Raw genomic sequence first — 56,423 nt, forward strand, 5'->3', positions numbered from 1 at the left:
CAACTACCTGCGAGTGCCCACACAGTTTGCTTGATATATTGTTAAAGAGCGTTGACCTTGTTTCAGGTCAGGGATGCGTATTCTACGCATTCCGTTTTGTTCGTCAAGCGTTGAAGCAAACTTTGTTTCGTTCGTTTCGAACCCTTGTGACCGTTGGCGTGTTGCCCCGTGTCAGTGGATGCGCATTATAGGGACCGCCCGATTTTGCGCAAGGGCTTTTTTGTAAAAAACAGGGCTTTGGTGACTGATTGCCTATACCCCAAGCAAAAACACAGCTTAGTCACAGAGTTACCCACAGATAACGAGAATATGGAGGCCATGAGATGTGAATTGGCCAGGCAGACCAAGGATCTATCATATTCATCCCGATCGATAAACAAGCGTTCTGGTGATAGCAGCTAAAGGTAGAAGGTAGAAGGTAGAAGGTAGAAGGTAGAAGGTAGAAGGTAGAAGGTAGAAGGTAGAAGGTAGAAGGTAGAAGGTAGAAGGTAGAAGGTAGAAGGTAGAAGGAAATTAAAACAATCGTGCGGGAGCAGATAAAGAAAAAGCCGGGCGAGCCCGGCTTTTTTGATACTTATTCTTCAGAAGCTACGGCTTCTCCGGCGTCGATATCGCGACCTACCAGCTCAATATAAGCCATAGGTGCGTTATCACCGGCGCGGAAACCACACTTCAGGATGCGGGTGTAACCACCCGGGCGCTCCTGGTAGCGAGGTCCCAGCTCGTTGAACAGCTTGCCGACCACTTCGCTGTCGCGGGTGCGGGCAAATGCCAGGCGACGGTTAGCAACGCTGTCGCTCTTGGCGAGTGTGATCAGAGGTTCAACCACACGACGCAGCTCTTTTGCCTTGGGCAGAGTCGTCTTGATAACTTCATGACGAACCAAGGAGCTGGCCATGTTACGGAACATTGCCTGACGGTGGCTGCTGTTCCGGTTAAGTTGACGACCACTCTTACGATGGCGCATGACCTAATCCTTCCTAACTAAATCTGTAAAACCCGTGATCCGGTTTATTCATCAGCGATGCTGGCAGGCGGCCAGTTCTCCAGGCGCATGCCCAGAGACAAACCACGAGACGCCAACACGTCTTTAATCTCGGTAAGAGATTTTTTACCCAGGTTGGGAGTCTTCAGCAGCTCCACCTCGGTACGCTGTACCAGATCACCAATGTAATGGATCGCTTCAGCCTTCAGACAGTTCGCCGAACGAACTGTCAATTCCAGATCGTCGACAGGACGCAGCAGGATAGGATCGAACTCAGGCTTGTCTTCTTTCTCTTCCGGTTCGCTCACGTCACGCAGATCCACGAAGGCTTCCAGCTGTTCGGCCATGATAGTGGCCGCACGACGGATAGCTTCTTCCGGATCCAGAGTGCCGTTGGTTTCCATGTCGATAACCAGCTTATCCAGATCGGTACGCTGTTCAACACGGGCCGCCTCAACATTGTAGGCGATACGAACCACGGGGCTGTAAGCCGCGTCCAGCAACAGGCGACCAATAGGACGCTCGTCGTCTTCGGTATGAGCACGGGCAGCGGCAGGAATATAACCACGGCCGCGCTGCACTTTCAGACGCATGCTGATTTCGGCTTCATCCCCAGTCAAATGACAGATGATGTGCTCTGGGTTAACGATCTCAACGTCATCACCATGGGTGATGTCGCCTGCAGTTACGGGACCTGCACCAGTTTTGGTCAGCGACAGGGTAACTTCGTCCTTGCCTTCCAGCTTGACAGCAATCTCTTTCAGATTCAGCAAGATCTCCAGGATATCTTCCTGAACACCTTCCTTGCTGCTGTATTCATGCAATACACCGTCTAACTCGACTTCGGTGATGGCACAACCCGGCATGGAAGAAAGCAGAATACGACGCAGCGCATTACCCAATGTATGACCAAAGCCACGCTCCAGTGGCTCGAGAGTCACCTTGGCGTGAGTCGGGCTGATCTGTTCGATATCAACCAGACGCGGCTTAAGAAAATCTGTTACAGAACCCTGCATTGTGTCCTCTCTTTGAAGCTAGCTTTACTTAGAGTAAAGCTCGACGATCAGCTGTTCGTTAATCTCGGCAGACAGGTCGCTACGCTCAGGCAGACGCTTGTAAACGCCTTGCATGTTGGTAGCGTCAACTTCTACCCAAGTCGGCTTTTCACGTTGACCGGAAACTTCCAGAGAAGCTTTGATCCGGGCTTGTTTCTTAGCCTTCTCACGAACGCTGACAACGTCTTCGGGAGAAACTTGGAAGGAAGGAATGTTAACAACCTTACCGTTCACCAGGATAGCCTTGTGGCTAACCAGCTGACGAGACTCGGCGCGAGTGGCACCGAAACCCATGCGGTAAACAACGTTGTCCAGACGACCTTCCAGCAGCTGCAACAGGTTCTCACCAGTATTGCCTTTCAGGCGGGCAGCTTCTTTGTAGTAGTTGCGGAATTGCTTTTCCAGTACGCCGTAGATACGACGAACTTTCTGCTTTTCACGCAGCTGTACACCGTAGTCGGACAGACGGCCTTTACGGGCGCCATGTTGACCGGGTGCGGTATCAATTTTACACTTTGAATCGATCGCGCGAACACCTGACTTCAGGAAGAGGTCAGTGCCCTCGCGACGGCTCAGTTTGAGCTTGGGACCCAGATATCTTGCCATGTTCTTTCTCCAACTATCCTACAAGAAGTGTTATACGCGACGCTTCTTCGGAGGACGACAACCGTTGTGCGGGATGGGAGTCACATCGGTGATGTTGGTGATGCGGAAACCCGCAGCATTCAACGCACGAATAGATGACTCACGGCCCGGACCCGGACCTTTTACCATTACTTCCAGGTTTTTCACGCCGTATTCTTTGGCAATCTCACCGGCACGCTCTGCAGCTACCTGAGCAGCGAACGGGGTGGACTTACGTGAACCACGGAAACCTGAACCACCAGCGGTTGCCCAAGAAAGAGCATTACCCTGACGATCAGTAATAGTAACGATGGTGTTGTTGAAAGATGCATGAACGTGGGCAATGCCGTCGCTCACCTGCTTTTTAACGCGCTTACGCGCACTACGAGCCGGAGTTTTAGCCATGATCTACCTTCCCGTTATTTCTTGATCGGTTTACGAGGACCTTTACGCGTACGCGCATTGGTCTTGGTGCGCTGACCACGAAGGGGTAGGCTGCGACGATGGCGCAGACCTCGGTAACAACCCAGGTCCATCAGACGCTTGATGTTCATGGAGATCTCGCGGCGCAGGTCACCTTCTACGGTGAATTTCGCCACTTGCTCACGCAGGAGTTCTACCTGAGCTTCATCCAATTCTTTAATTTTCACATCCTCAGCGATACCGGCTGCAGCACAAATGGCTTTAGAGCGGGTACGGCCGACGCCATAAATCTCAGTTAATGCGATAACTGCATGTTTATGGTCAGGAATGTTAATGCCAGCGATACGGGCCACTATGCACTCCTACAAATTAACAAATAATAAGCCATTACAAAGCCCGTCTAGGATACGTAATGACTACACAGACACCCAACAAAGGTGGCTGGCTACTTTAGCCAGCTCGCCTTTAATTTTCAAGTCAAACCGTAACTTTTTTAGCCTTGGCGCTGTTTATGCTTAGGCTCGGTGCAAAGTACACGCACCACACCGTGGCGCTTGACAATTTTGCAGTTACGGCAGATTGCCTTAACGGAAGCACGAACTTTCATTGCTTAACTCCGTAAATAACCGAACCTTAACGGTTGTAGCCCTTCAGGTTCGCTTTTCTCAGGACATCGCCATACTGGTGAGACATCATGTGGGTTTGCACCTGAGCCATGAAGTCCATGATGACGACCACAATAATCAACAGCGAGGTACCACCAAAGTAGAACTGGACGTTCCAGGCTGTCATCAAAAACTGTGGAACCAAACAGATAAAGGTAATATACAGGGCACCGACCAGAGTCAGGCGAGTCATTACTTTATCGATATAGCGCGCTGTTTGCTCACCCGGACGTATACCCGGAATGAAAGCACCACTCTTCTTCAGGTTATCTGCCGTCTCACGCGGGTTGAACACCAGCGCGGTATAGAAGAAACAGAAGAAGATAATGGCAGCGGCATACAGCATCACGTACAGCGGCTGGCCGGGCTGCAGAGTCAGTGACAACTCCTGCAGTATATTGGCAAACCACCCCTCTCCCTGACCGAACCAAGAGGCAACGGTACCCGGGAACAGGATAATGCTGGATGCAAAAATTGCCGGAATAACCCCCGCCATGTTCACTTTCAAGGGCAGGTGTGTACTCTGTGCTGCGAATACCTGGCGGCCCTGTTGACGCTTGGCGTAGTTCACCACAATGCGGCGCTGGCCACGTTCAACAAATACCACGAAATACGTTACCGCAAACACAATCACAGCCAGCAGCAACAGCAACAATATGTGCAATTCCCCCTGACGCGCCTGCTCTGCCGTGGCACCAATGGCCGATGGCAGACCGGCAACAATACCCGTAAAGATAATCAACGAGATACCATTGCCAATGCCTCGTTCGGTAACCTGTTCACCCAACCACATCAAAAACATGGTGCCGGTGACCAGGCTCACCACTGCTGTGAAATAGAAACCAAGACCCGCGTTAATCACGAGCCCTGGCATCATATTCGGCAAGCCGGTGGCGATACCGATGGCCTGGATGGTGCCGAGAACCAGGGTACCATACCGGGTATACTGACTGATCTTTCGACGGCCAGATTCACCTTCCTTCTTGAGCTCAGCCAAGGCGGGGTGAACCACAGTCAGCAACTGGATGATAATGGACGCAGAAATATACGGCATTATCCCCAGCGCCAGTATGGACGCTCGTTCCAGAGCACCACCACTGAACATGTTGAACATTTCAATGATGGTACCCTGTTGTTGCTGGAACAAGTCGGCAAGTACGGCGGCGTCAATTCCAGGAATAGGCACATAGGAGCCGGCGCGAAATACAACGATCGCGATAAGAACGAAAAGCAAACGACTCTTCAGTTCACCCAGCCCACCCTGTGCGCTTTTAGCATCTAATCCTGGTTTCTTGGCCATAGTACTTATTATTCCTCGATTTTACCGCCGGCAGCTTCGATGGCCGCGCGTGCACCTTTGGTGACGCCCAGACCAACCACAGTCACTTGACGGTCAATAGTGCCAGACAGAACCACTTTGGCAAACTGGATATTCTTGGTAACCAAGCCAGCCTGCTTCAGGGTGTTCAGATCCACCACATCGCCTTCAACTTTAGCCAGTTCGCTCAGACGAACTTCGGTAGTTACACGACCTTTGCGGGAAGTGAAACCGAACTTCGGCAGACGCTGTTTCAGCGGCATCTGACCGCCTTCGAAACCGTTACGAACTTTACCGCCGGAACGGGACTTCTGACCTTTGTGGCCGCGGCCACCGGTTTTACCCAGGCCGGAACCGATACCACGACCAACGCGCTTGGCGCTAGGCTTGGAGCCGGCGGCCGGAGACAGAGTATTCAAACGCATGCGATTACTCCTCAACCTTAACCATGTAGTAAACCTGGTTGATCATACCGCGTACACAAGCTGTATCTTCCAGCTCAACGGTGTGACCAATGCGACGCAGACCCAGGCCACGCAGCGTTGCCTTATGCTTAGGCAAACGGCCGATGGAGCTGCGAGTCTGTGTTACTTTTACAGTCTTGTTAGCCATTGGCGCATTACCCCAGTATTTCGTCAACGCGCAGACCACGCTTGGCAGCGACTTGCTCAGGCGACTTCATATGAGCCAGAGCGTCGATGGTAGCGCGAACTACGTTGTTCGGGTTGGTGGAACCGTAAGTCTTGGCCAGTACGTTATGTACACCGGCAACTTCCAGTACGGCGCGCATTGCACCACCGGCAATGATACCGGTACCGTCAGAAGCAGGCTTCATAAATACGTTTGAACCAGAGTGACGACCTTTTACCGGATGGAACAAGGTGCCATTGTTCAGGCCAACTGTACGCATGTTACGACGAGCCTGTTCCATTGCCTTTTGAATGGCAGCAGGAACTTCACGGGCTTTACCGTAACCGAAACCAATACGACCGTTACCGTCACCTACTACAGTCAGTGCTGTGAAGGAGAAGATACGACCACCTTTTACGACTTTTGATACACGGTTAACTGCAATGAGCTTTTCTTGCAGTTCACCGGCTTGAGCTTCGATTTTTGCCATTTTCGACTCCACCCTTAGAACTGAAGACCAGCTTCACGTGCAGCAGTAGCCAGTGCGGCTATGCGACCGTGATATTGGAAACCGGAACGGTCAAAAGCGACGATAGTCACGCCTTTTTCAAGCGCGCGCTCAGCGATGGCTTTACCGACTGCCGTAGCGGCATCAATGTTACCGGTGTACTTCACCTGTTCGCGTACTGATTTTTCCACGGTAGACGCGGAAGCCAGAACGGCTGAACTGTTCGGTGCAATAACCTGTGCATAGATGTGGCGCGGAGTACGGTGAACCACCAGGCGAGTCGCACCCAGTTCCAGCATCTTTTTACGTGCTTTGGTAGCACGGCGGATACGAGCTGCTTTTTTGTCCATAGTGTTACCTTACTTCTTCTTAGCCTCTTTACTGCGGACCTGCTCGCCGAAATAGCGAACACCTTTGCCTTTGTAAGGCTCGGGTTTACGGTACGCACGAATATTGGCAGCGACCTGACCGATCTGCTGTTTGTCGGCAGACTTGAGAACAATCTCAGTCTGGCTCGGACATTCAGCTGATACGCCTTCAGGAAGCGCATGCTCAACCGGGTGAGAGAAACCCAGAGACAGTGCAATAGCATTGCCTTTAATCTGGGCACGATAGCCAACACCAACCAGCTGCAGCTTGCGTTCGAAGCCTTGGGTAACACCGATAACCATGTTGTTGACCAGAGAACGGGCAGTGCCGGACTGGGCATTTGCGTTTGCTACGTTTTCACGCGGGGCAAACGTCAGCACGTTATCATTCTGGCTGATTTCAACAGCAGCATTGATGGTACGGTTCAAAGTACCTTTGCTACCCTTGACGGTGATTTCCTGACCGTTCAACGTCACTTCTACGCCGGCAGGAATTTCGATAGGTGCCTTAGCAATGCGAGACATATCTACTCCTTAAGCAACGTAGCAGATGATCTCACCGCCCATACCCGCTTTACGCGCAGCACGGTCGGTCATCACACCTTTGGACGTGGAAACGATAGCTACACCCATACCTGCCATAACTTTCGGCAGTTCGTCGCGCTTCTTATAGATGCGCAGACCAGGGCGGCTGACGCGCTGGATCAATTCAACCACAGCTTCGCCTTGGAAGTACTTCAGGGTCACTTCCAGTTCGGCCTTGGTTTCACCAACGACGTTAAAGTCAGCAATATAACCTTCTTCTTTCAGTACTTTGGCAATAGCCACTTTGACTTTGGATGAAGGCATGGTGACAGCAACTTTGTTGGCTGCCTGACCGTTGCGGATGCGGGTCAGCATATCCGCGATCGGATCTTGCATGCTCATTGTGTATTACTCCCGTGTTCGCTTACCAAGAAGCCTTCTTCAGGCCTGGAATTTCACCCTTCATCATCAGTTCGCGCACCTTGATGCGGCTCAAACCGAACTTCCGCAGGAAACCGTGCGGACGACCGGTGATGTTGCAGCGGTTACGCTGACGAGAGGGACTTGCGTCACGGGGCAATTGCTGCAGTTTCAGCACTGCATCCCAACGTGCTTCCTCGGAAGTATTCACGTTAGAGATGATTTCTTTCAGTGCTTGACGCTTAGCTGAAAATTTATCAGCCAGCTTTGCGCGCTTGACTTCGCGAGCTTTCATTGATTGTTTTGCCATAACCCTACACCTTACTTACGGAATGGGAAGTCAAAGGCAGCCAGCAGAGCACGACCTTCTTCGTCAGACTGGGCAGTGGTGGTAATGGTAATATCCATACCGCGCACACGATCTACCTTGTCATAATCGATTTCAGGGAAGATGATCTGCTCTTTCACGCCCATAGAATAGTTACCACGACCATCGAACGACTTGGCGTTCAGGCCACGGAAGTCACGGATCCGGGGGATAGAGATGCAAATCAAGCGCTCCAGGAACTCCCACATACGCTCGCCGCGCAGAGTTACTTTACAACCAATGGGGTAGCCTTCACGGATTTTGAAGCCAGCAACGGATTTACGAGCTTTGGTGACCAATGGCTTTTGACCGGAAATGGCGGCCATATCGGCAGCAGCATTGTCCAGGATCTTTTTATCAGCCAGAGCTTCACCCACACCCATGTTCAGGGTGATTTTCTCAATCCGAGGGACTTGCATGATAGACTTATACCCGAACTGACTTGACAGTTCTTTTACTACAGTTTCATTGTAGTAATCATGCAGTTTCGCCATCGTATAAACTCCAATTACTTCACAAGTTCGCCGGTAGATTTGAAGAAACGGACTTTTTTGCCGTCTTCAATCCGGAAACCAACGCGGTCAGCTTTGCCAGAGGCAGAGTTGAACAGCGCTACGTTAGACACGTCGAGGGGGGCTTCCTGCTCAATAATACCGCCAGCCTGACCCAGTTGGGGCACGGGCTTCTGGTGTTTCTTGTTCAGGTTGATACCTGCGACGATTACTTTACCTTCGCTGACCAGGACTTTGGTGACGGTGCCACGCTTGCCCTTGTCTTTGCCGGTAAGAATGATGACTTCGTCATCGCGACGGATTTTAGCTGCCATCGTTTGACTCCTTACAGTACTTCAGGTGCCAGTGAAACAATCTTCATGAACTTCTCATTGCGAAGTTCACGAGTCACCGGACCGAAAATACGAGTACCGATAGGCTGTTGATTGTTGTTCAAAATCACGGCCGCATTGCGGTCGAAACGGATGACAGAGCCGTCCGGACGACGAACGCCTTTCCGAGTGCGTACGACCACCGCGTTCATTACATCACCTTTCTTAACCTTACCGCGCGGAATTGCTTCCTTGACGGTAACTTTGATGATGTCGCCGATTCCGGCGTAGCGGCGGTGCGAACCACCCAGGACCTTAATACACATTACGCTACGCGCACCGGAATTGTCGGCCACGTCCAGCATACTTTGCATTTGGATCATGTTAGTGCTCCGCTAAAGTGACTACTTTAAAACCCTTTCGGGATATTGGCTGCCTTTGAAGGCGCGGCATTATAGCACTGCCAAATCTGAAAAGGTAGGATAAAAAACAAACGGCCCTGTTCAGGGCCGTTTGACCAGGTAAGTATATCAGAGAACGTTAGGCTTTAACCGGACGCTCGATGATTTTTACCAGAGTCCAGGACTTGGTCTTGGACAGCGGACGACATTCGCGAATGGTCACGACGTCACCGGTATTACACTCATTGTTCTCGTCATGCACGTGCAGCTTGGTGGTACGCTTCATGTACTTCCCGTAGATCGGGTGCTTCACGAAACGGCTGATAGCTACGGTGATAGACTTGTCCATCTTGTCGCTAACTACACTGCCCTGCAGAGTACGAACGGTAGAATCGCTCATCTTACGCACCTGCCTTTTGGTTCAAAACAGTCTTAACACGCGCGATGTCGCGACGTACATTTTTGATGTTGTGAGTCTGAGCCAGTTGACCGGTGCTGGCCTGGATGCGCATATTGAATTGCTCGCGCAGCAGACCCAGCAGTTCCTGGTTCAGTTCTTCAACACTCTTTTCACGCAGATCTTGTGCTTTCATCACATCACCGTCCGAGTTACGAAAGTGGTCCTAACCGGCAGCTTGGCAGCCGCCAGTGCAAAGGCTTCGCGAGCCAGAGCCTCAGGTACACCGTCCATCTCATACAGGACACGACCCGGCTGAATCTGGGCAACCCAGTATTCCACGTTACCTTTACCTTTACCCATACGAACTTCGAGGGGCTTTTCGGTAATCGGCTTGTCCGGGAAAATACGGATCCAGATTTTACCTTGACGCTTAACGTGACGAGTCATGGCACGACGTGCTGCTTCGATCTGGCGAGCAGTAATACGTCCACGAGTAATCGCCTTCAGACCAAAGGTACCGAAAGAAATCAGGTTACCAGAGGTCGCCACACCGCGGTTGCGGCCTTTGTGGACTTTACGGAATTTCGTACGTTTTGGTTGCAACATGTCCGAGTCTCCTTACTTACCGCGGCCTTTGCGCTTGGGCTTGGACGGGGCTTGAGGCTCCTGGGCAACGGCTTGCAGGCCGCCCAGAACTTCACCCTTGAATATCCAAACCTTTACGCCGATGATGCCGTAAGTGGTAGATGCTTCAGAAGTTGCATAGTCGATATCGGCACGCAGGGTGTGCAGAGGCACACGACCTTCACGGTACCATTCGGTACGCGCGATTTCAGCGCCGCCCAGACGACCGCTCACTTCCACCTTGATGCCTTTGGCGCCGATGCGCATGGCGTTCTGTACCGCGCGCTTCATGGCACGACGGAACATCACGCGACGCTCCAGCTGGGAGGCGATAGAATCGGCAACCAGCTGACCATCCAGCTCAGGCTTACGCACTTCGGAAATGTTGATCTGTGCAGGAACGCCAGCCAGTTTGGCTACGTGCTTGCGCAGTTTTTCCACGTCTTCGCCTTTCTTACCGATAACCACGCCGGGACGAGCGGTGTGAATAGTCACACGGATGCTCTTGGCCGGACGCTCGATCACGATACGAGAAAGAGAAGCGTTTTTCAGTTCCTCTTTGAGGTACTGACGCACTTGAAAATCGCTGTGCAGGTTGTCAGCGAAGTCCTTGGTATTCGCAAACCAGGTCGAGTTAAAAGGCTTGGTGATACCTAAGCGAATACCATTCGGGTGTACTTTCTGGCCCATTGCTTATCTCCTAGCCTCTTAGCGGTCGGACACAACCACAGTAATGTGGCTGGTACGCTTCATGATACGGTCCGCGCGGCCCTTGGCACGAGGACGAATACGCTTCATGGTCGGACCTTCGTCAACGAAGATCTTGGCCACGGTCAGCTCATCGATATCCGCGCCTTCATTGTGCTCGGCATTGGCAATGGCAGATTCAAGTACTTTCTTAACCAGAACGGCAGCCTTTTTCGGGCTGAAAGCCAGGACATTCAGTGCCTTGTCTACGGTCAGACCACGGACTTGATCGGCTACCAGGCGCGCCTTCTGGGCAGAAGTACGAGCAAAGCGGTGTTTAGCTATAGCTTCCATCTTTTACCCCTTAACGCTTCTTGGCCTTCTTATCAGCGGCATGGCCGCGATAAGTACGAGTCTGTGCAAATTCGCCTAGCTTATGACCGATCATTTCCTCAGAAACGAAGACAGGTACGTGCTGACGACCATTATGGACAGCGATGGTCAAACCGATCATGTTCGGAATGATCATTGAACGACGGGACCAAGTCTTAATTGGTTTCTTTTCCCCGCTTTCCACCGCTTTCTCTACCTTCTTCAGCAAGTGCAGGTCGATAAACGGACCTTTCTTGAGAGAACGTGGCATGGTGATACCTCTAAAAAACTATTACTTGTTACGGTGACGTACCACGAACTGGTCGGTACGCTTATTTTTACGGGTCTTGGCACCCTTGGTCGGTTTGCCCCAAGGAGTAACCGGGTGACGGCCACCAGAGGTACGACCTTCACCACCACCGTGCGGGTGGTCTACCGGGTTCATCGCCACACCGCGAACGGTAGGACGAACACCACGCCAGCGCTGTGCACCGGCTTTACCCAGCTGACGCAGCATGTGCTCGGAGTTACCAACTTCACCCAGGGTCGCACGACACTCGGCCAGTACTTTACGTACTTCACCGGAACGCAGACGCAGAGTCACGTAGGTACCTTCACGCGCCAGGATCTGAGCGGAAGTACCGGCGGAGCGAGCGATCTGCGCGCCTTTGCCAGGCTTCATCTCGATGGCGTGCACGGTGCTACCCACAGGGATGTTGCGCATCGGCAGACAGTTACCTGCCTTGATCGGAGCAGCATCACCGGACAGCAGCTGGTCGCCAGCATGAACACCTTTCGGTGCCAGGATGTAACGACGCTCACCGTCTGCATACAGCACCAGAGCGATGTTAGCGGAGCGGTTAGGATCATATTCCAGACGCTCTACCTTGGCCGGGATACCGTCTTTGTTGCGCTTGAAGTCAACAATACGGTAGTGCTGCTTGTGACCACCGCCGATGTGGCGAGTGGTAATGCGGCCACCATTGTTACGACCACCTGACTTGGATTTTTTCTCCAGCAGGGCGGCGAACGGCTTGCCTTTGTACAGTTCCGGGTTGCTGACCTTGACTACATGACGGCGACCCGGAGAAGTAGGCTTACATTTTACGATTGCCATTTTGAATTACTCCTCTCTTACTCGGCACCGCCGATGAAGTCGATGTCCTGACCTTCTTTCAGGGTCACGTAGGCTTTTTTCCAATCGGAACGTTGGCCCATGCGGTTACCGGTGCGCTTGGTTTTACCCTTCACCAGCAACGTGCGAACATCTTTAACTTCAACTTCGAACAGCTTCTCGACCGCAGCTTTAACTTCAGCTTTGGTAGCATCCTTGGCAACCTTGAACACGATAGTGTTGGTTTTTTCGGCAACCATGGTGCTTTTTTCAGAGATATGCGGCGCCTTCAGAACTTTCAGAATACGCTCTTCACGGATCATGCCAGCATCTCCTCGATTTGCTTAACTGCGTCGGCAGTTACCAATACCTTGTCGAACGCGATCAAAGAAACCGGGTCGATACCAGCCACGTCACGCACGTCTACCTTGTACAGGTTACGGGCGGCGAGGAACAGGTTCTCGTCCACTTCGGCAGTCACGATCAGAACATCAGTCAGATCCCACTGCTTCAGCTTGGCCAGCAGTTCTTTCGTCTTCGGCGCTTCAACACCGAATTTCTCAACCACGATCAGACGCTCTTGACGTACCAGCTCAGAGAGGATGCTCTTGATGGCACCACGGTACATCTTCTTGTTGACCTTCTGGCTGTGATCTTGCGGCTTAGCTGCAAAAGTCACACCACCAGAACGCCAAATCGGAGAGCGGATGGTACCGGCACGGGCCCGGCCGGTGCCCTTTTGGCGCCACGGCTTCTTGCCGCCGCCAGACACTTCGGAACGGGTCTTCTGAGCACGAGTACCTTGACGAGCACCAGCTGCATAGGCCACAACAACCTGATGCACCAGCGCTTCGTTGAACTCACGCCCGAAGGTAGTTTCGGAAACTTCAAGAGCGCCTTGCGCGTCTTTCATTACCAATTCCATTACTATCTCCTCAGACGTTACGCTTTAACGGCAGGTTTAACGATGACGTTGCCGTTAGTCGCACCCGGGACTGCACCTTTAATGAGCAGCAGGTTGCGATCAACATCAACGCGGACCACTTCCAGGTTCTGCGTGGTTACACGCTCAGCACCCATGTGACCGGCCATTTTCTTGCCTTTGAACACGCGACCCGGAGACTGGTTCTGACCAATAGAACCCGGTGCGCGGTGAGACAAGGAGTTACCATGAGTCATGTCCTGGGTACGGAAGTTCCAACGCTTAACAGCGCCAGCGAAACCCTTACCTTTAGAAGTACCGGTAACGTCTACTTTCTTGACATCAGCGAAGATGTCTACTTTCAGCTCGGAACCGACTTCGATACCTTCGCCTTCACCTGAACCCAGGCGGAATTCCCACAGACCGCGGCCCGCTTCCACGCCAGCTTTAGCGAACAGACCCGCTTCCGGCTTGGTGATACGGTTCGCTTTCTTGATGCCAGTGGTCACCTGAACAGCTTGATAGCCATCCTGTTCCAGTGTTTTCACCTGGGTAACACGGTTGGCATCTACTTCGATAACGGTGACCGGGATGGACACGCCGTCTTCGGTGAAGACACGGGTCATACCCAGCTTACGACCTACTAGACCGATTGCCATTGATAAAACCTCTTTCCGTTATTAGCCCAGGCTGATCTGGACATCTACGCCAGCAGCCAGATCCAGTCGCATCAGAGCATCAACTGTTTTATCAGTCGGCTCAACGATGTCTACCAGACGCTTGTGAGTGCGAATTTCATACTGGTCACGTGCATCTTTGTTCACGTGTGGAGATACCAGTACGGTATAGCGCTCTTTGCGAGTAGGCAGCGGGATTGGACCGCGAACCTGGGCGCCAGTGCGCTTGGCAGTTTCTACGATCTCCGCAGTAGACTGATCGATCAGACGGTGATCGAACGCCTTCAGGCGGATACGAATTCTTTGGTTCTGCATTACCAGAGCTCCAATTGGGTAAAGAACATAAAATCTACACCGCCTGCTCTTTTGGATAAAAGAGGGGGTGTGATTTAACAACGGTGCCCACCATATCGGGGGCCTGTAATAGTCAGGAGCTACCTGACAGGAGCCTGTTGGCTCGCTTGGCAAGATACCAAGCGAGCTGAATTATACGGATTTGGCCGACACATGCAAGCCGGCCGTGTTATTTTTAAGCAACTTTGTTTTATGCAACCGGGGCTTTAAGCAGCCGGGCTTTAATTTCAGGCGTCCGGCTCCTGGCGTCAGGCAACCTTGGTCTTGCCGATCAGGCCGGCCTTGCCCTTCAGTATCACTTCCAGCGCTACCTCGTCACAGGCATGCTGACGCGGGCACAGATCGCAGTCTTTCATCACCTTCTCGGGCAACAGTGACTTGCTGGTGGCACCGAAGCCCAGCTTCATGAAGAACTCGGGCACCCGGGTCAGCACGATGACCCGTTCGATGGCCATGTCCTCGGCTTTCTTGAGGATTTTCTCTACCAGCGCCTTGCCCTGCCCCTGGCCCTGAAAGCCCGGCTCCACGCCGAGAGAGCGAATTTCCGCCAGCCCGGTGTCATAGACGTACAAGGACGCACAGCCGCTGATCTGGCCCTGGGTTTCGGTCACCGCAAACTCGCCCACCGCCTGGATCAACTCCTTGCGAGTACGAGGCAGGTTCTCGCCGATATTGGCCCAGTAGTTCACCATGCGTTCGATGGCGTCCAGATCGGTCAGCCGGGCGCTGCGCACGTGAATGCCGGAGGTATCACGCTGGGTGAGCCGACGCTCGGCGCTGGTCAGGGCAAACTCCACCTGATCCGGTGCCACCCCGCCCAGGGCGCAACGGCTGGCCAGGCTGGACTCCAGCGACAGCTTGCCGTAGACATCGTCTTCGATCAGCGGACTGAACTGCTTGAAGTCTTCCATCGGCAATTCTTCCATCGGCAGCTTCTGGCTGATGGCATGCACCACGATGGCACCGACAATATGGTGCGCCTCGCGGAACGGAATGCCCTTGGACACCAGGTAGTCGGCCATTTCGGTGGCGTTGGAATACCCCCCCTGGGCCGCTTCACGGGTCTTGTCTTCATTGAGCTTGATGTCGTGCAGCACCATCTCGGCCATTTCCAGACAGTCGTACCAGGTGTCGAGTGCGTCGAACAGCCCTTCCTTGTCTTCCTGCATGTCCTTGTTGTAGGCCAGCGGCAGTGCCTTCAGGGTCATCATCATGCCCGCATAGGAACCGAACACGCGGCCGCATTTGCCACGGATCAGTTCCAGTGCATCGGGGTTCTTCTTTTGCGGCATCAGTGACGAGCCGGAAGTGACCCGATCGGACAGCTCGATGAAGCCCGATTCGCCGGAGTTGTAGAAAATCAGATCTTCGGCGAAACGAGACAGGTGCATCATCGAGTTGGCGGCGCAGTTCATCAGCTCCAGCACATGGTCACGATCCGACACCGAGTCCAGGCTGTTGCGGGTCGGAGACGAGAAACCCAGCGAATGGGCCAGTTCATGACGGTCGATGGGAAAGCCGGTGCCGGCCAGGGCGCCGGAACCCAGCGGGCAGGTGTCCATGCGCTTGTGTGCGTCCTGCAGCCGGGTAAAGTCCCGCTCCAGCATTTCGACGTACGCCAGGCACCAGTGCGCAAAGGTCACCGGTTGGGCCCGCTGCAGATGGGTATAACCCGGCAGCACGGTCGCCTGCTGTTCACGGGCCACACTCACCAGTTTCTGCTGCATGGCATCCAGCTTGGCCAGCAGCGGCGGCACCTGCTGCTTGCACCACAGCTTGAGATCGGTCGCCACCTGATCGTTACGGCTGCGGCCGGTATGCAACTTCTTGCCCAGATCGCCGACGGCAGAAATGAGATGGCCCTCAACCCAGGAGTGAATATCTTCCGCATCGGACTGGAGGATCTGGCTGGGATCTTCCATGACCTTGAGTTTAAGGTCGTTGAGTGCCAGTTCGATCTTCTGCTGCTCTTGTGCGGTCAGCACCCCGCCCTTGGCCAGAGCCCGGGACCAGGCAATGGAGCCGACGATATCCTGCTCCGCCAGGCGATAATCGAAACGCAAAGAATCATTGAACTGCTTGAACTTGGCATCTGCCGCCTGACTGAAACGTCCACCCCAAAGTGCCATAACCTTTTACTCCTCGACGACATTACTGAATATTATTGTTAACCGCGCTGGGCAGTTATTGCTCGCATTATACTGAAAACAAAGCGCTAAGCGGTAAGCCTGTCTCTTATTTACCAACAGGCTCACCGCTTACCGCCTTCACCAACAACACAGGGGGCTCTTAGCCCCCTGTGGTCACGATGTCACCTTTCGGTAAATCTTACTTCTTCTGGCTGTTCAGTGCTTGATGCGGCTGGCCAGCGAGTACAGACGGATGAAGCCTTCGGCGTGGCTCTGGTCGTACACTTCGTCTTCACCGAAGGTCGCAAACTCTTCCGAGTACAGGCTGTTGGGCGAGGACTTCTGAATGGCGGTCACCTGCCCCTTGTACATCTTCAGCACCACTTCACCGGACACGTCCTCGGCGATGGCTTCGGCAGAGGCCAGCAGCGCCTTGCACAGCGGGGTGAACCAGCGGCCGTCGTAAACCAGGTGGGAGAACTCGGCACCCACCTTCTCGCGCCAGGCGCGGGTCGGCTTGTCCAGCACCAGCTCTTCGATGGCACGCAGGGCGGCCATCATTACGGTGCCGCCGGGGGTTTCGTAGCAGCCACGAGACTTCATGCCCACCAGGCGGTTCTCGACGATGTCGACCCGGCCAACGCCGTGCTTGGCGGCACGTTCGTTCAGGGTGATCAGCACCTGATAAGGGCTCATGGCCTGGCCATCGATGGCCACGATATGGCCTTTCTCAACGGTCAGTGACAGGGTCTCGGCCTTGTCAGGCGCCTGCTCGGGAGACACGGTCCAGGTCCAGGCCTGTTCGGACGGCTCGTTCCAGGTGCTTTCCAGCTCGCCACCTTCGGTGGAGATGTGCCAGGCGTTGGCATCGCGGGAATAAATCTTGGTGGCGCTGGCGGTGGTCTTGATGTTGCGCTCGGCCAGGTAGTCGAGCAGATCTTCACGGCTGCGCATGTCCCAGATCCGCCAGGGGGCGATGATCGCCAGCTGCGGGGCCAGTGACGCCACGGCGCCTTCGAAACGCACCTGGTCGTTACCCTTGCCGGTACAACCATGAGAGATGGCATCGGCGCCTTCGGCCACGGCGGCTTCGACCATCGCCTTGGCGATGACCGGACGGGCCATGGAGGTACCCAGCAGATAGGTGCCTTCGTAGATGGCACCGGTGGTCAGGGTCGGATAGACGTAATCGTTGACGAATTCGTCTTTCAGATCGGCCACGATGCACTTGGAGGCGCCGGAGGCGATGGCTTTTTCTTCTACGCCTTCCAGATCTTCCTCGCCCTGGCCCACATCGGCCACGAACGCGATAACTTCACAACCGGCGTAGTTCTCTTTCAACCACGGAATGATGGCAGAAGTGTCCAGGCCGCCAGAGTAGGCCAGCAGAATTTTTTTGAATTGGCTCATTAATGCATATCCCTGTTAATCAATGTCAGCAGCACGGCATTCTGGACGTGCATGCGATTTTCGGCTTGGTCGAGGATAAAGGAGGCAGGGCCGTCCATCACCTCGGAAGTTATTTCCCACTCCCTGTGGGCAGGCTGGCAATGCAGCACCTGTTTGGCTCCGGTTTTATCGAGCATGGCCTGATTGATCTGATACGGCATGAAGATTTCCTTCACCTGTTCCAGCGGCGTTTCGTCGCCCATGGACACCCAGGTATCCGTATAGAGCACATCAATCCCTTCCACCTCATCGAGGTTGTCGGTTACCCGCACCCTGGCGCCGCTCACGGCGGCGAGCGCCTCGGCTTCCTTAAGGATTTGCGCATCCACATTATGGCCTCGCGGACACACAGCGGTCACGGTCGAGCCCAGAATGGCACCGGCCAGTAACAGCGAGTTGGTCACGTTGTTACCATCACCCACGTAAACCAGGTGCACCTTGCTCAGATCGTCATGATGCTCGGCAATGGTCATGAAGTCCGCCAGCGCCTGGCATGGATGATACAGGTTACAGAGTGAGTTGATCACCGGTACTTTCGCATATTTTGTCATTTCGACCAGGGTCTGATGATCATAAACCCGGGCCACGATGGCGTCACACCAGCGCGACAGGTTGGCGGCAAAGTCCTGGACCGTTTCCCGGTTGCCCATGGCGCCGTTCTGGCTGTCCAGATAGACCGCATGGCCGCCGAGCCGGTTGATACCGATATCGAAGGTCACCCGGGTGCGCAGCGAGGGCTTCTCGAACAGGGTCACCACGCTCTTGCCCTTGAGGGCATCGGCGTATCTGGCCGGGTTGGCCTTGAGCTCTTTGGCCAGATTCAGGATCTGTTCGATCTGCTCTTTACTGTAATCTTTCAGGCTCAGTAAATGCTGCATAACGCCTCCTTAATGGGAAATCCGAGTGCCACACTCGGACTCACCGGCCAGCAGCGACAACAACTGTTCCGGATAGCGCCAGCTGCCCACGGCCACCGGCTTGCCCAGAGTCTTGGTGGCCTTGAGCGCCGCCTTGACCTTGACCGCCATACCGTCCTTGATGATGTTCTGCTTCATCAGTTCGAGGGCGTCCGCCTCGTTCAGCTCGGCAATACGCTGACCCTTGCCATCGAGAATACCGCTCACGTCCGACAGCATCACCAGATCCGCATCCAGGATCTCGGCGATGGCGGTGGCAGCCTGGTCCGCGTTCACGTTCATCAGCTGGCCATCGAAGGTAATACCGATGGAGCTGACCACCGGCAGGAAGCCTCCCTGCAGCAGGGTGCTGACCAGGGTGGCATCGCCGCCTTCAATCTGGCCGACAGCACCCAGCTCCGGGTCCAGCTGGCTGACCCGGCACAGGCCGCCGTCTGCCAGACACAGGCCGACCGAGTTGATGCCATGAGCGATGGCCTGAGCCAGCAACAGTTTGTTGGCGGTACCGGCCAGGGCACCGGCGATCACCGGGATCTGGTCGAAAGGCGTCACCCGCAGGCCGTCTTTCTTGGTGGACGTCAGGCCCATGGCCTTCAGCTGGTTATCCACCAGCACGCCGCCGCCATGAACCAGCAGCAGCGGCCGACCCGACTCATCGAAGAAAGTCTTGAGGGTGGTAAACAGAGCCGCCAGAGCCTTGTCGCTTTCCAGCAGGGTACCGCCCAGTTTGATGACCAGAGGTGATAGCTGTGATTGTTGGGTTGTCATCCTTGATTACTCCTGAACCAGGCCCGCCAGCGGCGAGAATCCCTGATGAATATTGATACACTGGATGGCCTGACTGGCCGCGCCTTTCAGCAGATTATCGATCGCCGACACCACGATCAGCTGGTTACCGTCTCGCGACCAGTGCAGGTCACAGAAGGGGGTACCCGCCACGTCGTTGATTTGCGGCCACTGGCCGGTCAGGCGCACGATTTTCTGGCCGTCGTAAGCCTGGTGATAGGCGGCGGCAATCTGCTCGTCGCTGACGTCGTCGTTCAACTGCACATAGATGGTGGCGAGAATACCACGCACGAAATTACCCAGATGGGGCTGAAACACCACCTGGTTGCTCAAATGGTGGCTGATTTCCGGCTGATGGCGATGGTTGAATACGCCATAGGGCTTGAGGCTGACTTCGCAGAAGCTGTTGCCCATGCTGGCCTTGCGACCGGCACCACTAACACCGGACACGGCGCTGATAATCGGCTTGCTGCCGGCGGCGATCAGGCCGGCCTGCTGCAACGGCTTGAGTGCGCTGAGCGAGGCGGTGGGGTAGCAGCCGGGAACGGCAATCAGCTGGGCCGCCTTGATGGCGTCCTGATTCCACTCGGCTAGGCCGTAGGCGGCCCGAGCCAGCCAGTCACCATGCTGATGCTGGAAACCATAGAAGCGCTCGTAGAACCCTTCACCGGGAACCCGGAAGGCACCGGACAAGTCAAACACCGGCAGCCCCTTGGCCAGAAAGTCCGACGCCAGATCGTGGCTCACTTCGTGGGCGGTGGCCAGCAGTACCAGATCCGCTTCGGTATGGATGCGACTCAGGGCGTCTTCATCCAGCGGCAGCAGCGGCAGGTCGATCACGCCACGCCAGCGCGGGTGCAGGCTGGCAAAGGGTTTGTGCGCATCCTGGCTGCCACTCGATACATAGAGGCCGGACAGGGTCAGATTGGGGTGGCTCTGGATCAGACCGGCCAGTTCGGCTCCGGTATAACCACTGGCACCAATAATTGCAGCTTTTAACATGGGCGTATCCGTCAATATCAATTCGGCTTGGGGTAGATGCAGGTATCAGCCTAGCGTGTTTTCAGGGCTTATGTCACCCTAGGGAAAAGGCTCAGGCGTCCTGTCGTCGTCGCTGTGATGAAGGGGGGAAATACATGGCCATCTGTTATGCTAGTTACCCGGATAAGAACAAGCTGGCAGCCTAGCAATAAAAACATATTTATGCAATTGTGCTGAATTTAAATTAGATAATTTCCGACGGAGATCCTATGACATCGCTCAAACTGCTGGACATGTACCGCAGCATTATCGCCCTCCCCTCCATCAGCAGCACCGACAGCAGCTGGGATCAGAGTAACGAGCAGGTCATTCGACTGCTGGCGGACTGGTTCAGTCAGTTGGGCTTCGCGGTCGAAGTAACCGAACTGCCCGACCTGCCCGGCAAGTTCAACCTGCTGGCCACCCGGGGCGAAGGCGACGGCGGCCTGCTGCTCGCCGGCCATACCGATACCGTGCCGTTCGATCCGGGCCGCTGGACCAAGGACCCCTTCACACTGACCGAAGAAGGCAACCGTCTCTACGGCCTCGGCACCATCGACATGAAGGGCTTCTTTGCCTTTATCGTGGAGGCGCTGAAAGACCTGGATCTGAGCAAGCTCGACAAACCCATTCGCATTCTGGCCACCGCCGACGAAGAAACCACCATGGCCGGCGCCCGCGCCATTGCCAGTGCCATGGCCATCAAGCCCGATTATGCGGTGATCGGCGAGCCCACCGGCCTGGTACCGGTGATGATGCACAAGGGCCACATGTCGGAAGCCATTCGCATCACCGGCAAGAGCGGCCACAGTTCGGACCCGGCCAACGGCGTCAACGCGCTGGAGATCATGCATCAGGTAATGGGCCGCTTGCTGGACCTGCAGCGCCAGCTGAAGGAAAACTACGCCAGCCCGCATTTCAAGGTGCCTCAGCCCACCCTCAATCTGGGTCATATCAGCGGCGGAGACAGCCCCAACCGTATCTGTGCCTGTTGCGAGCTGCACTTCGACATTCGCCCCATCCCCGGTGTGGGCCCCGACGAACTGCTGGGCTTGCTGCACCACGCGCTGGAGCCGATCAAGGAGCAGTATCCGCAGGCGCTGGAACTGAGCCACCTGCACGAGCCCATTCCGCCCTACGGCACCGATCCGGAAGGTGAGCTGGTCAAGGCGGCAGAAGCCATCTCCGGCCACAAGGCCGAAGCGGTCAATTACTCTACCGAGGCGCCCTTCATCAATCAGCTCGGTTGTCAGACCATAGTGCTGGGCCCGGGCCACATCGCCCAGGCGCACCAGCCGGACGAATATCTGGATCTGTCCTTCGTCAAGCCTACCGTCGAGATATTGCAAGGATTGCTCAAGCGCTTCTGTTTTAGTAAGTAAGTTACATACTTTTTGGTCAGCACAGCGCCGGATTGACCAAAAACAAAAATAATGGCTATATATGCATCAACATTACTTTAACATGTAGTAATTTAACGAACGCAAAGGAGTTGTTATGGATAATAATGCGTCACTCAGGGCCAATGTGAACCTGCTGGGACAGTTGCTGGGCGACACCATCAGGGCCCATCATGGCGAATCCTTTCTCGACAAGATAGAAACCATCCGCCAGCTGGCCAAATCGGCCCGGCAGGGAAACCAGGACGATCAGCAGCAGCTGCTGAGCACCCTGAAAAACCTGAGTGACGACGAGCTGCTGCCGGTGGCCCGCGCCTTCAGCCAGTTCCTCAATCTGGCCAACGTGGCCGAGCAGTTTCACACCATTTCCCGTGAGCAGCAGGGCGCCGCTGACCCGGAGCCCCTGGGCCAGATGTTCAGCCGGCTGAAGTCGGCCCAACTGGACGAGCAGCAGATCCGTGAGGCGGTCGCCGCCCTGGATATCGAGCTGGTGCTGACCGCCCACCCCACCGAAGTCACCCGTCGCACCTTTATTCACAAGCATGTGCAGCTCAACGACTGCCTGGCGGCCCTGGAACTGAACCTGCCCGAACAGGAGCGAGAGGACGTGCTCGGCCGTATCCAGCAGCTGATCACCCAGGCCTGGCACAGCAATGAAATCCGCTCTCAGCGCCCCACCCCGGTCGATGAAGCCAAATGGGGCTTTGCGGTAATCGAAAACAGCATCTGGCCCGCCCTGCCCAAGTTCATGCGCCAGCTGGATACCCAGCTGAATGAGCAACTGGGTATTCGCCTGCCGCTGGACGCGGCACCGGTGCGGTTCGCCTCCTGGATGGGCGGCGACCGGGACGGCAACCCCTTCGTCACCGCCAAGGTCACCCGGGAAGTGCTGCTGCTCGGTCGCTGGATGGCCAGCTCGCTGTTCCTGAACGACATTCAGGAGCTGGTGTCCGAACTGTCCATGTCCGAGGCCAATGATGAGCTCTATCGGCTGGCCGATCAGAGCGACGAGCCCTACCGCACCGTGCTGCGCCGGTTGCGGGAAGATCTGCGGGAAACCCTGCTGCACCTCAATGCCAAGGTACATGGCCAGAAGACCGATGCCCGCGACCTGATCACCACCACCGCCCAGTTGCAGCAGCCGCTGGAGCTGTGCTACCGCTCGCTGCATGAATGCGGCCTCGGCCTGATTGCCGACGGCATGTTGCTGGACGTGCTGCGCAAGGTGGCCTGTTTCGGCATTCACCTGGTCAAGCTGGATGTACGTCAGGACGGTGACCGCCATGCCCAGGCGCTGGCCGAGATCACCCGCTACCTCGGCCTGGGGGACTACGCCGAATGGAGCGAGTCCGACAAGCAGGCCTTCCTGCTGAACGAGCTGAACTCACGCCGTCCCCTGCTGCCCCGCCAGTGGCAGCCCTCGGACGACACCAAAGAAGTGCTGGACACCTGCAGGGTCATCGCCGAGCACCCGCGCGATGCCTTCGGCATCTATATCATCTCCATGGCCGGCGCCCCCTCCGATGTGCTGGCAGTGCAGCTGCTGCTGAAGGAAACCGGTGTTGACTTCCCGATGCCGGTGGCACCCTTGTTCGAGACCCTGGACGACCTGAACCAGGCGCCGAGGTCATCGAGCAGCTGTTCAACGTACCCTGGTACCGCGGTTACCTGCAGGGCCGTCAGTTCGTGATGATCGGCTACTCAGACTCTGCCAAGGACGCGGGCATGCTGGCCGCCGGCTGGGCCCAGTACAGCGCCATGGAAAAACTGGTGGCATTGAGCGAGCGGGAAGACATCAAGCTGACCCTGTTCCACGGCCGGGGCGGCAGCCTGGGTCGCGGGGGTGGCCCGGCACGCCAGGCGATCCTGGCCCAACCTCCCGGCTCCACCCTGGGTGGACTGAGGGTCACCGAGCAGGGCGAAATGATCCGCTTCAAATTCGGTCTGCCCAAGGTCGCCATTCACAGCCTGGCCCTCTATGCCAGCGCCGTGCTGGAAGCCAATCTGCTGCCGCCCCCGGAGCCCGAGCCCGAGTGGCGGGAACTGATGGAGAGCATGGCCGGGGTGTCCTGTGACCACTATCGTTCGCTGATCCGCGGCGAGCCCGATTTCGTGCCCTACTTCCGCGCCGCCACCCCCGAGCTGGAACTGGGCAAGCTGCCGCTGGGCTCCCGTCCGGCCAAGCGCAAGCCCAACGGTGGCGTGGAAAGCCTGCGCGCCATCCCCTGGATCTTCGCCTGGACCCAGAACCGGCTGATGCTGCCCGCCTGGTTAGGTGCCCACATGGGGCTGCAACGCGCCATTGATGACGGACAGGAACAGACCCTGATCGCCATGAACAGCCGCTGGCCCTTCTTCCGGGCCCGCCTGGACATGCTGGAAATGGTATTCCTCAAGGCCGATGCGGGTCTGGCCGCCTACTACGACAGCGTGCTGGTGCCCGAGCCGCTCAAGCCACTGGGTAGTCAGCTGCGCAGCGAGCTGCAGGCCAGCATCGAGCTGATCCTGCGCCTCAAGCAGGAAGCCGAACTGCTGTCGGAACAGCCCTGGACCAAGGAGTCGATCAAGTTGCGCAATCCCTACACGGATCCGCTCAACGTGCTGCAGGCGGAGCTGCTCAAGCGCTCCCGCCAGCAGGGTGATATTCACCCGACCCTGGATCAGGCGCTGATGGTCACCATCGCCGGCATCGCCGCCGGCATGCGCAATACCGGCTGATCGCAACCAGCGCCGGCTGATATCGGCTGCGCCACCTCGCTGTAATCACCACCGCCGAAGGAGTCACCTCCTTCGGCGGTTTTTGATCGACCCAATACCCCGATGATCTGCCGCCGGCACATGCTCCCGCCAATACCGGCTGCCAACCCGCCTCAGCCAAAACGCTCAACAAGGCGTTCACTCTCGAGCACGAAAGAATAAAAAATCCAGAAAACACCCTAGATGTGACCTTAATCACACTAAAAACAGTGAAAGACGCACCGATTCGAGCTTAAATGCGCGCGTTTAACCATTCGTCGGTGCTCGATATCCGACATTCAACCCGAATTGTCTCAGGATCAACATTATGTTCAGTTTTTTTGCCCCGGCGGCGCACACCGCCCGGCTCCCCGCAGATGAGGTAGACAGTACCTACAAGCGTTTACGCTGGCAGATTTTTCTCGGTATCTTCTTCGGTTATGCCGGCTACTATCTGGTACGCAAGAATTTCTCCCTCGCCATTCCCTATCTGGTAGAGCAGGGATACTCGCGGGGAGAGCTGGGTCTGGCCATGTCCGGTGTCGCCATCGCCTATGGCATCTCCAAATTTCTGATGGGTTCGGTATCGGACCGCTCCAACCCCAGGTATTTCCTCAGTGCGGGTCTGCTGATGTCGGCCGGCATCATGTTCCTGTTTGGCTTCAGTGACTGGGCCACGTCCAGTGTCACCATCATGTTCGTCCTGCTGTTCCTGAACGGCTGGGTACAGGGCATGGGCTGGCCGCCCTGTGGTCGCACCATGGTGCATTGGTGGTCGCAGAAGGAACGAGGAGAAATCGTCTCCGTATGGAACGTTGCCCATAACGTGGGTGGCGGCCTGATTGGCCCGCTGTTTATTCTTGGCATGGGCTGGTTCAACGACTGGCATACCGCCTTCTATGTACCGGCCGCCGTCGCCGCCGCCGTGGCCGTCATCGTCTTCTTCCTGATGCGGGATACCCCTCAGTCCTGTGGCCTGCCCAGCATCGAAGAACACAAGAACGATTACCCCGAGAACTACGACGCCCGGCATGAGCAGGAGCTGACCGCAAAGGAAATCTTCACTCGCTACATACTGCCCAACAAGATGCTGTGGTTTATTGCCCTGGCGAACGTGTTCGTTTACCTGCTGCGCTACGGAATACTGGACTGGGCACCGACCTACCTGAAGGAGGTCAAGGACTTCACGGTCGATGAATCTTCCTGGGCCTACTTTCTCTACGAGTGGGCAGGCATTCCCGGCACCCTGCTGTGTGGCTGGATGTCAGACAAGATTTTCCGGGGTAACCGGGGCGCGACCGGCATCTTCTTCATGGCGCTGGTTACCGTGGCCACTCTGGTGTATTGGTTCAACCCGGCCGGTAACCCGACCGTGGACATGGCAGCCCTGGTCGCCATCGGCTTCCTGATCTACGGCCCCGTCATGCTGATTGGCCTGCACGCCCTGGAGCTGGTGCCCAAGAAAGCCGCCGGCACCGCCGCCGGTTTCACCGGTCTGTTCGGTTACCTGGGCGGTTCGGTGTCGGCCAGCGCCGTACTCGGCTTTACCGTCGACAATCACGGCTGGGACGGTGGTTTCACCCTGCTGGTCGGTTCCTGCCTGGGTGCCATCCTGTTCCTTGCCCTGAGCCTGCGTCATGGCAATAGCAAGGCCGCTCAGTTGCAAGAGGCCTGATACTTCAACCGGGCCACAACGCCACCGGTAGTGAAACCGGTCCCGTTCCCATCAAAAGGCCCCCGCAACAGCACTGTTGCGGGGGCCTTTGCTATCAAGGGCCAACGCCGGATCAGGCGCTCGGCTCCACCTTCACCGTCTCACCGCTAGCAGAGGCCGACAATGGCTTCTTGGCCCAGTAGCCAGCCAGCAGGGAACCGGAAATGTTGTGCCATACGCTGAACAGGGTGCCGGGCAAGGCCGCCGTCGGGGTGAAGAACTTCATCGCCAGTGCCGCCGCCAGGCCGGAGTTTTGCAGCCCCACTTCGAAGGCGATGGTCCGGCAGACTTTCTTGTCGAAGCCCATCAGGGCGGTAATCCCATAGCCCAGCAACAGACCACAGCTGTTGTGCAGCACCACCGCCAGTGCCACGATACCGCCGATATGAGCGATATTGTCCGCATTCAGTGCCACCACGATGGCGATGATCAGCACGATGGCGGCCATGGAGAATAACGGCAGCACCGGCTCCAGTTTCCGGATCAAATCGCCGGCCAGGTAATTGATGACCACCCCCAGCAATACCGGCGCCACCACCACCTGCAGCAGACTGATGAGCATGGACTGCACCGGCACATCAACGCTTTGTCCCACCAGCAGCGCCACCAGTACCGGGGTGAGCACCACGCCCAGCAAGGTGGAGATGGCCGTCATCGATATCGACAGCGCCGTATCCCCCTTGGCCAGATAACACATCACATTGGAGGAGGTCCCGCCAGCCACGCTGCCCACCAGCAGCATGCCCACGGTCAGCTCGGCATCGAAGCCGAACAGGGTCGCAATCAGCAGGGCCACCAGCGGCATCACGGAAAACTGCAGCACCACGCCGACCAGCAAGGCCTTTCTGCTGGCCAGCACGTTGCGAAAATCCCTGAAACTCAGGGTCAGTCCCATACACAGCATGATGATCGTCAGCAGCGGTACTATCTGCCCCTTGATCCCGACAAACAACTCTGGCTGGACAAAGGCCAGAACCGACAATAACAACGCCCACAACGGGAATAACTGAGTGACCAGGGCCAGCATGATATTTCTCTCTGATTAAAGTGGCGTCATCCGGAACGGATAACGAAAGGGTCCTTGTTAACATAAAGCGGCGGTCGGTCACAAGCGAGGCCACCATCGCGGATTCAATCATCCGATAAAATAGGCATAATCGAACCATAGGGTACCTTCATTATTCTTTCGGACTTCTTTATGACTCCCGCCATTGTGTTTCTGGAAAAACAAAAAGCCGCCTTTACTCAGCACCAGTATGAATGCACCGCCCTGGATGACTTCGGTGCCCATGCGGCCGAACAATTGCGGGTGCCGCTGGAGCAGGTGTTCAAGACCCTGCTGACCGAAGGCGAGCAAGGGGTGGTGGTGGCGCTGGTGCCGGCTTCCGGCAAGGTCAACCTCAAGCGGCTGGCCAAAGCCGCCGGGGTGAAAAAGCTCGACATGATGCCGCCGGCCAAGGCGGAACGCCTGACCGGTTACAAGGTAGGCGGCATCAGTCCCTTCGCCCAGAAGAAGCGGCTGCCCACCGTGCTGGACGCCTCGGCCCGGCAGCATCCCTTCGTGCTGGTGTCCGGTGGCAAACGCGGATTATCGGTCGGTATCGCCGCCGACGACCTGCAGACCCTGCTGGGCGCCGTGATGGCGGATATTGCCGAGTGAGGCGTGAGACGAGAGGCGGACAACATGACCGCCGCTCATCCGAAACCAGACATTTTTTCTGCTATTTCTTGCGGCTAGTTGCCGAAAAACGCTACTATCCCGACCGTTAATACAAACGATTCTCACACGCATAGTCATAAGGATATCCGGATGCCTTACCCGAAACTCGTGCTCGCCGCCGCCATCGGCGCCCTGCTGAGCGGTTGCGCCCAGACCCATACCCCCGCCGTCAGCCAGCAGCAAGTGTCGAGCACTACGCCGACATCGCCCATGCGGTGTACGCCGACTCCCTGACCGCTGCCGAGCAGCTGGATGTGGCCATCAAGCAGTTGCTGGCCAACCCCAGCGAGCAGACCCTGGCTCAGGCCCGCACCGCCTGGAAAGCGGCCCGGGTACCCTATCAGCAGTCGGAAACCTTCCGCTTCGCCAACCCGGTGGTGGACGAGTGGGAAGGCCAGCTCAACGCCTGGCCGCTGGATGAAGGCCTGATCGACTATGTGGCGGCAGACTACCAGCACGAGCTGGGTAACGACGGCGCCACCGCCAACATCATCGCCAACAAGGTGTTGCAGGTCGGCGGCGAGCAGCTGGATGTCAGCGACATCACTCCCGAACTGCTGGCCAGCCTGAATGAACTGGCGGGCTCCGAGGCCAACGTGGCCTCCGGCTATCATGCCATCGAGTTTCTGCTCTGGGGTCAGGATCTGCACGGTACCAACGCCGGTGCGGGCGAGCGTTCCTATACCGACTATGCGCTGGGTGCCGACTGCACCAACGGCAACTGCGATCGTCGCCGTGATTACCTGCAGGCCGCCAGTCAGTTGCTAATAAGCGATCTGGGCTGGATGAGCAGCCAGTGGCAGTCAGGCCAGACCGGCAACTATCGTGCCGAGCTGACCGCCCTGCCCGCCGAAGAAGGCCTGCGTCGCATGCTGTTCGGCATGGGCTCCCTGTCGCTGGGCGAGCTGGCCGGCGAACGGATGAAGGTCGCGCTGGTCGCCAACTCGGTGGAAGACGAGCATGACTGCTTCTCCGACAACACCCACCACTCTCATTACTACAACGAAAAAGGCATCGTTAACCTGATGTTCGGTGAATATCAGCGCATCGATGGCTCGACCCTGCAAGGTCCCTCGCTGCTGCAACTGGTGGCCCAGCAGGATGCGGATGCCGCCAGGAAGATAGGCGTACAGATGCGCAAGAGCGAGCAGGGCGTCTACCGTCTGGTGGAGTCTGCCGAGCTTAACAAGGTACATTTCGATCAGCTGATCGCCGCCGACAACCCGGCCGGTAACCAGCTGGTGCAGGATGCCATCGACGGTCTGGTCGAGCAGACCCGTGCCATCGAGCTGGCCGCCAACACCATCGGCATCAACAACCTGAGCCCGGACACCGCCGATCACGAGTCTGAGTTCTAACACGAAAATTTCAATAACAAGTATCAATAACAACGTAGCGGGAGGGCGGGGCCACGGTGCCGACACCTCCCCTCGACAGCACACCTTGAGCATCAGACTGTAAACAGAACTTCAGGCGACGAATAACAGACGGCACCCGTGCCAACAAGAGGCCAAAGGGCCAGCGCCACCGACCTTTCGTTTCAGGGATGAAACGGAGAGCGTACATGGAAGTATTCACAGCGTGTCGGTGGCGCTGGCCCTTTGGCCGAGTATTCCACGCGGTCAAACGATCTGATGAGCAAGGTATGCCTTTACTCTGGAGTCTCCATGCTTCTTCGACTCGGCAGCTTGCTGCTCGGCGCCAGCCTGGCGCTGAACGCACAGGCCAACCCGGCCAAACCCGGTGGCGACACCACCACCGACAAGACCGGTGCCAACGCCTATTCCATGCCCGCCGCCAACCTCAGTTTTGAAAAACGACTGGATTTCTCGGTCGGCAACAGCTTCTTCCGCAATCCCTGGGTGATGGCCCCCGCCACCACCGACGCCCGCGATGGCCTGGGCCCCCTGTTCAACACCAACGCCTGCCAGAGCTGTCACATCAAAGACGGTCGCGGCCACCCGCCGCAGTTTGCCGACGACAACGCGGTCAGCATGCTGGTGCGGTTGTCTATCCCGGCCGACGGCAGCCCCGAACAGCAGGAATGGCTGCGCGTGCACGGTGTCATCAATGAGCCCACCTATGGCGGCCAGCTGCAGGACATGGCCATTCCCGGCGCCCGCCCCGAGGGCAAGGTACGACTCGACTATCAGAGCCACAACGTCACCCTGAGCGACGGCACCAGAGTGGAACTGCGCCAGCCACAACTGACGGTGACCGATCTCGGCTACGGCGAGCTGCACCCGAATACCCTGTTTTCGTCCCGCATAGCGCCGCCCATGATTGGCCTGGGGCTGCTGGAAGCCATCGATGACATCGATCTGCTGGTGCGCGAAGATCCGCAAGACAGCAACGGCGATGGCATCAGCGGTCGCGCCAACCGGGTGTGGGACATCACGACCCAGAATACCGTCGTCGGCCGCTTCGGCTGGAAAGCCGGTCAGCCCGGCCTGCGCCAGCAGAATGCCAGTGCCTTTGCCGGCGACATGGGACTGAGTTCCTCGCTGTTTCCTGCCGACGACTGCACCCGGACTCAGGGCTGCGACCGCTATCCCGATGGCGGCGAGCGGGAAGTCAGCGATGACATCATGGACTCGGTCACCTTCTACAGCCAGCATCTGGCGGTCCCTGCCCGCCGTCATCTGGATAATCCCGACGTGATGGCCGGCCAGCAGCTGTTTCTGGCGCTGGGCTGCAGCGGCTGTCATACCCCGTCCTACACCACCGGCGAGCACCAGAGTCCGGCCCTGAGTCACCAGACCATCTATCCCTATACCGACCTGCTGCTGCACGACATGGGCGAAGGGCTGGCCGACAACCGACCCGAGTTTGAAGCCAGCGGCCGCGAATGGCGCACGCCACCGCTATGGGGCCTGGGTTATGCCAGCGAAGTCGCCGGCAGCGAGGCCCATTACCTGCATGACGGCCGGGCCCGCACCCTGCTGGAAGCCATTCTCTGGCACGGCGGCGAAGCCGAAGCCGCCAAACAAAGCGTCATCACCATGAGCACCGAAGAACGTGCCCAGCTTATCGCCTTTCTGGAGTCCCTATGAAGCAATCCCTGTTAGTGCTCGCGGCACTCGGCACCCTCACCGCCTGCCAGAGTCAACCACCGGCCGACCCCGCCCTGCAGGCGCTGACCGATCATCACCTGACCTTCATGCGCCAGCAGGCAGACAGTCTGGCCACCGAGCTGCAGCAACTGGAGCAGGCCGGCGCCGATTATTGCCAGCCATCATCGTCGGACACAGAACAGGCGGCACTGGCCGAATTCAGGCAGCACTGGCGCAGCAGCTTCGCGGCCTGGAGTGCCCATCAGGGCCAGAGCGGCGGCCCGCTGGATGCGGAAGGACTGAGCTTCGCCTTTCAGTTCTGGCCCGACAAGAAAGACACCACCGGCAAGCAGCTGCAACGACAGCTGACCGCCGCCGAACAGGGCAAGCCCGTCCAGTATCAGGGCGCGACCACCACCTTGGGCGCCATGGAGTATCTGCTCGAAAGCGATCTCGCAGCCGGTCAGCGCTGCCTGCTGCTGCCGGAAATCGGTGCCCGACTGGCGGCGAATGGCCGGCAGCTGAGTGCCGCCTGGCATGATGCCAACGGTTACCAGCAGCAACTGACGCAGATGCAACAGCAGGGTGGCGCCACCGCCCTGCTGACCCAGGTTCTCGGTCAGCTCGCTCACCGTTACGATCGCATCGAAAAGAAACTGCTGTTGCCACTGAACACCGTCGAACATCCGCGGCCGCTGTTTGCCGAGGCCTGGCGCAGCGGCCAGTCGCTGCACTTTCTGCGCACCAGCCTGAGTTCGCTGGAGCAGGAATACCGGAGCGGTGGTATTCGCGCCTATCTGCAACAGGATCCGAGTCATGCCCCCGTTATCGACGCGCTGGATCAGGCCTTTGCCGACACGCTCAAGCACCTGCCCGAAGGCGACAGCCTGGGCTACTGGCTGGAAGGGGATCGTTACGCTGCCCTGCTGCGCTTCAAGCTGTCGTTCGATCAACTGGGTTACCAGCTGAAACAACACCTGCCCACCGAACTGGGCCTGAACCTCGGTTTCAACTCCACGGACGGCGACTGATGCAACGACGCCAGTTTCTGAAAGGCCTGTCCGCCGCCGGCGTATTGTGCAGCCTGGGACTGGCCGGTTGTGCCCTGCCCCGCAGCTCGCAGCACTACCTGATCGGCGGCGGTCGTCGTGGACAAAACCGCTACGTGGTGCAGGCACTCAACCTGGACGGCAGCCTGCGTTATGAGCTGCCGTTGCCCGAACGGGGACACGGCATGGCGGTGCATCCTCATCTGCCGCTGGCGGTCTGTCATGCCCGCCGCCCCGGCCACTTTCTCTGCCTGTTCGATCATCAGACCGGTGAACAGCAGCAACTACGCCTGGCCGATCCCCATCGTCACTACTACGGCCACGGCGTGTTCAGCCCCGACGGCCAGCGGCTGTTCACCACCGAAGGCGTCGGCGACACCAGCGAAGGCATCATCGGCGTCTATGAGCTGACTGCCGGCCGGCTGGAAAAAGTGGCGGAATACCGGGGCTTCGGCACCGGTCCGCACGAGATCCGCCTGCTGCCGAACGGCAACCTGGTGGTGGGGGTCGGCGGTGTCCATACCCAAGGGCGGGAGCCGCTCAACCTGGATACCATGGCGCCCAGCCTGAGCTATCTCGATGCCACCACCGGCGAGCTGCTGGAGCAAACCACCCTGCAGGACCGACAGCTGTCGATTCGCCATCTGGCGGTCACCCGCGACGGCGAAGTGTTCACCGGCCAGCAATACCGGGGCGAGCCGGACGACTACCCACCGCTGGTGGTGCGTCACCGCCCCGGGCAACCGCTGCAACCACTCGGCGGCACCCAACTGGACTGGGCGCGCTTTCATCACTACATCGCCAGCATCGCCGTGACCGATACCCTGATCGCCGCCACCTCGCCGCCCGGCAACTGTTACGGTCTCTGGCATCGCCACAGTGGTGAGCTGATACGGATAGCGCCGCTGCCCGACGCCTCCGGCGCCGCGGTCAAAGACGAAAATATCTGGCTGGGCAGCGGCCAGGGCGGCATCAGTCGGCTCGATCCGGCGGGGCAGGAGCGACGCATCTACTCCCCCTGGTCATGGGACAATCACTGGTCCCTGATCGAGGCATCATCATAATTTTTCTGGTCCATGCACCCGGGGCCCCGGGTGCACTATGCTCTGTCATGCTCCCCCCAAGGAACAGGAACCCGACCCAGGGATTTCCGACCCGATGACGCCGGACGCAACGGTCGGTATACCGCCCGAATGGCCGGAGGTGATACCGCCATCATCATGCCCATACCGCCGGCCGGCATATTGCATCGAGCTGTAACTACCCTGCTTTCACTCCCGCTCATTGCCTCGGCAGCTCACACCAGAATAAAGGCGAAAAAACCACCATAGGAGACCGTTATTTCACCATTGGTCCCATAACCCACTTGTGCCGACAATGAAAACTGGTGCATAGTAATATCAATTACTTAGACAGCGAAGCAACTTCCCAAGCACAACAAGGTGGCTCAAGGATATGAAAGCCAAACTCTCTGTCGCCAACCTCTACAAGGTTTTCGGTGACCAGCCAGAACAGGCCTTCCCACTGCTGGAGCAGGGGATAGACAAGGATGAGGTGTTCCGCCAGACCGGGCTGACCATAGCGGTAAAAGACGCCAGTTTCGACATCCATGCCGGCGAGATCTTCGTGATCATGGGCCTGTCCGGCTCGGGCAAATCCACACTGGTGCGCCTGCTCAATCGACTGATCGAACCCACCCGGGGTCATGTCTATCTGGACGGTGAAGACATCGCCAGCATGGACAACGCCTCACTGCGCCGGGCCCGGCGCAAGAAAATCAGCATGGTGTTTCAGTCGTTTGCGCTGATGCCTCATCTCAACATTCAGGACAACGTGGCCTTCGGTCTGGAGCTGGATGGAATGAGCCGCGACGAGCGCCATCAACGGGCCCGCCAGGCACTGGAACGGGTCGGCCTCTCCGCCCATGAACATTCCTACCCCGATCAGCTCTCCGGCGGCATGCAACAGCGGGTCGGTCTGGCCCGGGCGCTGGCGGTGGATCCGGACGTGCTGCTGATGGACGAAGCCTTTTCCGCCCTGGACCCGCTGATCCGTACCGAGATGCAGGATGAACTGATCCAGCTGCAGGCCCGTGACAAGCGCACCATAGTGTTTATCTCCCACGATCTGGACGAAGCCATGCGCATCGGCGACCGTATCGCCATCATGCAGGATGGGGTGGTGGTACAGATTGGCACCCCGGACGAGATACTGCACAACCCCGCCAACGACTATGTGCGCAGCTTCTTTCGCGGTGTCGATGTGGCCCGGGTCTTTACCGCCAAGGACGTCGCCAGCCGCCGCCAGGTCACCCTGATCCAGAAAGGCGAAGGCGGTATCCGCATTGCCCTGCAACGCATGCGCGATCAGGACAGAGACTACGCCTACGTACTCGACCGGGAGCGCCGCTATCTCGGTACCGTATCGATCGACTCCCTTGCCAGGGCCGAAAAGGACGGCGCCTCGATGAATACGGCCATGCTCCAGCAGGTTCAGCCGGTCGAGGCCAAGACCCCCCTGGGCGAACTGCTGGGCACGGTCGCCCAGACGCCCTGTGGCGTGCCCGTGGTGAATGAGCAAGGTATCTACCTCGGCGTGATCACCAAGGCGGCGCTGCTGGAAACACTGGATCGGGAAGGAGAGACATCCGTATGAGCGAAGAACAGAACACAGATCCCTGGGCCACGACAGAAACCGAGAGCCCGGCAACACCCGCCAGCGATAATCCCTGGGAAAGCTCTCCCCCTGAAACACCCGCCGATGATAACCCCTGGGACACCGGCACGACCGGTGACGACGGCGGCAGCAGCTGGCTCGACGCCGCCCCCGCAGAACCCGTGGAGCAGGCGAGTTTTGACTGGTTGCACCCCTTTCAGGATGCCTGGATCCCCCTCGATATCTGGGTGGAACAGGGCCTGGACTGGGTGGTGGAAAACTTCCGCAGCGGCTTCCAGGCGGTGAGGGCACCGATTGATACCATTCTGACCGGAGTAGAACAAAGCCTGCTGTTTATCCCCGCCCCCCTGCTGATCCTGCTGGTGGCCCTGCTGGCCTGGCAGGTTTCCGGCTGGCGCCTGGGTCTGGGCAGCCTGTTGTCGCTGATCTGCATCGGCGCCATCGGCGCCTGGAACGAGGCCATGATCACCCTGTCACTGGTACTGACCTCGGTGGTGTTCTGCGTGCTGATCGGCCTGCCAATGGGTATCTGGCTCGGGTACAGCAACCGGGCCCAGAGCATGCTGCGGCCGGTACTGGACGCCATGCAGACCACCCCCGCCTTCGTCTACCTGGTCCCCATCGTCATGCTGTTCGGTATCGGCAATGTGCCCGGGGTGGTGGTGACCATCATCTTCGCCCTGCCGCCGCTGATCCGGCTGACCAGCCTGGGCATCCGACAGGTTCCGGAAGATCTGGTGGAAGCCACCCGCTCCTTCGGCGCCAGCCCGGCCCAGTTGCTGTTCAAGGTACAGTTGCCCCTGGCCATGCCGACCATCATGGCGGGTATCAACCAGACCCTGATGCTGGCCCTGTCGATGGTGGTCATCGCCTCCATGATTGCGGTCGGCGGTCTGGGTCAGATGGTGCTGCGCGGCATCGGCCGGCTCGACATGGGCCTGGCCACGGTCGGAGGCCTGGGCATAGTGCTGATGGCCATCATCCTCGACCGGCTGACCCAGTCCATGGGGCAGGACAACCGCAGCCGGGGCATCCGTCACTGGTATGAAACCGGTCCGGCCGGCGTGTTTTATCGCCTGCTGGGCAACAAGGAATAATCGACAAGGAGCATCACCATGAAGTACACAACCGCTGTATCGGCCGGCCTGCTGGCCACCACCCTGAGTCTCAATACCTTCGCCGCCCTGCCGGGCGAAGGCATCGCAGTGCAACCGCTGAAAAGCTCCATTGCCGAAGAAACCTTTCAGACCCTGCTGGTCATGAAAGGCCTGGAAAAACTCGGCTACACGGTCAAGGATATCCAGGAAGTGGAATATGCCGCCGGCCATATCGCCCTGGCCAACGGCGATGCCACCTTTATGGCGGATCATTGGGATCCCATTCATGTCGACTTCTATGAAGCCGCCGGCGGCGAGGCCAAGCTGTACCGCCAGGGCGTCTACTCCACCGGCGCCCTCCAGGGTTACCTGATAGACAAACGCACCGCCGACCAGTACGGCATCACCAATATCGGCCAGCTCAAGGATCCCAAGATCGCCAGCCTGTTCGACGTCAATGACGACGGCAAGGCCGATTTGACCGGCTGTACCCCGGGCTGGGGCTGCGAGAAGGTGATTGAGCATCATATGGATGCCTATGGCCTGCGCGATACCGTGACCCACAACCAGGGTGCCTACTCGGCCATCATCGCCGACACCCTGACCCGCTACAAGGCCGGTAACCCCGTGCTCTACTACACCTGGACCCCTTACTGGGTCAGCGGCGAACTGGTGCCCGGCAAGGACGTGATCTGGCTGGAAGTGCCCTTTTCCGCCCTGCCCGGTGCGCGTGAGGATGTAGATACCGCCCTGCCCAACGGCAAGAACTACGGTTTCCAGGCCAACACCCAGCGCATTGTCGCCAACAAGACCTTTACCGACGCCAACCCGGCCGCCGCCAAATTGTTCGAGGTGATGCAGCTGTCTTCCAACGACATCAGCGCCCAGAACCTGAGAATGAAGAACGGCGAAGATTCGGAAGCCGATATCGAACGGCATACCAATGGCTGGATCAAGGCCAACCAGGCCACCTTCGACGGCTGGATCCAGGCCGCCATGGACGCAGCCAAGTAACGACAAAAATAAATAAAAAAGGCCGGTGGCGGTTGCCATCGGCCTTTTTGCTGTCTGCGGATCAGAGGTACAGCACCGCCTACATGACCAGCACAGACGGCATCAACCGGCTCGACAACAGCGCTCGTAGCCGGCTTATCGAAGGGACAATCACCGGGCCTTGATTGACGCCCAACTATCATTAGGCTGTAGTAACATGAATCCCCGCTCGTCGGGGTTCATGTCCACTCTTATCATCGGCACAAGGAAGATCACATGGGTATTTTGAGCTGGATTGTGTTCGGGTTGCTGGCCGGCATGCTGGCCAAGTGGCTGATGCCGGGCCGGGACGGCGGGGGCATCATCATGACCATGCTGCTGGGTATCGCCGGCGCCTTCGTCGGCGGCTGGATCGGCACCCGCCTCGGCTTTGGTTCTGTCACCGGCTTCAACCTCGGCAGTTTCTTCACCGCCATCATCGGCGCCCTGGCCCTGCTGTTCGTCTACCGGTTGCTCAGGAAATAAGCCGGTTCGTAACATCTGACTCCTCGTGATTAATCATATTCCCCACGTAGTCAAAGAGCCCACTCCACCGAGGTAGTGGGCTGATTCCCCCCCTGTGCCCCGCACCTCTCTACGGCTCCAGGCCCTGGATGCAATGACCGCCCCTCAGTGGGCAACACCGAAACATGTTTGCCTTGCCCGCCACTCCCCACTGGCAAATCCTTTAGGCCGTCATACGCACGTATTTCGCCTCAGCATAAATTTTTCAAATGTCATTCTAATGTTAATAATATTTTATCTATATCACCCCAGTGCTTAATCTGATGACCAGCAAGGGAGGCCCCCACGACCGACCTGAAATAAACCGTCAGCCAGAAGGACAGTGACATGACCATTGGAAAAATCGAAACAGATACCCTTGTAGTAGGTGCCGGTCAGGCCGGCGTGGCCATGAGCGAACACCTGACCAAACTGGGTGTGCCCCACCTGGTGCTGGAACGTAACCGTATCGCCGAAGGCTGGCGTACCCAGCGCTGGGACTCTCTGGTAGCCAATGGCCCGACCTGGCACGACCGCTTCCCCGGCCTGGAATTCGATGATCTCGACGACGACGCCTTTGCACCCAAAGATCGTGTGGCGGCCTATTTCGAAGCCTATGCCGACAAGTTCGACGCCCCCATTCGCACTGGCGTGGAAGTGAAAAAGGTCACTCGTAATGCCGACCGCCCGGGCTTTACCGTGGACACCTCCATCGGCGAAATCCAGGCCAACCGTGTGGTGGCCGCCACCGGCCCCTTCCAGCACCCGGCCATACCGCCCATTGCGCCCACGGATGACTGCCTGCATCAGATCCACTCGTCCGAATACCGCAACCCGCAGCAGCTACCCGAAGGCGCCGTGCTGGTGGTGGGAGCTGGCTCCTCCGGCGTGCAAATCGCCGACGAGCTGCAGCGCTCAGGCAAGACCGTTTACCTGTCGGTCGGTCCGCACGACCGTCCGCCGCGTGCCTACCGCAACCGCGACTTCTGCTGGTGGCTGGGCGTACTGGGCGAGTGGGACGCCGAGGCCATGAAGCCGGGCACCGAGCACGTCACCATCGCCGTCAGCGGCGCCCGGGGCGGCCACACCGTGGACTTCCGCAAGCTGGCCAAACAAGGCCTGAACCTGGTGGGTCGCACCGGTACCTTTGCCAATGGCAAGGTCACCTTTGAAAAAGATCTGGCGGAAAACATTCGCAATGGCGACACCAACTACCTGGAACTGCTGGATGCGGCCGACGCCTATATTGCCCGCAACGGCCTGGATTTGCCGGAAGAACCACAGGCCCGCACGCTGCTGCCGGATCCCGAGTGCATGACCAACCCGACCCTGGAGCTGGATCTGGCCGAGGCCGGGATCACCACCATCATCTGGGCCACCGGTTTTACCACCGATTACAGCTGGCTGGACGTGAACGCCTTCGACGACAAGGGCAAGCCCCAGCACAAGCGTGGCGTGTCCACCGAGCCGGGTGTGTATTTCGTGGGTCTGCCCTGGCTGTCCCGCCGTGGCTCTACCTTTATCTGGGGTGTGTGGCACGACGCCAAGCACATTGCGGATCACATCGCCACCCAGCGCAAATACGCCTCTTACAAGGACGCCGACCAGCGTGAAGCCGAAAAGGTAAGCGATATTCGCGATACCAAGAAGAAAAGCATCGCCTGAGTTCGACCTGTTAACCCGGGCCGGTATAGCGCCGGCCCCGATTCGTTTATTCCATCAGTATTTATCGGAGCGCCCCATGGCTACTCATACCCGCATTCGCATGTTCAACACCAAGGAAACCTACCCCAATCAGACGCTGGACAACGATCTGTGCCAGGCCGTGCGCGCCGGCAACACCGTATATGTTCGCGGTCAGGTCGGCACCGATTTTGAAGGCAACCTGATCGGGCTGGGAGATCCCGCCGCCCAGGCCGAGCAGGCCATGAAAAACGTCAAACAGCTACTGGAAGAAGCCGGCTCCGACCTGAGCCACATCGTCAAGACCACTACCTTTATCACGGATCCGCGTTTTCGCGAGCCGGTTTACCGGGAAGTGGGCAAGTGGCTGAAGGGCGTTTACCCCATCTCCACCGGTCTGGTGGTGGCCGGACTGGCCCAGCCCGAGTGGCTGATGGAAATCGACGTCATCGCCGTGATTCCCGACGACCAGGCATAAGGAGACCGACATGACCTTTTCCGTCGCCGGGGTTTGCCCCGATACCGGCATGATGGGCTGTGCCATCACCTCTTCCAGCATCGCCGTGGCCAGCCGGTGCGCCTTCGTGCGCAGCGGCGTGGGGGTGGCGCTGACCCAGAATGTCACCAACCCGACACTGGGGCCGCTGGCGCTGGATCTGCTGCAGGAAGGCGTGGCACCCGACGAAGTACTCAAGGCTCAGGCCGGCACAGATCCGCATGTGGAATGGCGCCAGCTCGGCGTGCTCAACGCTCAGGGTGACTCCGCCGTCTTCAGCGGCGAGCAAGCGCTCGGCCTTCATGCCATGGCCCAGGGCAGAAACTGCCTGGCCATGGGTAATCTGCTGGCCAACACCGACGTACCTCAGGCCATGATCACCGCCTTTGAACAGAGTAAAGGCCACCTGGCCGAACGCCTGTTGCAGGCGCTGGAAGCGGGACTGGCCGCCGGCGGCGAGCTGGGGCCTGTCTATTCCGCCGGCCTGCTGATGAGCGCCGAGCCCAGCTGGCCGGTCGTGAACCTGCGAGTGGACTGGCATATAGAACCCATCACCGAGCTGCGCATGGTGTGGCAGAACTACCAGCCGCAAATGCAGGCCTATATTACCCGCGCCAGGGATCCGGCCAATGCCGGCTCATTTGGCGTACCGGGAGACGAGTAAGGCGGAGTCCGGCAGCCAGGGCAATATCTCATGCCTGCGGGCACCATCACGGTGCCCCTATTCATTCCGCTGCCGGCGCCGGCCATTGGATAAACTTTAACTATCCCAAACACAGTATAAAAATATTTTTAATATGCATGGTGCTTACATAACATTAACCACCAGCAATACCCCGTCTGCACGCAGGCAGCCAAGACCCGAATTAATCAGGAGAGACCATGGCCAGCCCCCTTACCCTAGAAATCCTGCAACAGCTGATCGGCTTCGACACAACCAGTGCAAACTCCAACCTGGAGTTGATGGCCTATGTACAGCATTATCTGGCCGAGCACGGGGTGAACAGCCATCTTATCCACGACGAAGCCGGGCAAAAAGCCAACCTTTACTCCACCATAGGTCCGGCCGACAAACCCGGTATCATGCTGTCGGGTCACACCGATACGGTTCCGGTCACCGGCCAGAAATGGAGCCACGATCCCTATCGCCTGACTCTTGAGCAGGACCGCGGCTACGGCCGGGGCACCGCCGACATGAAAGGCTTTCTCGCCGTGGTGCTGGCCGCCGTGCCCGACATGGTGAAAGCCCCGTTGCATACGCCGATCCACCTGGCCTTTTCCTACGACGAGGAAATCGGCTGCATCGGTGTACGGCGACTGATCGACAACCTGGCCGAACTGCCCATCAAGCCGGCCCTTTGCATCATTGGCGAACCCACCGAAATGAAAGTGGTCACCGCCCACAAAGGCAAACTGGCCGCAAAGGTCACAGTGACCGGCAAAGAGTACCACTCCGGTATGGCCCCCTTTGGCGTCAACGCCATCAACTACGCGGCCCGTCTGGTGTGCTGGCTGGAACAGCTCGCTATCTGGAAACGCAACCAGGGGCCTTTCGAAGAGGGGTACGACATTCCCTACACCACGGTACACACCGGTACCATGCAGGGTGGTACCGCTCTTAATATCGTGCCCAACCACTGCGAGTTCATGTTCGAGATCCGCAATGTCGCCGCCGAGGATCCCCACCGGCTACTGTCTGACTTTCGCGATTATGCCGAGACCCTGGTGGCCGAAATGCGCCGTACCGCCCCGGACTGCAGCATCGACATCGAGCTCACCACCGAGTACCCGTGCCTCAGCACCGCCAATGACAGCGACGTGGTGGCCTTTGTACAACGCCTGGCCGAGAGCGACGGCTGTCATACCATTGGTTTTGGCACCGAGGGAGGGCTGTTCAGTAACGTGCTGGGCGTGCCCACGGTAGTCTGCGGTCCCGGCAGCATGGATCAGGGCCATAAACCCGACGAGTTTATCGAAATCAGCCAGCTCGGACTGGGCGAGCGCTTTGTCGCCCGCCTGATTGAGCAACTGAGCCCCCCGCATGGGGAAAATGAGTAAGCCCACGCTTCCAACCCGTCGATACACTGCTCCCGCAAGGACGCAAAGACGGCTCAACTAAAGCAACATGAAGGAGTTAATGGATTATGTCCGACAATGTTACCTGCGCCCCGGCAGCCACCGCCGGCGCCACAACCGCAAAAACCGGTTTCAGCCGGACACTGGGTCTGGGTTCACTGCTGGCGGTTGCCGTCGGCCTGGTGGTATCCCAGGGGGTGATGGTGTTGATGCTACAAGGTGCCGGTATTGCCGGGCTGGGCTTCATCATCCCCCTGGCCATCGGTTACATACTGGCCCTCACCTACGTCAGTTCCTTTTCCGAACTGTCACTGATGATCCCCCGCGCCGGTAGTCTGAGCAGCTACACCGAGGTGTCCATCGGGCACTTCCCCGCCATCCTGTCGGTGTTCTCCGGCTACATTGTCGTGGCCATGTTTGCGCTATCGGCCGAGCTGCTGCTGGTCGACATGATCATCGATAAAATCTACCCCGGAGTCTTCCCGCCGATGACGCTGGGCTTTGGTTTGCTGGCCGTCTTTACCGGACTCAACCTGATGGGCATCGATCTGTTCGCCAAACTGCAGTCGGTACTGGCCTTCGTGATGGTGGTGGTATTGCTGCTGCTGGGGCTGTCCGCCATTACCGGCGTCGCCAACCCGCATCCGACCGGTATCGATCTCACCGGCAGCTGGAACCCCATGGGCGGCGAAGTCATCACGCTGGTCGCACTGGCCATCTGGGGATATGTAGGCGCCGAGTTCGTCTGCCCCCTGGTTGAAGAATCAAAGAATCCGGAACGCAACATTCCCCGCTCCATGACCATTGGCGTAACCGTGATTTTCATCACCATTGCCATCTACTGTCTTGGCGCCCTCTTCTATATCCCTGCGGATGAGCTGGCAGGATCCGCACTGCCTCATTACGACTTTGCCCAGGCCGTCTTCGGCGAAGCGGGGCTGACCTTCCTGGCCGTAGCCGCCATTACCGCCACCTGCAGCACCGTCAATACCTCGCTGGCGGCCATTCCCCGTATGCTCTACGGCATGGCAAAGAGCGGTCAGGCTTTTCCTCAGTTCAAGATCCTGTCCTCGGGCACCAAAACACCCTGGGTAGCAGTGCTTTTTGTCGCCGCTGTCACCGGCCTGCCCATGTTCATCATGGGCGATAGCCCCGATGCCATCGGTCTGCTGCTGATATCCGCCGCCATCGCCTGGCTGCTGGCCTATATCATTACCCACATCAACGTGATTGCCCTGCGCAGACGCTATCCGGAGATGAAACGCCCTTACAAGACTCCCTTCTATCCGCTGCCCCAGATCGTCGGCATCGCCGGCATGCTCTACGCCATCTATTACGCGTCACCCGCTCCCGAACTGAGTAATCAGATCTTCGGTGCCGCCGGCATAGTGCTGGGCATCGTGTCGGTCATCGGGATCTTGTGGGTCAAGCTGGTGATGAGGAAGAAACTGTTCGAGCCCGAGCCCATCGAGAAGGTGCTGAACGAAAAATAACAGTACCCCTGTCATTGCAACGGCGGCTTCGGCCGCCGTTTTCACGCCTGCAGTCAGCCGTTCGCCATGCTCTGCCTGACTCCCGGTTACATCGGTACCACCAGCCTCACCCAAGCCGCCTTTCTCCCTGACAAGGCCGAAGTCGCCATCCGGACAAGCACATAGGAAATAGCATCTATCACCCTTTTTTAACCAGAAATCATGCCATTAAAAAAATGCTTACCACTTTCTCGACTCTGGATTGATTTTATTAATACAGAAGAGGATAAAAATATATTTTAACAATATAAAAGGATTCCTTAACATTGGAATCATCAAGTTGTTAATCCGCGGGTCAGCTTGACCCATGACCCTGCAGGGGTCTGACACAAGCCGCCAACGGCAAGGCACGTTCAAAGGAGCTATGAAAATGTCCAAACCAACCAACAGTGACATGCAGCAAGTCTGGCAACAGGACAAGGACCACTACATTCACCCCTGGACCGATTTTTCCACCTTCAAGGAAACCGGTTCCATGGTGCTGGCCGACAGTGACAACGTGCATGTGATCGACGGCGACGGTAAACGCTACCTCGATGGCATCGGTGGTCTCTGGTGCGTCAACATCGGTTACGGCAACGAGGAGATGGCCGAGGCCATCGCCCAGCAGGTGCGCCAGATCCCCTACTACTCCTGCTTCGGCCATCACACCACGGTGCCTGCGGCCAAACTGGCAGCCAAACTGGCGGAGCTGGCCCCGGGCAATTTGAACCACGTGTTCTACGGCTGTGGTGGCTCTGTTGCCAACGACACCGCAGTGCGCATGATCCACTTCTACTTCAACCAGCTCGGCAAGAAGAGCAAGAAGCAGATCATCTCCCGTATCGACGGTTACCACGGCAGCACCTACATGGCCATGTCGATCACCGGCGTCAAGTTCGACCATATCGGCTTCGACATCGAAGAAAAACTGGTGCACCACATTTCCTGCCCCAACCCCTACCGTCGACCGGCCGGCCAGAGCCTGGAAGACTTCTGTGATCAGAAGGTGCAGGAGCTGGAAGACAAAATCCTGGAACTGGGCCCGGATAACGTGGCCGCCTTCTTCGCCGAACCCATCATGGGTGCCGGTGGCGTTATCGTGCCGCCCGAGGGTTACCACAAGCGTACCCTGGACGTGTGCCGCAAGTACGGTGTGCTCTATGTATCCGACGAGGTGGTTACCGCCTTCGGTCGCCTGGGCCACATGTTCGCCTCTCAGGATGAGTTCGACTTCGTGCCCGACATCATCACCTGCGCCAAGGGCCTGACCTCCGGCTACCTGCCACTGGGCGCCACCATTATTTCCGACGACATCTACGAGGTGATCAGCAAGCCCCAGGCGGATGGTGCCATCTTCACCCACGGCTTCACCTATTCCGGTCACCCGGTCAGCTGTGCCGCCGGTCTGAAGAACATCGAAATCATGGAGCGCATGCAACTGTGTGATCATGTTCGCGACATGGGGGCCTACTTCGAGAACCAGCTGAAGACCCTGCTCGATCTGCCCATCGTCGGCGACGTGCGCGGCCGCAAGTTCATGATGTGTATCGAGAACGTAGCCGACAAGGAAACCAAGGCGCTGATCGACCCCGCGGCCAAGGTCGGCAACCGTATCGCCGACCACTGCCAGGCTCGCGGTCTCATCGTCCGTCCGCTGGCGCACATGAACGTGCTGTCACCGCCGCTGACCCTGACCAAGGAGCACATCGACTTTCTGGTGGCCACCCTGCGCGAAAGCATCGAGGTCACCATTGAGGATCTGCGCCGGGACGGCTTTCTGTAAGCCGGAATAGTCCATTGATGATGGTTTGAGTTCCAACGGGGTTTGATCGCAAGGTCAAACCCCGTCAATTTAGTGGCGCTGTAGCAGTTAAAGCTGAGTCACCCCCCGATACACCTGGCTAGAGTCCAGCAAAGCGTACTTCCGGTACGACAGCCTGAATCAGACATTTCCTCCCTTTTATATCGAGCCATAAGACAACCCGGATCGACCAGATATCAGCAAACGCTTTTTCAATCTGCGCTCGACTCTGGGAGTACAGCCCCCTCTATTACACCACTCCCGGCCACGGTGGAGTAAATGCTTCGGGTTCATTCGGCAAGCTATTCCAGCCTCCTGCCCGGCCAGAGCAAGAAACAGAAACAGCCGGTCCCAACACAGCTGCCCACTACACCTTGATCTTGCCACGACGGCAGGTCTGGCTATTTACCCCTCGCTGCCATGCCGCCGTCCGGGATGCCCACCAAAAGAACGTCGACATGGCCAGGTCACCCTCAGCCATTTTCCCGAGCCGCTGAAGGTAGTGACTATGACACATATCAATTTCATTAAGTCCGAAATGGGTATGACAGCCAGCAGTCGAATGTTTTATTCGATGGCTATCATCAAGGACCGACCATAAAAAAACCGCCACCGACATACGCCGGGGCGGAAAACAAGTAGTACTGTGACGGAACCAAACGAGAGGCGAGGAACTTACTTCAGTTTAACCCAGGTGGTTTTCAGCTGGGTGAACTTGTCGAGCGCATGCAGCGACAAATCCCGCCCGAAGCCGGACTGCTTGTAACCACCGAAGGGGGTACTGAAGTCCAGCGCATCCATGGTATTGACCGATACGCTGCCCGCCCTCAGCTTGCGTGAAACCCGGTGGGCCCGGTTGAGATCGTTGGTCCATACCGACGCCGCCAGGCCGTAGATGGAGTCGTTGGCGATGGCCACCGCTTCTTCTTCACTATCGAAACCGATCAGCGCCACCACGGGGCCGAACACTTCTTCCCGGGCAATGGTCATGTCCGGAGTAACCTGGTCAAACACGGTCGGCTCAATGCGGGTCGAGCCGGCTTCACCTTCGCCACCGGCCAGCAAACGGGCGCCTTCCGCCTGGGCCTTGCGAATGCATTCGCGTACCCGCTCGGCATGGTTGACGTCGATCAGCGCGCCGACCCGAGTATCCGGCTCCAGCGGATCACCGACTTTCAGGGAGTTGGCCTTGGCCAGAAACTTGTCGACAAACTGCGCCTTGATGCGGTTGTCGATCAGAATACGGGAGTTGGCCGAGCAAACCTCGCCCTGATTGAAGAAGATGCCGTTGATGGCATTGTCGACCGCATCATCCAGATCGCAGTCGGCAAAGATCAGATTGGGGCTCTTGCCGCCGGTCTCGGGCCACACCTGCTTCATGTTGGACTCGGCCGCATAGCCCATGAACAGTTTGCCGACCCGGGTCGAGCCGGTAAAGGCCAGGCAGTCCACGTCCTGATGCAGGCCCAGCGCCTTGCCCACGATATGACCATGGCCGGTCACCACGTTGAGCACCCCATCGGGCAGGCCTGCTTCTTTGGCCAGCTCGGCCAGACGCAACGCGGTCAGCGGCGACTGCTCGGCAGGCTTGAGAACAACGGAGTTACCGCTGATCAGAGCTGGAGCCAGCTTCCAGGCGGCAATATCGAGTGGAAAGTTCCAGGGCACCACGGCGGCAACTACGCCCACCGGTTCCTTTGTGATGGTGGCAATGTTGTTGCCGTCGGTGGGGGCCACCTCGCCGTAGAGTTTGTCGGCCGCCTCGGCATACCACTCGAAGCAGGCCGCCGAGCCGGGAATATCGATATTCAGGGAATCCTGTATCGGCTTGCCCACATTAAGGGTTTCCAGCAGGGCCAGCTCTTCGGCATTATCCATAATCAGCTGCGCCAGCTTTTTCACCACCGCCTTGCGCTCGCGCGGCGAGGCGTCGGACCAGATGCCGGACTCGAAAGACTGGCGGGCGGCCTGCACGGCGCTATCCACATCGGCGGCATTGCAGGCGACCATCGCCGCCAGCGTCTCGCCGGTGGAGGGATTGACGATATCGTAGGTCTCTCCGTCGCTGGCGGCGACAAATTCCCCTCCGATAAAGGCCTGTGTCTTAAGCTCGAGCTGGGCGAGTTTGTCCAGCCAGTATGACTTTTGCTGTGCTGCCATGATTGATTCCACCTTTCCCTGAGTTCGATAAGCTGCGGAACGTTCCGGTTCAGTCTCTGCGGCGCAGAGCCGGACCGTCCAGAGCATTCAGCCTAAAAAGACCCACTGGATTTGTAAAATATATTTATCGTTTAACTTTGATAGATTTTTATTATCCACGGAGACCTGTCTATTTCAGGCTGCGATAAAAGCGACTGTCGGGGAACATGGTCCCGGACAGCAGCTGGGCCTCTTTGGTCAGTTCTTCAATAAATGCGTCCGCCGCCGGGGTCAGACGGAATTGAGCCAACCGGGCCACCCCCATGCGCAAGGGCCTCAACTCGCCGGTCAGCGGCACATGTGTCAGCTTGCGGCCATCCAGCGCCTGCGTGTTGACCAGCGGTACGTTGAACAGTGAGTAACCAAAACCGTTGGCCACCAGCCCCCGCACCATGTCCATCGACTTGGCCTGAAAGGCGAAGTTCGGCTCCAGCCCCTGACTCAGAAACAATGAAAAAAAATACTCCCGGCTCATCGGCCAGTCGAGCACCACCATGGGATACTCGGCCAGGTCTTCGAGCGACAGCTCGCTCCTGCCTGCCAGCGGATGATCCTCCGACATCACCGCATAGGGCGGAAACTCCATCAGCGGTTCGAAAGTGATATAGGACGGGATCTGCAAATCATAGGTCAGCGCCAGCTCGTAGCGGCCGTCGTGCAGGCCCTGGATCACGTCCTGCTGGGGCTGTTCGTCGCACTGCACATTAACCGCCGGGTAGAGCGCGTTAAAACGACGCATCAGGCCCGGCACCAGTATGGGGGTAAAAGTGGGAAACCCGACGATGCGCAATGAGCCTGCCACATCCTGCCCCAGGGTGTTGGCGTAATGGGCCAGACCATCGGCCTGCCCCAGCAGTTGCTTGGCCTTGACGATGAACTGCCGTCCGGAAGGCGTCAGCGACAACCCCTGAGCATGATGCCGGATGAACAGCTGCAGACCCGTCACCTCTTCAAGATGGAGAATGGCCGAGGAAATGGACGGCTGTGATACATACAGCTCCTGCGCCGCCTTGGTTACGCTGCTGAGCTCACCGGCCCGGACAAAATACCGCAATTGCTTGAGGGTAAAACGCATCTCTGTTGCTTCCTGCAAGGGGGAGCCAAATCTGACATTCCGCTACCCGCTATCACTAAAACGAGCCTCCCAAAATAACACCTTGATAAAAAAACAAATACAAAATCCAGATAGCACCCAAATAAAAAGAGGCCCGAGACCCCTGTTGAGAACGGTATGGCTCATTTAGCACACAGACTGACCAGCCTGACAAAGAGCAACAAGGCTTCATATAAAAGCTGATATCCAGTTCGATACATCACCCACAACCAGAATGCCGGATCAAAAAAGGCCGATGGCAATTGCCATCGGCCTTGTTACTGCCTGCGGGTCAGACTTACAGCACGGCGTTCATGATCAGCACACCGACCAGACCCGTGGCCCAGGCCAGGGTGGTGGGAATGGACCAGACGATGATCTGCTGCTTCACGTCCTTGATGCCCATCATGCGGTTGACCACCCAGAACAGGCTGTCGTTGAAGTAACCGAAGAACAGCGAGCCCATGGTCGCCGCCTGGGCCGCCACCAGCATGTTCACCCCCGGAATGTTGGCCAGGATCGGCGCCGATATGGAGGCGGCGGTCACCATGGCCACGGTACCCGAGCCCTGGATCAGTCGCACCAGGGTCGACACGATAAAGGGGATCAGCACGGGCGGCATCGGCAGGCTGGCGATCTGCTCGCCCAGCATGGCACCGGCACCGGACTCTCGCAGCACGGCGCCCAGGGCACCACCGGCACCGGTCACCAGCAGGATGATACCGGCGCTCTGCAGGCCTTCTTCCAGGTGCTCCATGGTGTCGTGCTTGTTCATCTTCGGCACCAGGGTATACACCGCCAGCAGCACGGAGATAGACAGGGCAATCACCGGGTGACCCAGATAGGTGAACAGTTGCACCAGGCCATTGTCGGACAGACCTTCCCAGCCATCTACCTTGGCCAGCACACCGAACATGGTGTTGATGAAGATCAGCCCTATCGGCGCCAGGATCGGCAGCAGCGACAGGAACAGGCTGGGCAGTGACTTGCCGGCCTTGGCGGCCATATACTCGTTATAAGTCTCTTCCAGATCCTGGCTTTCCTGCACCACGGGGGCATGGAAATGAGGGTACTTCTTGCCCAGCCACTTGGCGTACAGCACGATGACCACCACACAGGGCAGCGCCAGAGACAGACCCGCCAGCATCATGGCACCCACATCGACGCCAAACAGGCCGGCCACGCCCAGCGGGCCCGGGGTCGGCGGCACCGTGTGGTGGGTGACCACCAGACCACCGGCCAGGGCCACACCCACGGTCAGCAGGTTGCGTTTGCCCTTCTCGGCCAGCGCCTTGGCGATGGGATAGAGGATCACGAAGGCGGAATCCACGAAAATCGGCACCGATACGATGTAGCCGGTAATCGCCATGGCCCATTCTTCTTTCTTCTTGCCCAGCGCCTTGATGGCACTGTAGGCAATCTGCTCGGCCGCACCGGACACTTCCAGGATGCGGCCCATCATCACGCCCAGACCGATGACGATACCGATGCTGCCAAGGGTGCCGCCGAAGCCCTTGGTAATGACGTTGACGATGTCACCCGCCGCCATGCCGCCCAGGGCACCGGCGATACTGGCTGCCGCCAGCATCGCAAGCAGGGCGTGCACCCGGGTCTTTACCACCAGAAAGATCAGTACGACGACGGCAACGGCCAGGCCGATGACCGGGGCCAGGGAACTTGCTTCAGTCATTGTTGCGCTCCTTGCAGATCATGTTGAATAAAGCTGCGGATCACCGCGTCAAAATCGGCGTCCTGCACAAAGCCCAGCGCCTGGGCGCGGCTAATATTGAATCGACCGGGCCAGCTGGCCACGATACGGGAAATGGACTCGTCTTCCTGATAGCTGATGCGGGCGCACACTTCGTCACCGGCAACCCGGCGCAGTGATTCGATCATCTGCGCCACGGTCACGGTAATGCCCGGCAGGTTGACGGTGCGGCTGGCACCGAAGGCCTCGGCGGGCACCTGGGCGGCGCGGATGAAGTTGTCGATCACCGTGGCCGGAGAAGACAACCACATGGACAGGCTCGGAGACACCGGGCAGACGGTTGCTTCGCCCTGCAGCGGCTCGCGGATAATGCCGCTGGCAAAGGACGAAGCCGCCTTGTTGGGCTTGCCGGGACGCACGCTGATGGTGGGCAAACGCAGTACCCGGCCGTCGATAAAACCCTTGCGGGCATAGTCGTTGACCATCAGTTCGCATACGGCTTTTTCCATGCCGTAGGATGACTGGGGACACACCGCGGTGTTGTCCTGAATCAGTTCCGGCAACTCGCCGCCGAACACCGCCAGCGAGCTGGAGAAGACGAAGCGGCAACCGGGTGCCTGATGACGGGCCGCTTCCAGCAGGTAGCGGGTGGCCTCGATATTGACCTGGATACCCAGATCGAAATCGGCTTCCGCATGACTGCTGACGATGGCCGCCAGATGGTAGATCAGACCGGTATCGGCGCCGACCAGCGCCTGCACCTCGGCCTGACTGCCCAGATCCGCCTGCACACAGCGTACCCGTGGGTCCGCCAGCGGGGCGCTGGGCAGGATCACGTCGGCCAGGGTCAGGGTGCTGAATTGCATCTGATCCTGAGTAAGCAATGCTCTCGCCAGGCGCTGGCCAAGAAAGCCCGCACCACCGGTAATGATGATATTCATATGGTTCTCCAAGGCGTCCTCGGACGCCAGATAAACTACAGCGGTTGGTTTGTTCTTTATGGTGTGTCGGTCTGGTTCACCAACGTCAGTTGCAGGCCAAGGCTGCGGACTTGCTCCGCCGTCTCGTCGGCCAGGCCGGCATCGCAGATGATGTCGGTCAGGGCCTGCAACGGGCAGATACGAAACATGCCGTATTTGCCGTATTTGCTGCTGTCGCTCACCAGGATGCGCCGGCGAGCCACCTGCAGCAGGGCCTGCTTGACCATCACCTTGTCTTCGGCGGGGGTCGACATGCCCCGTTCCAGCTCCCAGGAGCTGGAACTGATAAAGGCCAGATCCAGGTTCAAACTCTGTAACAGCGAGGCCGCCGCCTGGCCGACGCAGGAACGGTTGCGTGTATCCACCAGGCCACCGGTATGGAACAGGGTGAGCTGGGGGTACTGCATCAGGTAGTTGATGATGGTGAAATCGTTGGTGACCACCGTCAGGTGCGCCTTGCGGGCAATGCCCTTGGCCACCTCGAAGGTGGTGGTCCCCGCGTCCAGATAGATCACCTGGCCATCTTCCACCATGGCTGCCGCCGCCTGGCCAATGGCCACCTTGTTGTGGTGGCGGATACCGGCCTTCTCGCTATAGGGCAGCTCCTGCTTGACCGCGTCATTGAGTTTGACCCCGCCGCTCACCGACACCACCTTGCCCTCGGTTTCCAGCCACTGGATATCCCGGCGTACCGTCATGTGCGACACGTCCAGCTCCCGGGCCAGCTCGTTGATGGGCACTATGTTGCGTTCATGCACATAGCGATAGATGTAGTCACGGCGTTCGGCGGGGATCATGGCTTACTCCTTGGATGCCCAGGGGGCGAACCAGCCGAGGCCGGCTTCGGTATTGCCGCGCGGGCGGTATTCGCACCCCAGCCAGCCCTGGTAACCCCTGGCGTCCAGGTAATCGAACAGCCAGGGATAATTAATCTCTCCTTCGCTCGGCTCATGACGATCGGGCACCGAGGCGATCTGGATATGGCTGAACTTGCCCCACAGCCGGTCTATGGTGCGGGTCAGATCCCCTTCCATGATCTGGCAGTGGTAGAAGTCGAGCTGGATCTTCACGTTGGGCCGGTCGATCTGCTCCAGCAGTGCCTCGGCCTGCACCTGGGTAGAGAGGAAGTAGCCCGGCATGTCGCGGCTGTTGATCGGCTCCAGCAGTACCAGTATCCCCTGCTCCGCCGCCTGATCCGCCGCATAGCGGATATTGGCGATGTAGGTGGCCTGCTGCTGCTCGGCAGATACGCCAGGCTGACACAGGCCGGCCATGGCATGCAGCTGAGTGCAGCCCAGCGCCCGGGCATAGCTCAGGGCGGTCGCTACACCGGCACGGAACTCGTCTTCGCGGCCGGGCAGCGAGGCCAGGCCGCGCTCACCCGCGTCCCAGTCTCCCGGGGGCATGTTGAACAGTGCCTGAGTCAGGCCATTGGCCTTCAGTTCGGCGGCGATGGCATCCTTGTCCTCGGCATAGGGGAACAGGTATTCCACCGCCTCGAAACCGGCGGCACAGGCCGCCCGAAAGCGCGCCATAAAGGGCACCTCGGTAAACATCATCGACAGGTTGGCAGCAAACTTCGGCATCTTGTGCTCCTTACATCTTGCCCTTGAAGACCTGTTCCAGCTCGTCTACCTGCTCATCGGTCAGGGTACGCAACTTGCTGTTTTGCAGGATGAAATACAGCCGGGCCGTTTCTTCCAACTCTTCGGCGTTGAACATGGCGGCACGCAGATCCTTACCGCTGATCACCGGGCCATGATTGGCCAGCAGCACGGCGCTGTGCTCTGCCGACAGCTTGCCCACTTCCTCGGCGATGCGCGGATCACCCGGACGCAGGTAGGGGATCAGCGGCAACTTGCCGACCCGCATCACATAATAGGGGGTGATGGGTGGCAGGCAGTTGGCCGGATCCACCCCGTCCACGCAGGACAGCGCGGTCAGGTAGGGCGAGTGCAAATGGACGATGCCGCCCGCTTCGGGCCGCTCTTTATACATGGCGATATGCATCAGCACTTCCTTGGAGGGCTTGTCGCCATCCAGGTGCTTGCCGTCCATGTCGACCTTGCTCAACCGATCCGGGTCAAGGTCACCGAAGCTGCTGTTGGTGGGGGTGGCCAGCAGGTTGCCATCGGGCAGCCTGAGGCTCAGGTTGCCCGCGCCGCCGCTGCTGTAGCCGCGCTCGAACATGGATTTGGCAATGTTCACCATTTCCAGGCGTAGGGAAAATTCAGTCATGATAAAACTCCTGGGCTTTGGCAAAGAACTGCTCGTCTCCGAAATTACCTGACTTGAGCGCCAGGGACAGGGGCTTGTCCAGTGCTCGCACCCAGGGCACCCCCGGGGCGATCTGGGGGCCGATATGAAAACCGCTCACCGCCAGCGACTGGGTGACGATGCCCGAGGTTTCGCCACCGGCGACGATAAACTTGCTGAAGCCCTGCTCGGCCAGACGGGCGGCGATGCGGGCAAAGACCCCTTCCACCGCCTCGCTGGCACGGACCGCGCCGTATTCGGCCTGGATGCGGGCCAGTGCATCGGCTGGCTGAGTGGCATAGAGCATGGGCGCCGGGCTGGCCGGCTGGGCCGCTACCCAGTCGGCCAGCTCAATGGCACAGGCCTCGGGATCGCTCAGGCAGGACTCCACCTCCACCATGCGGTGCGGCGCCTGTTGCCGATAGGCCGCCACCTGGGCATTGGTCATCTGGGAACAGGAGCCGGACAGCACCACGGCACGGCCGGCGGCATCCGGCGCCCCCAGTTCCCGGGCCAGGGCCGCACCTTCGCCACCGGTGGCGTGGCGAGCCAGGCCGGCACCCAGACCGGAGCCGCCGGTCACCAGCGTCAGCTCACTCACCGCCTCGCCCAGCACCGGCAGATCCGCCATGGTGAGGGTGTCGAGCACCGCATAATTGATGCCATCGGCCTGCAGTTCGGCCAGCTTCGCCTTGACCGCACCGGCCCCGGCCAGCACCGCCTGATAGTCGACCAGACCGACCTTGCCATTGGCCTGGGCGGCCATCAGCCGCGGCAGGCTGGCATCACGCATCGGGGTGACCGGGTGATCCTTCATGCCGGACTCGTTGAGCAGTACCCCGTTCACGAACAGGTTGCCGTGGCACACAGTACGGCCGTTCACCGGCAGCGCCGGGCAGATCACGGTGAAGTCCTGATCCAGCGCGGTCAGCAGGGCATCGGTCACCGGGCCGATATTGCCTTCGGCGGTAGAGTCGAAGGTGGAACAATACTTGAAGAAGAAGCGGTCGCAGCCCAGTTCCTGCAGGCGCTCGAGGGCGGCCAGGGAGTCGGCAACGGCCTGCTCCACCGGGCAGGAACGGCTCTTCAATGAAATAACCACGGCGTCCACTTCCGCCGGCACCTCGGCGGGGCCGTGGCCAATCAGCTGGGTCACCCGCCAGCCGTTGGCGACCATGAAACCGGCAATATCGGTGGCACCGGTGAAGTCATCGGCGATCACGCCCAGACGATGAGCCATTATTTTTCCTCCGGCAGCTGGATGCCCTTGAAGATCTTCACCACGGCGGCGTCGTCTTCCCGGCCGAAACCCTCGTTGCTGGCGGCCAGAAACATCTGGTGCGCGGCCGAGGCCAGCGGCAGTGGAAATTTCATCTGGTGGGCGCTGTCGAGCACTATGCCCAGATCCTTGACGAAGATATCGACGCTGGAACGGGGGCTATAGTCGCCTTCGAGGATGTGCGGCACCCGGTTCTCGAACATCCAGGAGTTGCCGGCGCTGTGGGTAACCACGTCGAACATCAGTTCCAGAGGGATGTCGGCCTTGGCGGCCATCGCCATGGCTTCGGCGGCGGCGGCGATATGCACCCCGGCCAGCAGCTGGTGAATGGTCTTGACGGTGCTGCCCTGGCCGATATCGGGACCGATCACATAGAGCTTTTCGGCGATGGCATCAAACAGCGCTTTCGCCTGCTCGAACAGCGCCGGCTTGCCCGAGGCCATCACCGACAGCCGGCCTTCGGCCGCCTTGACCGCGCCGCCGGAGATGGGGGCGTCGATCATTTCCAGGCCCATCTCGGTCAGGCGCTGATGAATGGCCTTGGTCTGGGTCGCGGCCATGGTGCTGCACACCACCACCAAGCTGCCGGGCCGCATGGCCTCGGCGACGCCGTTTTCGCCAAACAACACCGACTCTACCTGGGCGCCGTTCACCACCAGCAGCAGCAGGGCGTCCAGCTGACCGGCATAAGGCAGGGCCGAGGGACCGGATGCCACGGCACCGGCTTCCGCCAGACGAGCACAGGCCTCGGCATTCAGGTCAAAACCATAGGTGTCGAAGCCGGCCCGTACCAATGACATGGCGGTGCCCATGCCCATGGAGCCCAGCCCAACGACACCAACCCGGGAAATCATGCTCATCTGACGTACTCCTAAACTGTGAAATATTGTGATGCATATAGTATTACTCACACCCATTCACAATTTAAGACGGAATGTCACAAAAATGTAAACCACATTGAAACTACAAACTATTGATTATAAATGACTTTTTATATTTGTTAAAATAACAACATTCACGCAACAGTGTGAATAAAAGTGAGATAAATACCCGTAAAAGCACGAATTCAGGCTAATTAATATCTCAAGGCATTGATAACAAAGATAAAAATAATTTGTGAAAAGGAAGAAAAAGGAGGGAAAGAACCATGAGCGAAGCCTGGTGGCCGCTCATGGTCCGGGGGGGTACCGTCACCTGCGAGGACTTAAAGACTGGCCAGCAGGCTCCACAGATCTGCCTGCATGGCACCGGCGGTCACTTCGCGGCCGGCGCCCGGTCCCTGAATCACCAGCGGGTTCTGGCGATAGTGCTGGGTTTCGATGGCAAAAACATTGTCGCCGGGGCGCAGGTGGGCAAAGGCATGATCGTCGGCGACCACTTCCAGACCCACACGGGCTTCGCCACTGACCGCATCGAAACGCGCGACATGACGTAGCACGCCGTGCTCTTTTCTCGCTCTGGCAAGGGCCTCGGCCAGGGGTTGATCCAACTCTGCCAGCCGGTCGAAGAAGGTCTCCTTGTCCAGCGTGGCGAGAGACCCGGGCACCAGATCGCTGACCCTGACCCGTTCCGGATCCAGATCGAACCCGGCTTCCCGAGCCAGAATGACCAGCTTGCGCTTCACATCCTGACCGTTGAGATCCTGACGCGGATCCGGCTCGGTCAGTCCCTGCTGCCAGGCCTGCAGTACCAGCTCGGAGAAAGGCTGGCTGCCGTCATAGTGCAGGAACAACCAGCTCAGGGTACCGGAGAAGATACCGCTGATGGCGCGGATCTGCTCGCCCGACTGCTGCA

General features: G+C 58.2%; 61 protein-coding genes and 1 pseudogene (1 of these 62 running past the window's edge). 18 read left to right on the top strand and 44 right to left on the bottom strand.

Features of this window, described 5'->3' with window-relative positions; translation table 11 throughout:
* Positions 1-574: 574 nt before the first annotated feature.
* From rplQ to argC, 33 genes are all read right to left on the bottom strand, one after another.
* On the bottom strand, positions 575-967 hold the full coding sequence (gene rplQ, locus BFR47_RS14355) for a 50S ribosomal protein L17 (protein ID WP_071473708.1): 393 nt from the start codon (positions 965-967) through the stop codon (positions 575-577).
* A gap of 44 nt (positions 968-1,011) precedes the next feature.
* Positions 1,012-2,001 (bottom strand): DNA-directed RNA polymerase subunit alpha, encoded by a 990-nt coding sequence (locus tag BFR47_RS14360; RefSeq protein ID WP_071473709.1) that lies wholly within the window; start codon positions 1,999-2,001, stop codon positions 1,012-1,014.
* Between the two features lie 24 nt (positions 2,002-2,025).
* Positions 2,026-2,646 carry a 30S ribosomal protein S4 gene (rpsD, locus tag BFR47_RS14365; RefSeq protein ID WP_071473710.1) on the bottom strand — a complete coding sequence of 207 codons (621 nt, stop codon included), beginning with the start codon at positions 2,644-2,646 and terminating at the stop codon, positions 2,026-2,028.
* 30 nt (positions 2,647-2,676) lie between these two features.
* Positions 2,677-3,069 carry a 30S ribosomal protein S11 gene (gene rpsK, locus BFR47_RS14370; protein ID WP_014290661.1) on the bottom strand — a complete coding sequence of 131 codons (393 nt, stop codon included), beginning with the start codon at positions 3,067-3,069 and terminating at the stop codon, positions 2,677-2,679.
* Positions 3,070-3,083: 14 nt separating this feature from the next.
* Positions 3,084-3,440 carry a 30S ribosomal protein S13 gene (rpsM, locus tag BFR47_RS14375; RefSeq protein WP_071473711.1) on the bottom strand — a complete coding sequence of 119 codons (357 nt, stop codon included), beginning with the start codon at positions 3,438-3,440 and terminating at the stop codon, positions 3,084-3,086.
* A 140-nt stretch (positions 3,441-3,580) separates the two neighbouring features.
* Positions 3,581-3,694, bottom strand: a complete 114-nt coding sequence (gene rpmJ, locus BFR47_RS17620) for a 50S ribosomal protein L36 (RefSeq protein WP_083399166.1) — start codon at positions 3,692-3,694, stop codon at positions 3,581-3,583.
* 26 nt (positions 3,695-3,720) lie between these two features.
* Positions 3,721-5,052 (bottom strand): preprotein translocase subunit SecY, encoded by a 1,332-nt coding sequence (gene secY, locus BFR47_RS14380; RefSeq protein WP_071473712.1) that lies wholly within the window; start codon positions 5,050-5,052, stop codon positions 3,721-3,723.
* An 8-nt stretch (positions 5,053-5,060) separates the two neighbouring features.
* Positions 5,061-5,495, bottom strand: coding sequence for a 50S ribosomal protein L15 (gene rplO, locus BFR47_RS14385; protein WP_071473713.1), 435 nt, complete (start codon positions 5,493-5,495; stop codon positions 5,061-5,063).
* A 4-nt stretch (positions 5,496-5,499) separates the two neighbouring features.
* Positions 5,500-5,682, bottom strand: a complete 183-nt coding sequence (rpmD, locus tag BFR47_RS17625; protein WP_014290666.1) for a 50S ribosomal protein L30 — start codon at positions 5,680-5,682, stop codon at positions 5,500-5,502.
* A gap of 7 nt (positions 5,683-5,689) precedes the next feature.
* Positions 5,690-6,190 (bottom strand): 30S ribosomal protein S5, encoded by a 501-nt coding sequence (rpsE, locus tag BFR47_RS14390; RefSeq protein WP_071473714.1) that lies wholly within the window; start codon positions 6,188-6,190, stop codon positions 5,690-5,692.
* Between the two features lie 14 nt (positions 6,191-6,204).
* Positions 6,205-6,558 carry a 50S ribosomal protein L18 gene (gene rplR, locus BFR47_RS14395; protein WP_071473715.1) on the bottom strand — a complete coding sequence of 118 codons (354 nt, stop codon included), beginning with the start codon at positions 6,556-6,558 and terminating at the stop codon, positions 6,205-6,207.
* A 9-nt stretch (positions 6,559-6,567) separates the two neighbouring features.
* Positions 6,568-7,101, bottom strand: coding sequence for a 50S ribosomal protein L6 (gene rplF / locus BFR47_RS14400; RefSeq protein ID WP_071473716.1), 534 nt, complete (start codon positions 7,099-7,101; stop codon positions 6,568-6,570).
* A gap of 9 nt (positions 7,102-7,110) precedes the next feature.
* Entirely contained in the window at positions 7,111-7,503 is a 393-nt protein-coding gene (gene rpsH, locus BFR47_RS14405) for a 30S ribosomal protein S8 (protein ID WP_071473717.1), read from the bottom strand.
* 22 nt (positions 7,504-7,525) lie between these two features.
* The gene (gene rpsN, locus BFR47_RS14410) at positions 7,526-7,831 is read right to left on the bottom strand and encodes a 30S ribosomal protein S14 (RefSeq protein ID WP_071473718.1); all 306 of its coding nucleotides are present in this window, start codon (positions 7,829-7,831) and stop codon (positions 7,526-7,528) included.
* 11 nt (positions 7,832-7,842) lie between these two features.
* Positions 7,843-8,382: a 50S ribosomal protein L5 gene (gene rplE, locus BFR47_RS14415; RefSeq protein ID WP_071473719.1), complete on the bottom strand. Its 540-nt coding sequence runs from the start codon at positions 8,380-8,382 to the stop codon at positions 7,843-7,845.
* A gap of 14 nt (positions 8,383-8,396) precedes the next feature.
* A complete protein-coding gene (rplX, locus tag BFR47_RS14420; RefSeq protein WP_071473720.1) occupies positions 8,397-8,714 on the bottom strand; it encodes a 50S ribosomal protein L24 in 318 nt (105 codons plus the stop codon).
* 11 nt (positions 8,715-8,725) lie between these two features.
* A complete protein-coding gene (gene rplN, locus BFR47_RS14425; protein WP_071473721.1) occupies positions 8,726-9,094 on the bottom strand; it encodes a 50S ribosomal protein L14 in 369 nt (122 codons plus the stop codon).
* Positions 9,095-9,251: 157 nt separating this feature from the next.
* Entirely contained in the window at positions 9,252-9,512 is a 261-nt protein-coding gene (rpsQ, locus tag BFR47_RS14430) for a 30S ribosomal protein S17 (protein WP_071473722.1), read from the bottom strand.
* A gap of 1 nt (position 9,513) precedes the next feature.
* Positions 9,514-9,705: a 50S ribosomal protein L29 gene (gene rpmC / locus BFR47_RS14435; protein ID WP_071473723.1), complete on the bottom strand. Its 192-nt coding sequence runs from the start codon at positions 9,703-9,705 to the stop codon at positions 9,514-9,516.
* Positions 9,705-10,118 (bottom strand): 50S ribosomal protein L16, encoded by a 414-nt coding sequence (rplP, locus tag BFR47_RS14440; RefSeq protein ID WP_071473724.1) that lies wholly within the window; start codon positions 10,116-10,118, stop codon positions 9,705-9,707. The genes rpmC and rplP overlap by 1 nt, the downstream gene beginning before the upstream one ends.
* 12 nt (positions 10,119-10,130) lie before the next feature.
* Positions 10,131-10,826: a 30S ribosomal protein S3 gene (rpsC, locus tag BFR47_RS14445; protein WP_071473725.1), complete on the bottom strand. Its 696-nt coding sequence runs from the start codon at positions 10,824-10,826 to the stop codon at positions 10,131-10,133.
* Between the two features lie 18 nt (positions 10,827-10,844).
* Positions 10,845-11,177 (bottom strand): 50S ribosomal protein L22, encoded by a 333-nt coding sequence (rplV, locus tag BFR47_RS14450; RefSeq protein WP_071473726.1) that lies wholly within the window; start codon positions 11,175-11,177, stop codon positions 10,845-10,847.
* Between the two features lie 10 nt (positions 11,178-11,187).
* Positions 11,188-11,466 (bottom strand): 30S ribosomal protein S19, encoded by a 279-nt coding sequence (rpsS, locus tag BFR47_RS14455; protein WP_071473727.1) that lies wholly within the window; start codon positions 11,464-11,466, stop codon positions 11,188-11,190.
* Between the two features lie 21 nt (positions 11,467-11,487).
* Positions 11,488-12,312 (bottom strand): 50S ribosomal protein L2, encoded by an 825-nt coding sequence (gene rplB / locus BFR47_RS14460; RefSeq protein WP_071473728.1) that lies wholly within the window; start codon positions 12,310-12,312, stop codon positions 11,488-11,490.
* A 17-nt stretch (positions 12,313-12,329) separates the two neighbouring features.
* Positions 12,330-12,632 (bottom strand): 50S ribosomal protein L23, encoded by a 303-nt coding sequence (gene rplW, locus BFR47_RS14465; RefSeq protein ID WP_071473729.1) that lies wholly within the window; start codon positions 12,630-12,632, stop codon positions 12,330-12,332.
* The gene (gene rplD, locus BFR47_RS14470) at positions 12,629-13,234 is read right to left on the bottom strand and encodes a 50S ribosomal protein L4 (protein WP_071473730.1); all 606 of its coding nucleotides are present in this window, start codon (positions 13,232-13,234) and stop codon (positions 12,629-12,631) included. Before rplD ends, rplW begins: the two co-directional genes overlap by 4 nt.
* Positions 13,235-13,251: 17 nt before the next feature.
* Entirely contained in the window at positions 13,252-13,890 is a 639-nt protein-coding gene (rplC, locus tag BFR47_RS14475) for a 50S ribosomal protein L3 (RefSeq protein WP_071473731.1), read from the bottom strand.
* A gap of 21 nt (positions 13,891-13,911) precedes the next feature.
* The gene (gene rpsJ, locus BFR47_RS14480) at positions 13,912-14,223 is read right to left on the bottom strand and encodes a 30S ribosomal protein S10 (protein WP_014290685.1); all 312 of its coding nucleotides are present in this window, start codon (positions 14,221-14,223) and stop codon (positions 13,912-13,914) included.
* A 287-nt stretch (positions 14,224-14,510) separates the two neighbouring features.
* Positions 14,511-16,391: an argininosuccinate lyase gene (argH, locus tag BFR47_RS14485; protein WP_071473732.1), complete on the bottom strand. Its 1,881-nt coding sequence runs from the start codon at positions 16,389-16,391 to the stop codon at positions 14,511-14,513.
* A 216-nt stretch (positions 16,392-16,607) separates the two neighbouring features.
* Positions 16,608-17,801 carry an argininosuccinate synthase gene (locus BFR47_RS14490; protein WP_071473733.1) on the bottom strand — a complete coding sequence of 398 codons (1,194 nt, stop codon included), beginning with the start codon at positions 17,799-17,801 and terminating at the stop codon, positions 16,608-16,610.
* Complete coding sequence (locus BFR47_RS14495) at positions 17,801-18,718, bottom strand: ornithine carbamoyltransferase (protein WP_071473734.1); 918 nt, start codon at positions 18,716-18,718, stop codon at positions 17,801-17,803. Before BFR47_RS14495 ends, BFR47_RS14490 begins: the two co-directional genes overlap by 1 nt.
* 9 nt (positions 18,719-18,727) lie before the next feature.
* Entirely contained in the window at positions 18,728-19,525 is a 798-nt protein-coding gene (gene argB, locus BFR47_RS14500) for an acetylglutamate kinase (protein ID WP_071473735.1), read from the bottom strand.
* Positions 19,526-19,531: 6 nt separating this feature from the next.
* Positions 19,532-20,545, bottom strand: a complete 1,014-nt coding sequence (gene argC, locus BFR47_RS14505; protein ID WP_071473736.1) for an N-acetyl-gamma-glutamyl-phosphate reductase — start codon at positions 20,543-20,545, stop codon at positions 19,532-19,534.
* A gap of 248 nt (positions 20,546-20,793) precedes the next feature.
* On the opposite strand from argC, the gene argE (BFR47_RS14510) reads away from it, so the two are divergent.
* From argE (BFR47_RS14510) to glpT, 3 genes and pseudogenes are all read left to right on the top strand, one after another.
* The gene (gene argE / locus BFR47_RS14510; protein ID WP_071473737.1) at positions 20,794-21,945 is read left to right on the top strand and encodes an acetylornithine deacetylase; all 1,152 of its coding nucleotides are present in this window, start codon (positions 20,794-20,796) and stop codon (positions 21,943-21,945) included.
* A gap of 115 nt (positions 21,946-22,060) precedes the next feature.
* Positions 22,061-24,681, top strand: a pseudogene (gene ppc, locus BFR47_RS14515) (phosphoenolpyruvate carboxylase).
* A gap of 346 nt (positions 24,682-25,027) precedes the next feature.
* Complete coding sequence (gene glpT / locus BFR47_RS14520) at positions 25,028-26,374, top strand: glycerol-3-phosphate transporter (RefSeq protein WP_071473738.1); 1,347 nt, start codon at positions 25,028-25,030, stop codon at positions 26,372-26,374.
* A 112-nt stretch (positions 26,375-26,486) separates the two neighbouring features.
* Here the strand turns inward: glpT and BFR47_RS14525 are convergent, their stop codons facing one another.
* A complete protein-coding gene (locus BFR47_RS14525) occupies positions 26,487-27,440 on the bottom strand; it encodes a bile acid:sodium symporter family protein (protein ID WP_071473739.1) in 954 nt (317 codons plus the stop codon).
* A 171-nt stretch (positions 27,441-27,611) separates the two neighbouring features.
* Here BFR47_RS14525 and ybaK point away from each other — a divergent pair, with 171 nt between their 5' ends.
* From ybaK to BFR47_RS14600, 15 genes are all read left to right on the top strand, one after another.
* Entirely contained in the window at positions 27,612-28,073 is a 462-nt protein-coding gene (gene ybaK, locus BFR47_RS14530) for a Cys-tRNA(Pro) deacylase (RefSeq protein WP_071473740.1), read from the top strand.
* 203 nt (positions 28,074-28,276) lie between these two features.
* Complete coding sequence (locus tag BFR47_RS14535) at positions 28,277-29,491, top strand: imelysin family protein (RefSeq protein ID WP_083399167.1); 1,215 nt, start codon at positions 28,277-28,279, stop codon at positions 29,489-29,491.
* 309 nt (positions 29,492-29,800) lie between these two features.
* Positions 29,801-31,186, top strand: a complete 1,386-nt coding sequence (locus BFR47_RS14540) for a di-heme oxidoreductase family protein (RefSeq protein WP_071473741.1) — start codon at positions 29,801-29,803, stop codon at positions 31,184-31,186.
* Positions 31,183-32,217 (top strand): imelysin family protein, encoded by a 1,035-nt coding sequence (locus tag BFR47_RS14545; RefSeq protein WP_071473742.1) that lies wholly within the window; start codon positions 31,183-31,185, stop codon positions 32,215-32,217. The genes BFR47_RS14540 and BFR47_RS14545 overlap by 4 nt, the downstream gene beginning before the upstream one ends.
* On the top strand, positions 32,217-33,299 hold the full coding sequence (locus BFR47_RS14550) for a DUF1513 domain-containing protein (protein WP_071473743.1): 1,083 nt from the start codon (positions 32,217-32,219) through the stop codon (positions 33,297-33,299). The genes BFR47_RS14545 and BFR47_RS14550 overlap by 1 nt, the downstream gene beginning before the upstream one ends.
* Positions 33,300-33,690: 391 nt before the next feature.
* Positions 33,691-34,890 (top strand): glycine betaine/L-proline ABC transporter ATP-binding protein ProV, encoded by a 1,200-nt coding sequence (proV, locus tag BFR47_RS14555; RefSeq protein WP_071473744.1) that lies wholly within the window; start codon positions 33,691-33,693, stop codon positions 34,888-34,890.
* A complete protein-coding gene (gene proW / locus BFR47_RS14560) occupies positions 34,887-36,008 on the top strand; it encodes a glycine betaine/L-proline ABC transporter permease ProW (RefSeq protein WP_071473745.1) in 1,122 nt (373 codons plus the stop codon). The genes proV and proW overlap by 4 nt, the downstream gene beginning before the upstream one ends.
* Positions 36,009-36,020: 12 nt before the next feature.
* A complete protein-coding gene (gene proX, locus BFR47_RS14565; protein WP_425434017.1) occupies positions 36,021-37,022 on the top strand; it encodes a glycine betaine/L-proline ABC transporter substrate-binding protein ProX in 1,002 nt (333 codons plus the stop codon).
* A 255-nt stretch (positions 37,023-37,277) separates the two neighbouring features.
* Complete coding sequence (locus tag BFR47_RS14570; RefSeq protein WP_071473747.1) at positions 37,278-37,526, top strand: GlsB/YeaQ/YmgE family stress response membrane protein; 249 nt, start codon at positions 37,278-37,280, stop codon at positions 37,524-37,526.
* 366 nt (positions 37,527-37,892) lie between these two features.
* Entirely contained in the window at positions 37,893-39,209 is a 1,317-nt protein-coding gene (locus BFR47_RS14575; RefSeq protein WP_071473748.1) for a flavin-containing monooxygenase, read from the top strand.
* A 76-nt stretch (positions 39,210-39,285) separates the two neighbouring features.
* Positions 39,286-39,705, top strand: a complete 420-nt coding sequence (locus BFR47_RS14580; RefSeq protein WP_071473749.1) for a RidA family protein — start codon at positions 39,286-39,288, stop codon at positions 39,703-39,705.
* Positions 39,706-39,715: 10 nt separating this feature from the next.
* Positions 39,716-40,387 (top strand): DUF1028 domain-containing protein, encoded by a 672-nt coding sequence (locus tag BFR47_RS14585; RefSeq protein ID WP_071473750.1) that lies wholly within the window; start codon positions 39,716-39,718, stop codon positions 40,385-40,387.
* Positions 40,388-40,605: 218 nt separating this feature from the next.
* Positions 40,606-41,781 carry an acetylornithine deacetylase gene (gene argE, locus BFR47_RS14590; protein WP_071473751.1) on the top strand — a complete coding sequence of 392 codons (1,176 nt, stop codon included), beginning with the start codon at positions 40,606-40,608 and terminating at the stop codon, positions 41,779-41,781.
* A gap of 86 nt (positions 41,782-41,867) precedes the next feature.
* Positions 41,868-43,292, top strand: a complete 1,425-nt coding sequence (locus tag BFR47_RS14595) for an APC family permease (protein ID WP_083399168.1) — start codon at positions 41,868-41,870, stop codon at positions 43,290-43,292.
* Between the two features lie 409 nt (positions 43,293-43,701).
* Positions 43,702-45,096: an aminotransferase gene (locus BFR47_RS14600; RefSeq protein WP_071473752.1), complete on the top strand. Its 1,395-nt coding sequence runs from the start codon at positions 43,702-43,704 to the stop codon at positions 45,094-45,096.
* A gap of 693 nt (positions 45,097-45,789) precedes the next feature.
* Here BFR47_RS14600 and BFR47_RS14605 read toward each other — a convergent pair.
* The 10 genes from BFR47_RS14605 to metL all read right to left on the bottom strand — a co-directional run.
* Entirely contained in the window at positions 45,790-47,274 is a 1,485-nt protein-coding gene (locus BFR47_RS14605; RefSeq protein ID WP_071473753.1) for an aldehyde dehydrogenase, read from the bottom strand.
* Positions 47,275-47,443: 169 nt separating this feature from the next.
* Entirely contained in the window at positions 47,444-48,388 is a 945-nt protein-coding gene (locus BFR47_RS14610) for a LysR family transcriptional regulator (protein WP_071473754.1), read from the bottom strand.
* A 316-nt stretch (positions 48,389-48,704) separates the two neighbouring features.
* The gene (locus tag BFR47_RS14615; protein WP_071473755.1) at positions 48,705-50,096 is read right to left on the bottom strand and encodes a GntP family permease; all 1,392 of its coding nucleotides are present in this window, start codon (positions 50,094-50,096) and stop codon (positions 48,705-48,707) included.
* Positions 50,093-51,055, bottom strand: coding sequence for a D-erythronate dehydrogenase (gene denD / locus BFR47_RS14620; RefSeq protein WP_071473756.1), 963 nt, complete (start codon positions 51,053-51,055; stop codon positions 50,093-50,095). The genes BFR47_RS14615 and denD overlap by 4 nt, the downstream gene beginning before the upstream one ends.
* A 56-nt stretch (positions 51,056-51,111) precedes the next feature.
* Positions 51,112-51,891 (bottom strand): DeoR/GlpR family DNA-binding transcription regulator, encoded by a 780-nt coding sequence (locus tag BFR47_RS14625; RefSeq protein ID WP_071473757.1) that lies wholly within the window; start codon positions 51,889-51,891, stop codon positions 51,112-51,114.
* A 3-nt stretch (positions 51,892-51,894) separates the two neighbouring features.
* Positions 51,895-52,680, bottom strand: coding sequence for a 2-oxo-tetronate isomerase (gene otnI / locus BFR47_RS14630; RefSeq protein WP_071473758.1), 786 nt, complete (start codon positions 52,678-52,680; stop codon positions 51,895-51,897).
* A 10-nt stretch (positions 52,681-52,690) separates the two neighbouring features.
* On the bottom strand, positions 52,691-53,332 hold the full coding sequence (gene otnC / locus BFR47_RS14635) for a 3-oxo-tetronate 4-phosphate decarboxylase (RefSeq protein WP_071473759.1): 642 nt from the start codon (positions 53,330-53,332) through the stop codon (positions 52,691-52,693).
* Positions 53,325-54,590 (bottom strand): 3-oxo-tetronate kinase, encoded by a 1,266-nt coding sequence (gene otnK / locus BFR47_RS14640; protein ID WP_071473760.1) that lies wholly within the window; start codon positions 54,588-54,590, stop codon positions 53,325-53,327. The genes otnC and otnK overlap by 8 nt, the downstream gene beginning before the upstream one ends.
* The gene (gene ltnD / locus BFR47_RS14645) at positions 54,590-55,489 is read right to left on the bottom strand and encodes an L-threonate dehydrogenase (protein WP_071473761.1); all 900 of its coding nucleotides are present in this window, start codon (positions 55,487-55,489) and stop codon (positions 54,590-54,592) included. The genes otnK and ltnD overlap by 1 nt, the downstream gene beginning before the upstream one ends.
* Before the next feature lie 344 nt (positions 55,490-55,833).
* Positions 55,834-56,423 carry the final stretch of a bifunctional aspartate kinase/homoserine dehydrogenase II gene (gene metL, locus BFR47_RS14650; protein ID WP_071473762.1) on the bottom strand. 1,846 nt of this gene lie beyond the right edge of the window, so only the last 590 of its 2,436 coding nucleotides appear in the window; its start codon lies beyond the right edge, outside the window; it ends in the stop codon at positions 55,834-55,836.

It is taken from the genome of Oceanisphaera psychrotolerans (genome assembly GCF_001870485.1).
GTDB classification, from domain to species: Bacteria; Pseudomonadota; Gammaproteobacteria; order Enterobacterales; family Aeromonadaceae; genus Oceanimonas; species Oceanimonas psychrotolerans.

Excerpts from the sequence above, each read along its gene's own strand:
- BFR47_RS14595 (WP_083399168.1), top strand. The coding sequence starts at position 41,868 with ATGTCCGACAATGTTACCTGCGCCCCGGCAGCCACCGCCGGCGCCACA.
- rpsQ (WP_071473722.1), bottom strand. The coding sequence starts at position 9,512 with ATGAGCGATTCTACCGTTCGTACTCTGCAGGGCAGTGTAGTTAGCGAC.
- BFR47_RS14570 (WP_071473747.1), top strand. The coding sequence starts at position 37,278 with ATGGGTATTTTGAGCTGGATTGTGTTCGGGTTGCTGGCCGGCATGCTG.
- rplR (WP_071473715.1), bottom strand. The coding sequence starts at position 6,558 with ATGGACAAAAAAGCAGCTCGTATCCGCCGTGCTACCAAAGCACGTAAA.
- rplW (WP_071473729.1), bottom strand. The coding sequence starts at position 12,632 with ATGATCCGTGAAGAGCGTATTCTGAAAGTTCTGAAGGCGCCGCATATC.
- rplO (WP_071473713.1), bottom strand. The coding sequence starts at position 5,495 with ATGCGTTTGAATACTCTGTCTCCGGCCGCCGGCTCCAAGCCTAGCGCC.
- argE (WP_071473751.1), top strand. The coding sequence starts at position 40,606 with ATGGCCAGCCCCCTTACCCTAGAAATCCTGCAACAGCTGATCGGCTTC.
- argB (WP_071473735.1), bottom strand. The coding sequence starts at position 19,525 with ATGACAACCCAACAATCACAGCTATCACCTCTGGTCATCAAACTGGGC.
- proW (WP_071473745.1), top strand. The coding sequence starts at position 34,887 with ATGAGCGAAGAACAGAACACAGATCCCTGGGCCACGACAGAAACCGAG.
- argH (WP_071473732.1), bottom strand. The coding sequence starts at position 16,391 with ATGGCACTTTGGGGTGGACGTTTCAGTCAGGCGGCAGATGCCAAGTTC.
- rplN (WP_071473721.1), bottom strand. The coding sequence starts at position 9,094 with ATGATCCAAATGCAAAGTATGCTGGACGTGGCCGACAATTCCGGTGCG.
- BFR47_RS14540 (WP_071473741.1), top strand. The coding sequence starts at position 29,801 with ATGCTTCTTCGACTCGGCAGCTTGCTGCTCGGCGCCAGCCTGGCGCTG.
- BFR47_RS14545 (WP_071473742.1), top strand. The coding sequence starts at position 31,183 with ATGAAGCAATCCCTGTTAGTGCTCGCGGCACTCGGCACCCTCACCGCC.
- BFR47_RS14600 (WP_071473752.1), top strand. The coding sequence starts at position 43,702 with ATGTCCAAACCAACCAACAGTGACATGCAGCAAGTCTGGCAACAGGAC.
- BFR47_RS14360 (WP_071473709.1), bottom strand. The coding sequence starts at position 2,001 with ATGCAGGGTTCTGTAACAGATTTTCTTAAGCCGCGTCTGGTTGATATC.
- rpsJ (WP_014290685.1), bottom strand. The coding sequence starts at position 14,223 with ATGCAGAACCAAAGAATTCGTATCCGCCTGAAGGCGTTCGATCACCGT.
- rpsN (WP_071473718.1), bottom strand. The coding sequence starts at position 7,831 with ATGGCAAAACAATCAATGAAAGCTCGCGAAGTCAAGCGCGCAAAGCTG.
- BFR47_RS14550 (WP_071473743.1), top strand. The coding sequence starts at position 32,217 with ATGCAACGACGCCAGTTTCTGAAAGGCCTGTCCGCCGCCGGCGTATTG.
- rplP (WP_071473724.1), bottom strand. The coding sequence starts at position 10,118 with ATGTTGCAACCAAAACGTACGAAATTCCGTAAAGTCCACAAAGGCCGC.
- secY (WP_071473712.1), bottom strand. The coding sequence starts at position 5,052 with ATGGCCAAGAAACCAGGATTAGATGCTAAAAGCGCACAGGGTGGGCTG.
- rpsC (WP_071473725.1), bottom strand. The coding sequence starts at position 10,826 with ATGGGCCAGAAAGTACACCCGAATGGTATTCGCTTAGGTATCACCAAG.
- BFR47_RS14615 (WP_071473755.1), bottom strand. The coding sequence starts at position 50,096 with ATGACTGAAGCAAGTTCCCTGGCCCCGGTCATCGGCCTGGCCGTTGCC.
- rpsS (WP_071473727.1), bottom strand. The coding sequence starts at position 11,466 with ATGCCACGTTCTCTCAAGAAAGGTCCGTTTATCGACCTGCACTTGCTG.
- otnK (WP_071473760.1), bottom strand. The coding sequence starts at position 54,590 with ATGGCTCATCGTCTGGGCGTGATCGCCGATGACTTCACCGGTGCCACC.
- rplX (WP_071473720.1), bottom strand. The coding sequence starts at position 8,714 with ATGGCAGCTAAAATCCGTCGCGATGACGAAGTCATCATTCTTACCGGC.
- rpmC (WP_071473723.1), bottom strand. The coding sequence starts at position 9,705 with ATGAAAGCACAAGATCTGCGTGAAAAGAGTGTTGAAGAACTGAACCAG.
- rpsD (WP_071473710.1), bottom strand. The coding sequence starts at position 2,646 with ATGGCAAGATATCTGGGTCCCAAGCTCAAACTGAGCCGTCGCGAGGGC.
- BFR47_RS14605 (WP_071473753.1), bottom strand. The coding sequence starts at position 47,274 with ATGGCAGCACAGCAAAAGTCATACTGGCTGGACAAACTCGCCCAGCTC.
- rpmJ (WP_083399166.1), bottom strand. The coding sequence starts at position 3,694 with ATGAAAGTTCGTGCTTCCGTTAAGGCAATCTGCCGTAACTGCAAAATT.
- otnI (WP_071473758.1), bottom strand. The coding sequence starts at position 52,680 with ATGCCGAAGTTTGCTGCCAACCTGTCGATGATGTTTACCGAGGTGCCC.
- BFR47_RS14525 (WP_071473739.1), bottom strand. The coding sequence starts at position 27,440 with ATGCTGGCCCTGGTCACTCAGTTATTCCCGTTGTGGGCGTTGTTATTG.
- BFR47_RS14585 (WP_071473750.1), top strand. The coding sequence starts at position 39,716 with ATGACCTTTTCCGTCGCCGGGGTTTGCCCCGATACCGGCATGATGGGC.
- rplQ (WP_071473708.1), bottom strand. The coding sequence starts at position 967 with ATGCGCCATCGTAAGAGTGGTCGTCAACTTAACCGGAACAGCAGCCAC.
- argC (WP_071473736.1), bottom strand. The coding sequence starts at position 20,545 with ATGTTAAAAGCTGCAATTATTGGTGCCAGTGGTTATACCGGAGCCGAA.
- ltnD (WP_071473761.1), bottom strand. The coding sequence starts at position 55,489 with ATGAGCATGATTTCCCGGGTTGGTGTCGTTGGGCTGGGCTCCATGGGC.
- rpsH (WP_071473717.1), bottom strand. The coding sequence starts at position 7,503 with ATGAGCATGCAAGATCCGATCGCGGATATGCTGACCCGCATCCGCAAC.
- ybaK (WP_071473740.1), top strand. The coding sequence starts at position 27,612 with ATGACTCCCGCCATTGTGTTTCTGGAAAAACAAAAAGCCGCCTTTACT.
- rpsK (WP_014290661.1), bottom strand. The coding sequence starts at position 3,069 with ATGGCTAAAACTCCGGCTCGTAGTGCGCGTAAGCGCGTTAAAAAGCAG.
- BFR47_RS14490 (WP_071473733.1), bottom strand. The coding sequence starts at position 17,801 with ATGAGCCAATTCAAAAAAATTCTGCTGGCCTACTCTGGCGGCCTGGAC.
- argE (WP_071473737.1), top strand. The coding sequence starts at position 20,794 with ATGACATCGCTCAAACTGCTGGACATGTACCGCAGCATTATCGCCCTC.
- rpsE (WP_071473714.1), bottom strand. The coding sequence starts at position 6,190 with ATGGCAAAAATCGAAGCTCAAGCCGGTGAACTGCAAGAAAAGCTCATT.
- BFR47_RS14610 (WP_071473754.1), bottom strand. The coding sequence starts at position 48,388 with ATGCGTTTTACCCTCAAGCAATTGCGGTATTTTGTCCGGGCCGGTGAG.
- BFR47_RS14495 (WP_071473734.1), bottom strand. The coding sequence starts at position 18,718 with ATGCAGCATTTACTGAGCCTGAAAGATTACAGTAAAGAGCAGATCGAA.
- BFR47_RS14625 (WP_071473757.1), bottom strand. The coding sequence starts at position 51,891 with ATGATCCCCGCCGAACGCCGTGACTACATCTATCGCTATGTGCATGAA.
- BFR47_RS14580 (WP_071473749.1), top strand. The coding sequence starts at position 39,286 with ATGGCTACTCATACCCGCATTCGCATGTTCAACACCAAGGAAACCTAC.
- BFR47_RS14575 (WP_071473748.1), top strand. The coding sequence starts at position 37,893 with ATGACCATTGGAAAAATCGAAACAGATACCCTTGTAGTAGGTGCCGGT.
- glpT (WP_071473738.1), top strand. The coding sequence starts at position 25,028 with ATGTTCAGTTTTTTTGCCCCGGCGGCGCACACCGCCCGGCTCCCCGCA.
- rplF (WP_071473716.1), bottom strand. The coding sequence starts at position 7,101 with ATGTCTCGCATTGCTAAGGCACCTATCGAAATTCCTGCCGGCGTAGAA.
- rplE (WP_071473719.1), bottom strand. The coding sequence starts at position 8,382 with ATGGCGAAACTGCATGATTACTACAATGAAACTGTAGTAAAAGAACTG.
- rplC (WP_071473731.1), bottom strand. The coding sequence starts at position 13,890 with ATGGCAATCGGTCTAGTAGGTCGTAAGCTGGGTATGACCCGTGTCTTC.
- otnC (WP_071473759.1), bottom strand. The coding sequence starts at position 53,332 with ATGACTGAATTTTCCCTACGCCTGGAAATGGTGAACATTGCCAAATCC.
- rplD (WP_071473730.1), bottom strand. The coding sequence starts at position 13,234 with ATGGAATTGGTAATGAAAGACGCGCAAGGCGCTCTTGAAGTTTCCGAA.
- proV (WP_071473744.1), top strand. The coding sequence starts at position 33,691 with ATGAAAGCCAAACTCTCTGTCGCCAACCTCTACAAGGTTTTCGGTGAC.
- rplV (WP_071473726.1), bottom strand. The coding sequence starts at position 11,177 with ATGGAAGCTATAGCTAAACACCGCTTTGCTCGTACTTCTGCCCAGAAG.
- rpmD (WP_014290666.1), bottom strand. The coding sequence starts at position 5,682 with ATGGCTAACAAGACTGTAAAAGTAACACAGACTCGCAGCTCCATCGGC.
- denD (WP_071473756.1), bottom strand. The coding sequence starts at position 51,055 with ATGAATATCATCATTACCGGTGGTGCGGGCTTTCTTGGCCAGCGCCTG.
- rplB (WP_071473728.1), bottom strand. The coding sequence starts at position 12,312 with ATGGCAATCGTAAAATGTAAGCCTACTTCTCCGGGTCGCCGTCATGTA.